At 69.4% G+C, this 54520-nt stretch carries 54 protein-coding genes (2 of these 54 only partly in view); 24 read left to right on the plus strand and 30 right to left on the minus strand.

What is annotated here, in order from left to right:
* The 3 genes from ACSFBC_RS10900 to ACSFBC_RS10910 all read left to right on the plus strand — a co-directional run.
* Window positions 1-230 carry the 3' portion of an H-NS histone family protein gene (locus ACSFBC_RS10900; RefSeq protein ID WP_435510337.1) on the plus strand. The gene continues 241 nt to the left of window position 1, outside the view, so the window shows 230 of its 471 coding nt (coding positions 242-471); its start codon lies beyond the left edge, outside the window; it ends in the stop codon at window positions 228-230.
* Window positions 231-304: 74 nt separating this feature from the next.
* Window positions 305-784, plus strand: a complete 480-nt coding sequence (locus tag ACSFBC_RS10905) for a guanylate cyclase (RefSeq protein ID WP_435510338.1) — start codon at window positions 305-307, stop codon at window positions 782-784.
* Between the two features lie 48 nt (window positions 785-832).
* Entirely contained in the window at window positions 833-1210 is a 378-nt protein-coding gene (locus ACSFBC_RS10910) for a response regulator (protein ID WP_435510339.1), read from the plus strand.
* Window positions 1211-1231: 21 nt separating this feature from the next.
* Here ACSFBC_RS10910 and ACSFBC_RS10915 read toward each other — a convergent pair whose 3' ends face one another.
* The 11 genes from ACSFBC_RS10915 to ACSFBC_RS10965 all read right to left on the minus strand — a co-directional run bounded on the left by ACSFBC_RS10915 (window position 1232) and on the right by ACSFBC_RS10965 (window position 9447).
* The gene (locus ACSFBC_RS10915; RefSeq protein ID WP_435510340.1) at window positions 1232-1816 is read right to left on the minus strand and encodes a flavin reductase family protein; all 585 of its coding nucleotides are present in this window, start codon (window positions 1814-1816) and stop codon (window positions 1232-1234) included.
* 84 nt (window positions 1817-1900) lie between these two features.
* A complete protein-coding gene (locus ACSFBC_RS10920; RefSeq protein ID WP_435510341.1) occupies window positions 1901-2302 on the minus strand; it encodes a hypothetical protein in 402 nt (133 codons plus the stop codon).
* Window positions 2303-2339: 37 nt separating this feature from the next.
* On the minus strand, window positions 2340-2915 hold the full coding sequence (locus ACSFBC_RS10925) for a nucleotidyltransferase domain-containing protein (protein WP_435510342.1): 576 nt from the start codon (window positions 2913-2915) through the stop codon (window positions 2340-2342).
* Window positions 2916-2988: 73 nt separating this feature from the next.
* Window positions 2989-4257: a c-type cytochrome gene (locus ACSFBC_RS10930; protein ID WP_435510343.1), complete on the minus strand. Its 1269-nt coding sequence runs from the start codon at window positions 4255-4257 to the stop codon at window positions 2989-2991.
* 10 nt (window positions 4258-4267) lie between these two features.
* Window positions 4268-5008: a c-type cytochrome gene (locus tag ACSFBC_RS10935; protein WP_435510344.1), complete on the minus strand. Its 741-nt coding sequence runs from the start codon at window positions 5006-5008 to the stop codon at window positions 4268-4270.
* Window positions 5009-5138: 130 nt separating this feature from the next.
* On the minus strand, window positions 5139-5297 hold the full coding sequence (locus ACSFBC_RS10940; protein ID WP_435510345.1) for a hypothetical protein: 159 nt from the start codon (window positions 5295-5297) through the stop codon (window positions 5139-5141).
* On the minus strand, window positions 5294-5902 hold the full coding sequence (locus tag ACSFBC_RS10945; protein ID WP_435510346.1) for a hypothetical protein: 609 nt from the start codon (window positions 5900-5902) through the stop codon (window positions 5294-5296). Before ACSFBC_RS10945 ends, ACSFBC_RS10940 begins: the two co-directional genes overlap by 4 nt.
* On the minus strand, window positions 5899-6519 hold the full coding sequence (locus ACSFBC_RS10950; RefSeq protein WP_435510347.1) for an SCO family protein: 621 nt from the start codon (window positions 6517-6519) through the stop codon (window positions 5899-5901). The genes ACSFBC_RS10945 and ACSFBC_RS10950 overlap by 4 nt, the downstream gene beginning before the upstream one ends.
* Window positions 6516-7127 (minus strand): c-type cytochrome, encoded by a 612-nt coding sequence (locus ACSFBC_RS10955; RefSeq protein WP_435510348.1) that lies wholly within the window; start codon window positions 7125-7127, stop codon window positions 6516-6518. The genes ACSFBC_RS10950 and ACSFBC_RS10955 overlap by 4 nt, the downstream gene beginning before the upstream one ends.
* Window positions 7102-7806 carry a cbb3-type cytochrome c oxidase subunit II gene (locus tag ACSFBC_RS10960; protein ID WP_435510349.1) on the minus strand — a complete coding sequence of 235 codons (705 nt, stop codon included), beginning with the start codon at window positions 7804-7806 and terminating at the stop codon, window positions 7102-7104. The genes ACSFBC_RS10955 and ACSFBC_RS10960 overlap by 26 nt, the downstream gene beginning before the upstream one ends.
* Before the next feature lie 9 nt (window positions 7807-7815).
* The gene (locus tag ACSFBC_RS10965) at window positions 7816-9447 is read right to left on the minus strand and encodes a cbb3-type cytochrome c oxidase subunit I (protein ID WP_435510350.1); all 1632 of its coding nucleotides are present in this window, start codon (window positions 9445-9447) and stop codon (window positions 7816-7818) included.
* 251 nt (window positions 9448-9698) lie between these two features.
* On the opposite strand from ACSFBC_RS10965, the gene ACSFBC_RS10970 reads away from it, so the two are divergent.
* Both ACSFBC_RS10970 and ACSFBC_RS10975 read left to right on the plus strand, forming a co-directional pair.
* Window positions 9699-11126 carry an aminotransferase-like domain-containing protein gene (locus ACSFBC_RS10970; RefSeq protein ID WP_435510351.1) on the plus strand — a complete coding sequence of 476 codons (1428 nt, stop codon included), beginning with the start codon at window positions 9699-9701 and terminating at the stop codon, window positions 11124-11126.
* 5 nt (window positions 11127-11131) lie between these two features.
* The gene (locus tag ACSFBC_RS10975; RefSeq protein WP_435510352.1) at window positions 11132-11788 is read left to right on the plus strand and encodes a DUF1345 domain-containing protein; all 657 of its coding nucleotides are present in this window, start codon (window positions 11132-11134) and stop codon (window positions 11786-11788) included.
* A 10-nt stretch (window positions 11789-11798) separates the two neighbouring features.
* Here the strand turns inward: ACSFBC_RS10975 and ACSFBC_RS10980 are convergent, their stop codons facing one another.
* From ACSFBC_RS10980 to ACSFBC_RS10990, 3 genes are read right to left on the minus strand one after another with little or no spacing between them, the layout of a single operon-like run.
* Window positions 11799-12734, minus strand: coding sequence for a DMT family transporter (locus tag ACSFBC_RS10980; protein ID WP_435510353.1), 936 nt, complete (start codon window positions 12732-12734; stop codon window positions 11799-11801).
* A gap of 39 nt (window positions 12735-12773) precedes the next feature.
* A complete protein-coding gene (locus tag ACSFBC_RS10985; RefSeq protein WP_435510354.1) occupies window positions 12774-13271 on the minus strand; it encodes a methylated-DNA--[protein]-cysteine S-methyltransferase in 498 nt (165 codons plus the stop codon).
* Window positions 13268-14965, minus strand: coding sequence for an AlkA N-terminal domain-containing protein (locus ACSFBC_RS10990; RefSeq protein ID WP_435510355.1), 1698 nt, complete (start codon window positions 14963-14965; stop codon window positions 13268-13270). Before ACSFBC_RS10990 ends, ACSFBC_RS10985 begins: the two co-directional genes overlap by 4 nt.
* 111 nt (window positions 14966-15076) lie before the next feature.
* On the opposite strand from ACSFBC_RS10990, the gene ACSFBC_RS10995 reads away from it, so the two are divergent.
* The gene (locus tag ACSFBC_RS10995; RefSeq protein ID WP_435510356.1) at window positions 15077-16459 is read left to right on the plus strand and encodes a phosphomannomutase/phosphoglucomutase; all 1383 of its coding nucleotides are present in this window, start codon (window positions 15077-15079) and stop codon (window positions 16457-16459) included.
* 13 nt (window positions 16460-16472) lie between these two features.
* A complete protein-coding gene (locus tag ACSFBC_RS11000) occupies window positions 16473-17873 on the plus strand; it encodes a 3-deoxy-D-manno-octulosonic acid transferase (protein ID WP_435510357.1) in 1401 nt (466 codons plus the stop codon).
* Window positions 17874-17891: 18 nt separating this feature from the next.
* Here the strand turns inward: ACSFBC_RS11000 and ACSFBC_RS11005 are convergent, their stop codons facing one another.
* The 4 genes from ACSFBC_RS11005 to ACSFBC_RS11020 form a co-directional block, all read right to left on the minus strand.
* A complete protein-coding gene (locus tag ACSFBC_RS11005; protein WP_435510358.1) occupies window positions 17892-19262 on the minus strand; it encodes a TolC family outer membrane protein in 1371 nt (456 codons plus the stop codon).
* A 25-nt stretch (window positions 19263-19287) separates the two neighbouring features.
* Window positions 19288-19626, minus strand: a complete 339-nt coding sequence (locus ACSFBC_RS11010) for a rhodanese-like domain-containing protein (RefSeq protein ID WP_435510359.1) — start codon at window positions 19624-19626, stop codon at window positions 19288-19290.
* A gap of 97 nt (window positions 19627-19723) precedes the next feature.
* Window positions 19724-20401, minus strand: coding sequence for a protein-L-isoaspartate O-methyltransferase family protein (locus tag ACSFBC_RS11015; protein ID WP_435510360.1), 678 nt, complete (start codon window positions 20399-20401; stop codon window positions 19724-19726).
* A 42-nt stretch (window positions 20402-20443) separates the two neighbouring features.
* Window positions 20444-21124 carry a TetR/AcrR family transcriptional regulator gene (locus ACSFBC_RS11020; RefSeq protein WP_435510361.1) on the minus strand — a complete coding sequence of 227 codons (681 nt, stop codon included), beginning with the start codon at window positions 21122-21124 and terminating at the stop codon, window positions 20444-20446.
* A 94-nt stretch (window positions 21125-21218) separates the two neighbouring features.
* On the opposite strand from ACSFBC_RS11020, the gene msrA reads away from it, so the two are divergent.
* The 4 genes from msrA to ACSFBC_RS11040 all read left to right on the plus strand — a co-directional run bounded on the left by msrA (window position 21219) and on the right by ACSFBC_RS11040 (window position 25415).
* Window positions 21219-21785 (plus strand): peptide-methionine (S)-S-oxide reductase MsrA, encoded by a 567-nt coding sequence (gene msrA / locus ACSFBC_RS11025; RefSeq protein WP_435510362.1) that lies wholly within the window; start codon window positions 21219-21221, stop codon window positions 21783-21785.
* Between the two features lie 13 nt (window positions 21786-21798).
* Complete coding sequence (locus tag ACSFBC_RS11030; protein ID WP_435510363.1) at window positions 21799-22188, plus strand: hypothetical protein; 390 nt, start codon at window positions 21799-21801, stop codon at window positions 22186-22188.
* Window positions 22189-22281: 93 nt separating this feature from the next.
* Window positions 22282-24396 carry a TonB-dependent receptor domain-containing protein gene (locus ACSFBC_RS11035; protein ID WP_435510364.1) on the plus strand — a complete coding sequence of 705 codons (2115 nt, stop codon included), beginning with the start codon at window positions 22282-22284 and terminating at the stop codon, window positions 24394-24396.
* Window positions 24397-24467: 71 nt separating this feature from the next.
* Window positions 24468-25415, plus strand: a complete 948-nt coding sequence (locus ACSFBC_RS11040; protein ID WP_435510365.1) for an AEC family transporter — start codon at window positions 24468-24470, stop codon at window positions 25413-25415.
* Window positions 25416-25433: 18 nt separating this feature from the next.
* Here the strand turns inward: ACSFBC_RS11040 and ACSFBC_RS11045 are convergent, their stop codons facing one another.
* Both ACSFBC_RS11045 and ACSFBC_RS11050 read right to left on the minus strand, forming a co-directional pair.
* Entirely contained in the window at window positions 25434-26411 is a 978-nt protein-coding gene (locus ACSFBC_RS11045) for a GMP reductase (RefSeq protein ID WP_435510366.1), read from the minus strand.
* A 218-nt stretch (window positions 26412-26629) separates the two neighbouring features.
* Window positions 26630-27295, minus strand: a complete 666-nt coding sequence (locus ACSFBC_RS11050) for an OmpW/AlkL family protein (RefSeq protein WP_435510367.1) — start codon at window positions 27293-27295, stop codon at window positions 26630-26632.
* A gap of 141 nt (window positions 27296-27436) precedes the next feature.
* On the opposite strand from ACSFBC_RS11050, the gene ACSFBC_RS11055 reads away from it, so the two are divergent.
* Window positions 27437-29842, plus strand: a complete 2406-nt coding sequence (locus tag ACSFBC_RS11055; RefSeq protein ID WP_435510368.1) for a UvrD-helicase domain-containing protein — start codon at window positions 27437-27439, stop codon at window positions 29840-29842.
* A gap of 156 nt (window positions 29843-29998) precedes the next feature.
* On the opposite strand, the gene ACSFBC_RS11060 is transcribed toward ACSFBC_RS11055, so the two are convergent.
* Genes ACSFBC_RS11060 through ACSFBC_RS11070 form a run of 3 tightly spaced genes read right to left on the minus strand, consistent with a single transcriptional unit; the run spans window position 29999 to window position 32226 of the window.
* Window positions 29999-30790, minus strand: coding sequence for a BPSS1780 family membrane protein (locus ACSFBC_RS11060; protein ID WP_435510369.1), 792 nt, complete (start codon window positions 30788-30790; stop codon window positions 29999-30001).
* Between the two features lie 15 nt (window positions 30791-30805).
* Complete coding sequence (locus ACSFBC_RS11065) at window positions 30806-31855, minus strand: homoserine kinase (protein ID WP_435510370.1); 1050 nt, start codon at window positions 31853-31855, stop codon at window positions 30806-30808.
* Between the two features lie 5 nt (window positions 31856-31860).
* Window positions 31861-32226 carry a hypothetical protein gene (locus ACSFBC_RS11070; RefSeq protein ID WP_435510371.1) on the minus strand — a complete coding sequence of 122 codons (366 nt, stop codon included), beginning with the start codon at window positions 32224-32226 and terminating at the stop codon, window positions 31861-31863.
* A gap of 107 nt (window positions 32227-32333) precedes the next feature.
* Here ACSFBC_RS11070 and polA point away from each other — a divergent pair, with 107 nt between their 5' ends.
* From polA to ACSFBC_RS11105, 7 genes are all read left to right on the plus strand, one after another.
* Window positions 32334-35150 carry a DNA polymerase I gene (polA, locus tag ACSFBC_RS11075; RefSeq protein ID WP_435510372.1) on the plus strand — a complete coding sequence of 939 codons (2817 nt, stop codon included), beginning with the start codon at window positions 32334-32336 and terminating at the stop codon, window positions 35148-35150.
* Window positions 35151-35170: 20 nt separating this feature from the next.
* Window positions 35171-36382, plus strand: coding sequence for an Lcl C-terminal domain-containing protein (locus tag ACSFBC_RS11080; RefSeq protein WP_435510373.1), 1212 nt, complete (start codon window positions 35171-35173; stop codon window positions 36380-36382).
* Between the two features lie 28 nt (window positions 36383-36410).
* Entirely contained in the window at window positions 36411-37691 is a 1281-nt protein-coding gene (locus tag ACSFBC_RS11085; protein WP_435510374.1) for a M20/M25/M40 family metallo-hydrolase, read from the plus strand.
* A 125-nt stretch (window positions 37692-37816) separates the two neighbouring features.
* A complete protein-coding gene (locus tag ACSFBC_RS11090) occupies window positions 37817-38722 on the plus strand; it encodes a LysR family transcriptional regulator (RefSeq protein ID WP_435510375.1) in 906 nt (301 codons plus the stop codon).
* 35 nt (window positions 38723-38757) lie between these two features.
* Window positions 38758-39117: a DUF2946 family protein gene (locus ACSFBC_RS11095; protein WP_435510376.1), complete on the plus strand. Its 360-nt coding sequence runs from the start codon at window positions 38758-38760 to the stop codon at window positions 39115-39117.
* A gap of 219 nt (window positions 39118-39336) precedes the next feature.
* A complete protein-coding gene (locus tag ACSFBC_RS11100; RefSeq protein WP_435510645.1) occupies window positions 39337-41451 on the plus strand; it encodes a TonB-dependent receptor in 2115 nt (704 codons plus the stop codon).
* Between the two features lie 10 nt (window positions 41452-41461).
* A complete protein-coding gene (locus ACSFBC_RS11105; RefSeq protein WP_435510377.1) occupies window positions 41462-42946 on the plus strand; it encodes a PepSY domain-containing protein in 1485 nt (494 codons plus the stop codon).
* Here ACSFBC_RS11105 and ACSFBC_RS11110 read toward each other — a convergent pair whose 3' ends face one another.
* Window positions 42947-44161 (minus strand): D-amino acid dehydrogenase, encoded by a 1215-nt coding sequence (locus tag ACSFBC_RS11110; protein WP_435510378.1) that lies wholly within the window; start codon window positions 44159-44161, stop codon window positions 42947-42949.
* Window positions 44162-44400: 239 nt separating this feature from the next.
* On the opposite strand from ACSFBC_RS11110, the gene ACSFBC_RS11115 reads away from it, so the two are divergent.
* The 5 genes from ACSFBC_RS11115 to ACSFBC_RS11135 all read left to right on the plus strand — a co-directional run bounded on the left by ACSFBC_RS11115 (window position 44401) and on the right by ACSFBC_RS11135 (window position 48520).
* Entirely contained in the window at window positions 44401-45279 is an 879-nt protein-coding gene (locus tag ACSFBC_RS11115) for a transporter substrate-binding domain-containing protein (protein WP_435510379.1), read from the plus strand.
* A 156-nt stretch (window positions 45280-45435) separates the two neighbouring features.
* Window positions 45436-46170: an aspartate/glutamate racemase family protein gene (locus ACSFBC_RS11120; protein ID WP_435510380.1), complete on the plus strand. Its 735-nt coding sequence runs from the start codon at window positions 45436-45438 to the stop codon at window positions 46168-46170.
* 106 nt (window positions 46171-46276) lie between these two features.
* Window positions 46277-47188, plus strand: a complete 912-nt coding sequence (locus tag ACSFBC_RS11125; RefSeq protein ID WP_435510381.1) for a dienelactone hydrolase family protein — start codon at window positions 46277-46279, stop codon at window positions 47186-47188.
* Between the two features lie 125 nt (window positions 47189-47313).
* Entirely contained in the window at window positions 47314-48210 is an 897-nt protein-coding gene (locus ACSFBC_RS11130; RefSeq protein ID WP_435510382.1) for a ZIP family metal transporter, read from the plus strand.
* A 76-nt stretch (window positions 48211-48286) separates the two neighbouring features.
* Window positions 48287-48520, plus strand: a complete 234-nt coding sequence (locus ACSFBC_RS11135) for a hypothetical protein (protein WP_435510383.1) — start codon at window positions 48287-48289, stop codon at window positions 48518-48520.
* 88 nt (window positions 48521-48608) lie between these two features.
* Here ACSFBC_RS11135 and ACSFBC_RS11140 read toward each other — a convergent pair whose 3' ends face one another.
* The 6 genes from ACSFBC_RS11140 to ACSFBC_RS11165 all read right to left on the minus strand — a co-directional run.
* Window positions 48609-50447 (minus strand): DUF3300 domain-containing protein, encoded by a 1839-nt coding sequence (locus ACSFBC_RS11140; protein WP_435510384.1) that lies wholly within the window; start codon window positions 50445-50447, stop codon window positions 48609-48611.
* A gap of 159 nt (window positions 50448-50606) precedes the next feature.
* The gene (locus tag ACSFBC_RS11145) at window positions 50607-51179 is read right to left on the minus strand and encodes a DUF3299 domain-containing protein (protein ID WP_435510385.1); all 573 of its coding nucleotides are present in this window, start codon (window positions 51177-51179) and stop codon (window positions 50607-50609) included.
* 37 nt (window positions 51180-51216) lie between these two features.
* Window positions 51217-52479 (minus strand): ABC transporter permease, encoded by a 1263-nt coding sequence (locus ACSFBC_RS11150; protein ID WP_435510386.1) that lies wholly within the window; start codon window positions 52477-52479, stop codon window positions 51217-51219.
* Window positions 52476-53174, minus strand: a complete 699-nt coding sequence (locus ACSFBC_RS11155) for an ABC transporter ATP-binding protein (RefSeq protein ID WP_435510387.1) — start codon at window positions 53172-53174, stop codon at window positions 52476-52478. Before ACSFBC_RS11155 ends, ACSFBC_RS11150 begins: the two co-directional genes overlap by 4 nt.
* Before the next feature lie 7 nt (window positions 53175-53181).
* Window positions 53182-53727, minus strand: a complete 546-nt coding sequence (locus tag ACSFBC_RS11160) for a DUF2796 domain-containing protein (RefSeq protein ID WP_435510388.1) — start codon at window positions 53725-53727, stop codon at window positions 53182-53184.
* Window positions 53724-54520, minus strand: the 3' portion of a protein-coding gene (locus tag ACSFBC_RS11165; protein WP_435510389.1) for a sulfurtransferase. It continues 124 nt past the right edge of the window; the window shows 797 of its 921 coding nt (coding positions 125-921); its start codon lies beyond the right edge, outside the window; it ends in the stop codon at window positions 53724-53726. Before ACSFBC_RS11165 ends, ACSFBC_RS11160 begins: the two co-directional genes overlap by 4 nt.

The following is a 54520-nucleotide window of genomic DNA, read 5'->3' on the forward strand; positions in this document are numbered from 1 at the left end:
ACGATTTCGATTTTTCGGGCGAGCCGAAGCGCGCAAGAGCCGTCAAGAAGACCGTCGGCACGCGCGGTCCCAAGGCCGGTGCGAAGACCCGGGTGAAGGCCAAGGCATCGCCTGCCGCTGTCAAGTTCAAGGACGACCAAGGCCACACCTGGGGCGGCCGCGGTCCGCGTCCGGCCTGGTTCAAGGCCGCGCTGGAAGCCGGCAAGACGCCGGAAGAGCTCAGCGCCTGAGCGTCGAGCGGGCGTCCGCTCCGGTCGGGCATTTGGCCTGCACGGGGTGAGTGCTCGCGCTGCTACATTGCCGCATGGTTCCCGCCGACCCCGATCCCGACGCCGCCCTCGATGCCCTGATGGACATCGCTTCGAGCAATGGCGTGCGTGCTTTGCTCGCCCGTCTCAACGAACGGGTGGTGCATCGCTATACCGCGATTTACCGTCTGAACGGCGAGATGCTGCAGTGCGTGCACCTGATCGACAAGACCGGCGCTGTCCAGCCCGGCTTTCTGGCCGAGGTGTCGTTGCAGGACAGCTTCTGCCAGTTCGTTTTTCGCGACGGGATCTTCCTGACGGAGAATTCGGCCTTCGACCATCGGCTCGATGGCCATCCCTACCAGGGTGTCGTGGTGTCGTACCACGCGATTCCGTTGGTGCTCGAGGGCGGCACGCTGTTCGGCACGCTGTGCCATCTCGACACGGTGCCCTGCAACCTGCCGGCGCAGGAACTCGAGTTCCTGCAGCGCGTGGCAGTCGGGCTGCCGGCTTTTCTGGAGCGTCCCGCCGCGTGAGCGGTACACGCCTGAAGGCCGCGCCGTGCGCGGCGTCCCAAGCCGGCCATGACACTCAAGATATTTCTTGTCGAGGACAACCAGACCATCCGGGACAACCTCGTTCCGACGCTGGAGGACCTGGCGCATGCCGAGGTGGTCGGCATCGCGGAAGGCGAGCGCGACGCCAACACCTGGCTTGAGCGCCACCCGAACGCCTGGGAACTGGCCGTGGTCGACCTGTTCCTCAAGGAGGGCTCCGGGCTCGGCGTGCTGCGCCAGTTGCAGGGCCGGTCACAGGGTCAGCATGCGGTGGTGCTGACGAATTACCCGACCCCGAGCATCCGCCATCGCAGCCTGGCGCTGGGTGCCGATGCGGTGTTCGACAAATCGACCGAACTCGACGCCTTCTTCGCCTTCTGCCTGCAGTCGCAGGCGGCGCGCTGAGCCGCTGGCTCCCCCCGTCGGCTAAGGCTGAACCGAGGGAACGGTCAGCGACTCCCCGATCGCAAGGAAATGCCCGCCGGCGATGTAATGCAGGCTGCGCAAGGCCGGGTCGGCGCTCTCGAAGTGCCAATGGCCCTCGCGGAACACCCGCGTGTCCGACCAGGCTGCGACGACTTCGCCGATGAACAGGTCGTAGGTCGCCTGGTTGTGGGGCTCTGCGATCACCTTGCAGGACAACCAGGCCGCGCAGCCCTCGACGAAGGGCAGGTCGCTGCCCTCCATGCGAAACAGCTGCACGCCCGAGCGCGCCAGTTTGTCGGCCTCGTCGCGCAGGCTGTGCGTGCCCAGCGTGTGGGTGAGCGTCAGTTGCGCCGCCGTCGGCACCTGGATCACGAAAGTGCCGCTGCGCTCGACCAGCTCACGGGTCTTGGTCGCCTTGTCCAGCACGACGGTGAGCTTGGGCGGCGCGAAGTCCAGCGCGCAGGCCCAGGCCGCGGCCATCACGTTGTCCACGCCGTCGTGGCGGGCAGACACCAGCACCGTCGGGCCGTGGTTGAGCAGGCGATAGGCTTTGTCGAGCGGGACGGGGGCGATGGGGTTGGGCATGGGCGGTTTCCGGCGGGTCGTTCACGTGAAAGTGAATGATGCCCTGCTTGTGCCATGGCCCGGAGGGGGCGGCGCAAGTCCCCGTCACATGGCGACGCCCGTGAGGGCTCTTGCCGCTGGCAGATACCGCTCCAGGATGCCGCACATCGTCGCGGCGTCTGCCTTGGACAAGGGCGGAAACGGCGAGCGGTAAGAGGTGGCGTTGCGTCGTTCATGCGCACGAATGACCGCATCCATTTCCGCGGGCAGCAGCTTCAAGTCGGCGCTGACGCGCTGGATCGCCAGGGCGCGACCCGCTTCCTTGGTGCGCACTTCGTGGAACTCGAGGACGGCCTGCACCAATTGGTGGTAGCCCTCGTAGGCATTCGTGAACACCTGCATCGGCTCGGTGCTCAACGGCGTGCCGGCGAGCAGTGCTTTGGACAAGGCCAGGAAACTCTCGGCGTTCTTCAGGAACCCCGCCACTGCACCGGGCGTGGGCTGCACCGCTTCGAGTGCGCGTGTTCGGATGAGGTTCTCGTACTCAGTCGGTCTGGGCATAGGGTATCACCTGCAATTTCGGGCCATGGACGATCTGGGAAACCACCGGGTCTTCCTTGACCAGGTGGCGCCATTCCTGCGGCTCATAGACGTTGAATTGCACCACGCGCCCGAGCTTCTGCTGCAGCTGGCTGGACACCTCGAACAGGTCGAGCGGAGCGACCGTGCCCACGACCATGACGTCGATGTCGCTCTTCGCGGTGTCCGTGCCTTTGACCACCGAGCCGAAGATGAAGGCCTCGTCGATGCGATCGGCATGGACTTGCAACGCCTCTCGCAGAGGGTCGATCAGGCCGAAGGTCTTCAGCGCGATGCTTCGCAATTCCGGGTACAGGAAGAACGCGGTGTTGGCGCGGATGCTCCGCTGCCGACCTCTGCGTGGCTCTTCCATGAGTACGCCGGCTTCGATCAGGCGGTCGATCTGTTTCTGGGCGCTCCCGCGGCCCGCATCGGCCTGCCGCAGCAACTCCTGGAGCGTGAAGGATCGCTCCGGCTGACCCAGTGTCGTGCCGAGCACGCGCTGGACAGTGGGGGTGAACAGAAAGTCGACGGAAGCCATTGAATCCCTGAATGAAGGCTATTTGTCCCTATTGTAGGGATAAATAACCTTGCACAGGGATCGTCATTCGCCCTCAGCGCCGCATCGTGTCCCGCTGCGACACCGCCGGCGCATCGTTGCCCCAGCTGCCGCGCACATAGGTCAGCACGGCCGCGATGTCGTTGTCGTCGAGCACGTGACCGAAGGGCGGCATGCCGTAGGGGCGTGGGTTGCCGGCCGTGGCGGGCAGGAAGCCGCCGTGGCGCACCACCTGGATCAGGTTGGCGGGGGTGTCCATGTTCACCGCGCGGCTGCCGGCCAGCGGCGGGTAGGCGCCGGTCGCGCCCTGGCCCGCGTCGCCGTGGCAGTAGGCGCAGCGCTGGTCGTAGATGCGCGCGCCGCGTTCCATCGTGCCGACGTCGCGCCGCTGCGGCGCGGGTGCCGGCGCGGTGGCGTCGGGCAGCTTCTGCAGGTAGACGGCCATGGCCGTGAGGTCGACCTCGCTCAGGTGCTGCGTGCTGCGGAAGACCACGTCGGCCATCGGGCCCATCACCGAGCCGCCGGGCGCGGTGCCGTTCTTGAGCAGTGCGACCACGTGGCGCGTTTCCCAGTCGGCGACCGAGGCTTCGCGCCTGGAGGCGAGCGAGGGCGCGTACCAGTTCTCGATCGGGATCAGGCCGCCCGACAGGCCGCGCTTTTCCTCGGTGGCGCCGAGCACGTTGCGCGTGCCGTGGCAGGCGATGCAGTGGCCCAGGCCCTCGACCAGGTAGGCGCCGCGGTTCCACTCGGCCGGCTGCGCCGGATCGGGCACGAAGGGCGCGGGCGTGAACGAGAGCGCGCGCCACACGGCCAGCGCGGCCTGCGTGTCGTAGGGAAAGCGCAGCCGGTGCGCCGCGTTCGGCGTGGCCGAGGCCGGCACGCTGCGCAGGTAGGCGTAGAGCGCGTCGGAGTCCTCGCGGGTGATGCGCGTGAAGCTCGGGTAGGGGAAGGCGGGGTAGAGCAGGCGACCGTCCTTCGAGCGGCCGTTGTGCATCGCGCGCCAGAAGTGCGCCGGGCTCCAGCTGCCGATGCCCTGCTGCGCATCGGGCGTGAGGTTGCTCGCATAGACGGTGCCGAAGGGCGTCTCGATGCCCAGGCCGCCCGCATAGGGCTGGCCGCCGCGCACTGTGTGGCAGCCTGCGCAGTTGCCGGCCAGCGCGAGGTAGCGGCCGCGGTCGACCTGGGCCGGCGTGGCTTCGAAGTCCGGGCCGGCCTCGGCGGGCAGCGTGTCTTCGCCGCGCAGGTTGAGTGCGATCAGCGCCGCGGTGCCGAGCACCAGCAGCACGACCAGGCCGGCGAGGAGGTAGAGGAAGCGTTTCAACATGGTCGCGTCCTCACTTCACCGAGGCCGGCATGGCACTGCAGGGCATGGGCAGCGGGCCGGGCAGCGCGGCCACGGCCTTGGCGCGGTCGGGTACCGGCTGCAATGCAAGCCATGCCGCGACGGCGTTGATGTCGGCGGTGTCGAGCTTGCGGCCGACCTGGGCCATGCAGTCGGGCGCGAGCGCGTGGCGGTCGTCGGTGAGCCAGGCGCCGAGCTGCGAGGACAGGTAAAGCCGCGGCAGGCCGACCAGCGCCGGGATGCCGGGCTGCACGCCGGTGAGCGCCGCGCCGTGGCATTGCGTGCACGCGGGGATGCCGCGCGCCGCGTCGCCCTGCAGCGCCAGCGTCTTGCCGCGCGCCAGCGTTTCGGCCGAGGCGTCGCTGGCGGTGGAGACCGCGGGGTAGGGCAGGTCGAGCCCGGCGAAGTAGGCGGCCATCTCGCGCAGGTAGTCGTCCGACAGGTGCTGCACCAGATGGACCATGTCCGAGTTGAAGCGTCGGCCGTCGCGGAAGCTCACCAGCTGGTTGAACAGGTAGCCCTCGGGCTTGCCGGCCAGTCGCGGGAAGAAGGCCGCGTTGTTGGTGGCGCCTTCGCGGCCGTGGCAGGCGATGCAGGCGGCCACGCGCTGCGCGATGGTGTCGGGTACGGCGCGCGATGCGGCGGGCGCGGGTTCGGCTGCGGCGGCCAGCGCGGGGAGGGCGCAGAGTGCGAGCAGGGCCAGCAGGCGGCGAGGGGAATGCAGCAGCTTCAAATCGGGGGCACTTGTCGTGATCGTGGGCCTGCGCGCACTCGGGCGCGCGCGGGGATGGGGCCGATTGTCGGCTTTGGGGTCGAGCCCGAACAGCATCAGTTGCGGCCGGTTCGACCCTAGCAGTTGGGCGCTACAGCCAGCCGATGCACGGCAAGCACACGACGGCCACCGGCATCGGCAGCGCGGTGGCGATGCCGTCGAGCGTACGGCGCAGCGGCAGGCCGAAGCCCGCGACCAGCATCTCGCCCAGCAGCTGGAGTCCGATCAGCGTGGCGATGGCCTGGATCATGGCGCGACCGCCGCAGTCGACGGTTCGTCTTCGGCCTGCGTGAAGACGCGCGACACCCAGGCCTGGTGCACCAGCCACGCGGCCAGGCCGGCCGCGGCCCAGAGCACCAGCGCGCGGCCGGCCGCGGGCTGCTGGTCGACCAGGTACACCGCGCACAGCTGCTGCGGCGCCTCCTGGTAGAGCAGGCCCGCGGCCAGCATCATCCAGAAGCCGTTGAGCACGAAGAAGGCCTGCAGCACCGTGCCAGCGCGCGGCCACGAAGCCGCGGCCCAGGCGCCTGCAGCCACCAGGCTCGCGACCTTGGCCAGCGCCATGCCCTCGTGCAGCACCGCGCGGTCGAGCGCGGCCGGCAGCATCCAGAAGCCGGTGGTGCACAGCGCCGCCAGCAGGCCCGGCAGGCCGTGCGCGTTCCAGGCGGCGAAGCGTGGCGAGCGCGCCGCGCCGCTGCACAGCGGCAGCGCACAGCCCAGCAGGAACAGGGCCGGCAACTCGAGGCCCATGTGCCGTGCCATCGTGTGTTCGAGCCAGGGATGCGCGGGCGCGAGCGCGGCGATCGCCAGCGCCGGGGCGCAGGCGATCAGCGTGCGGCGCGTGGTGGGACTCATGGGGCCTGGAGCTGCGCGGCCAGCGCGATGTCGGGCCGGTCGACGTCGTGGGCCTGCGCGAGCCGGCCCTGGCCGTCGATCACGAACAGCGCCGTGTTGTGCACGTAGCCGCCCAGGCCGTCGGGCAGCACCACGACGCCGAACAGCGACAGCATGCGCGCCAGCTGTGCTGGATCGGCGACCGTGGCGAAGCGCCACAGCGCGGGGTCGGCATCGAGCCGTCGCGCATGTGCCGCGAGCACCGCGGGCGTGTCGTTGGCGGGGTCGAAGCTCAGCGTGAGCAGGCGCATCTTCCCTTCGAGTCCGCGCGCGCGGATCTCCGATTGCAGCCAGGACTGGCCCGAGGCGCTGGTCAGGCACACGGTCTGGCAGCGCAGGTACTGCAGGGTCACGAAGGTGATCGGCGCGTTCGGCGCTGCGTAGTCGCTCAGCCGCAGCCTGCGGCCCGCACCGTCGACCAGGGCGAGGTCCGGCAGCGCACGCGGCGCCTGCGCGATGTCGGCGCGCCGCACGCCGTCGGAGGTCACGGCCGCGAAGCCGCGCGTCACGCCCGCAAAGGCCGCGAGCGCGAGCCCTGCGACGGCCAGCGTGGCGAGCGCCGTGCGCGCAGCGCTCATGGCGGGGTCTCGGCCTTGGCCAGGAAGTCCTGGAGTTCCTTCACGCCGTTCCACGGTTCGGTGCGGCTGGCCGAGGCCTTGCGCGCGGCCTGCACGGCGTCGGCCGTGACGGGCGGGCTGTCGTTGCCCCATTCGCCGCGCACGAAGCTCAGCACGGCCGCGAGTTCGGCGTCGTTCATCTGCTCGCCGAAGGCCGGCATGGCGCCGTTGTAGGTCGTGCCCGCGACCTCGATCGGGCCGTTCAATCCGTGCAGCAGGATCTGCACCGGCAGCGCCGGCGCGTCCTTCACCCAGGAGGTGCCCGCGAGTGGCGGGAACACGCCGGGCAGGCCCTGGCCGTTGGCCTGGTGGCAGGCCTGGCACTTGGCGACGAAGAGCTGGCGGCCATCGACCGCGCCGCCCGGTGCCGCCGCCGCGCCCTGCGCCAGCGTGGCCGGCTGGCGCTGGTCGCCCAGGCCGGCCAAGCCGTCGGGCCGTGCCATCACGATGTAGGCCAGCGCCCAGGCGATCAGCGCGCCGACCAGGGCCAGCACCACGTGCGGCACCGGGTTGTACTGCTCGTGCGGATCGTCGTGTTCGCTCTTACGGTTTTGTGGCGGCGGGAGCATCGGTCTTCTGTTCTTCGGTGGAGGGATCGGGCGCACCGGTGGCGCCAGTCTGGCGTCCGGGCGGCAGCAGGCGGATCACGGCCTCGGCCTGGGCCGGCGTGAGCACCGGGTATTCGCGCTTCATGCTCTGCAGGTAGGCCACGAGGTCCAGCGCCTCGGGCTTCGCCACCACGATCTCGCTGAGCGACACCGTTCCGGGCGGCAGCGTGACCACGCGTTCGCCCTTGGCCACGGTCTGCTCGTTCTTGATCTCGAACAGGAAGCGGTAGGCCGGCATGTTGCTGCCGGCCACATAGGCGCGCGGCTGGAACAGGTGGCCCAGGTGCCAGTCGGCGCTGGGCTGGCGCACGCCGATGTTGAACAGGTCGGGCCCGGTGCGCATCGTGCCCAGCAGCGGCGGCGTGTCGTAGTGGTAGTCGCCCGCGACCGAGGCGCGGCCCCAGCCGCGGCGCGCATCGGCAATGCCCGCGCCGGTGGTGCTGGGCTGCTGCGTGTGGCAGGCGATGCAGCCGTTGGACAAGTACACCGCGCGGCCGCGCAGTTCCTGGCTCGAGTAGGGCTTCAGGGCCGGTGGTGCCGGATCGTCCTTGAGCTGCAGGAAGGGCACCACGATCATGGCCGCGGTGGCGAGGGACAGCGTGACCATGGCCCCGCCGACGAGCTTGAGTTCGTTTTCCATGAGGGCCTCTCAGGCGGTGGTGACGGGGGAGGCGAGGCGCTCGGCCGGGGCGAACACGCCCGAGCGCGCGGAGATCAGCAGCACGTGCCAGGCGAACACCAGGTGGCCCAGCGTCATCAGCGCGCCGCCGATCGAGCGGCCCTGCAGCCAGGGCAGCGTGACCGCCACCGCATCCATGAAGGGCCGCGCGGGGTCGAGCAGGATCAGCCCCTGCAGCAAGCCGCCGATGCTCAGGGTGACCATGTAGACCGTGAAGCCCGCGACCACCAGCCAGAAGTGCAAGCTGATCAGCGCCGGCTGGGGCCAGCGCACGTCGAGGATGCGCGGCAGCGCGAAATAGACGCCGCCGAAGATCACCATCGAGACGAAGCCGTACATGCCCAGGTGGGCGTGGGCCACCGTGAAGTGGGTGAAGTGCGTGACCGCGTTGAAGGAGCGCAGCGCCTGGAACGAGCCCTGCAGCGAGGCGCAGGTGTACATCACGGCGCCGAAGACGATGAAGCGCAGCACGTGCGAATGCCGCAGTGCGCCGAAGTGGCCCTTGAGCGTCAGGTGCTGGTTGAGCGAGAACGCGACCACCGGGATCACCATCATCACGCTCTGCACGATCGACAGCGTGATCAGCCATTCGGGAATCGGCCCGCCGATCAGGTGGTGCGCGCCGACCTGGCCGTAGAAGAAGGCCAGCGTCCAGAAGCCCAGCAGCGACAGGTTGTACGAACGCACCGGCCGGCCGATGACCTTGGGCAGGAAGTAGTAGACGCAGGCCAGCGACAGCGGCGTGTAGAACAGGCCCAGCACGTTGTGGCCGAACCACCAGTTCATGGTCGCCTGCTCGACGCCGAAGTGCACGCCCGGCACCTTGGCCACGATGTAGAGCGTGGGAAACCAGAACAGCGCCGCGCCCATGTACCAGACCGACACGTAGAGGTGCTGCACCTGGCGGCGCTGCAGCATCAGCGCCATCGGCAGGCCGATCAGCATGCCGCCGAGCGCGAACAGCGCGCCGATCTGCCAGGGGATTTCCAGCCATTCCATGCCCGCGTTGATGCCCACCGCCAGAGCGCCCAGGCCCGCGACCAGGCCGGCGTTCCAGAGCAGCGTGCCGACGATGACCAGCCGTCCGCCCTGCAGCTGCGTCTTGAGCAGGCGCGGCAGCATCCAGATCGACAGACCGAGCAGGCCCATCGGCGCCCAGCCGTAGGCCACGGCATTCAGGTGCAGCGTGCGCAGCCGGCCGAAGCTCAGCCAGGCCTGGTCGGTCAGCAGGTCGGGCCAGTGCAGCTTCAACGAGCTCAGCAGGCCGGCCGCCGAGGCGACCACCAGCCAGACCGTGGCGCAGGCGATCAGCATGAACGCCGGGAAGGAACTCGAGCGGTCGGCGGCCTCGCGCGCGGCCAGCTCGGTGGGGGCCGGGCCGGCGACCTCGCCGGCGTGCGCCGCGACCACGCGCGTGAGCGCATGGTGCTGGTCGGCGCTGGCCGAGGGCTCCTCGGGCTGGCCGATCTCGCCCGGCGAGAAGATGGTGCGTGCGCCGCTGGCCTCAGCGTCGAACAGGCCCTTGCGCAGCGACCAGATGAAGCCGAACAGGCCGACGATGGAAAGAAGGAAGGTGGCCAGCAGCAGGGCGGTGGGATTCATGGACGGACGCTTCGTGGGGCAGCTTCGCCCCGTTCCCTGCGAAGGCGGCGGGCGGTGCGAAGACGGAAACCGATGCTAGGCCGATCGCATCAGTTGGAGAATCATCAGTTGCTTGTCGAAAAACCGGATCAGAATGAAAGAGTGCGGGAGGAATACACTGATGGGATCGAATCGGTGCAGTTGCCTCAACGTATCGAATCACTCAAGAAAATACGGATCAGGCGTGCCGCCTGCTTCTTTCGGAGCCCTGCATGAAGCGCTACGAGGCCCTGGCGGCCGATGTCGAGGAATCGATCCGCAGCGGCGTGCTGCAACCCGGCGACCGCGTGCCCTCGGTGCGCCACACCACCGCCAGCCGCGGTGTGAGCGCCTCGACGGTGTTCCAGGCCTACTACCTGCTCGAGGCGCGCGGCCTGATCCGGGCGCGAGAGCGCTCGGGCTACTACGTGGCGGCGGCCGTCGCCAAGGCCCGCCGGGTGCCGCCCGAGCCCGACCTGAGTTCGCAGCCGGCCGATGCCTCGATCGCGGTCGACGTGAGCGACCGCGTGTTCGAGATCCTCGAGGCCAGCAAGACGCGCGACGTGGTGCCCTTCGGCTCGGCCTTCCTGAGCCCGCTGCTGTTTCCGCTGGCCCGGTTGGGCCAGGCGCTGGCTTCGAGCGCCAAGACGCTCGATCCCTGGAGCACGGTCGACGACCTCACGCCCGGCAACGCCGCGCTGCGCCGGCAGATCGCGCTGCGCTACCTGGCCGACGGCCTGCATGTGCACCCCGACGAGATCGTGATCACCAACGGCGCGCTGGAAGCCCTCAACCTCTGCCTGGCGGCGGTCACGCGGCCCGGCGATTCGGTGATCGTGGAATCGCCCACCTTCTATGCAGCGCTGCAGGCGCTGGAACGCATGGGCCTGCAGGCCATCGAGGTGCCCACGCATCCGCGCGAGGGCATCGACCTGGCGGCGCTGGCGCACGCCATCGAGCGCCACAAACCGCGTGCCTGCTGGCTCATGACCACCTTCCAGAACCCGCTGGGCAGCCTGATGCCCGAGGCCAAGAAGAAGGCGCTGGTGGCGCTGCTCGCGCAGCACGAGATCCCGCTGATCGAGGACGACGTCTATGCCGAGCTCTACTTCGGCGACAAGCGCCCGCTGCCGGCCAAGGCCTTCGACACGCAGGGGCTGGTGATGCACTGTGGTTCGTTCTCCAAGTGCCTGGCGCCGGGCTACCGCATCGGCTGGGCCGCGCCCGGGCGCCATGCCAAGGCCGTGGGCCGGCTCAAGCTCACGACCACGCTGGGCGCCTCGGCGCCCGCGCAGGCGGCGCTCGCGACCTACCTCGAACACGGCGGCTTCGACAAGCACCTGCGGAAGCTTCGGCTGACCCTGGCCGGGCAGCAGGCGCCGCTGGCGGAGGCGGTGGCGCGGCATTTCCCGGCCGGCACGCGTGCCACGCGACCGGCCGGCGGCTACTTCCTCTGGGTCGAGTTGCCCGAGGGCGTCGATGCGATCGAGATCCATCGCCGCGCGCTGGCGCTGGGCATCAGCGTGGCGCCGGGCCCGATCTTTTCGGCCAGCCGGGCTTTCGCGAACTGCCTGCGGCTCAACTATGGGCATGCCTGGGATGCGCGGGCCGAAGAGGCTGTGGTCACGCTGGGCCGGCTGGTGGCGGCCTCGCTAAAGTGAGCGCCATGCACACGCATCTCTCGAAAGCGGCCGGGCTGCAGCGACTGGCCTACGGCGCGGCGGCCGGACTGGCCATCGGACTGGTGCCCTGGCCGATGGGCGGCATCGCGCGCGGCCTGCTCGGCTGGAGCTTCGGCACGGCCGTCTACCTGCTGCTGGCCTGGTGGCTGGCCGAGACCTTCGATGCCGAGCACACCCGGGCGCGCTCCCAGTCGCTCGACCCGCCCAACGTGCTGATCCTGGTCATCATGCTCACGGCCGTGGCCGCGTCGGTGTCGGCCATCACGATGCTGCTGCAGCAGGTCAAGCAATTCGACGGCATCGAGCGGGCCGCGCACATCGCACTGGGGCTGCTCGCGCTCGCGAGCTCGTGGCTGCTGATCCACACGATCTATGCCTTCCACTACGCGCACCGCTACTACCAGGCCGAGATGCAGAAGACGGACGCCGGGCCGGGCCTGGACTTTCCGGGCAAGCTGGACCCGGACTACTTCGACTTCCTCTACTTCTCCTTCGTGATCGGCATGACCTCGCAGGTGTCGGACGTACAGGTCATCTCGCGCGTCATGCGGCGCATCACGCTCGTGCACGGCGTGCTGGCCTTCGCGTTCAACATGCTGGTGCTGGCCTTGTCGATCAACGTCGTGGCCGGAAGCATCTGACTGGCCGCGCTCAGGCCTTACGGCCCAGCTTCACCAGACCCGTCGACAGCGCCACGCCGCAGACGATCACGGCCGCGCAGATCAGCATCCACTGCGTGATGTGCTCGCCGAGGAACACGGTGCCGTAGAACACCGCGAACACCGGCACGAGGAAGGTCACGGTGAGCGCGCGGGCCGGGCCGGCACGCTCGATCAGGCGGAAGAACAGGATGTAGGCCAGGCCGGTGCAGGCCACGCCCAGCACGACGAGTGCGAGCCAGGCACGCAGGCTGGGCATCTTCTCGGGCCAGAACCAGAGCGCGGGCAGCGCGAGGAAGAACGTGGCGCCGAGCTGGCTGCCGGTGGCGGTGGCCAGCGCCGGCACGCCGCTCAGGTGGCGTCGCGTGGCACTGGCCGCCACGCCGTAGCAGAGGCAGGCGGCCAGGCAGGCCAGCACGGCCCAGGTGGCGCTGTGGCCGCTGGCATCGGCATGCAGGCCGGCGCTGCGGCTCGCCAGCATCGCGACGCCGGTGAAGCCGATCAGCAGCCCGACGATGCGCGAACCGCTGGGCCGCTCGCTGAACCAGGCCCAGGCCACGAGCGCGCCGAACATCGGCACGGTGGCGTTGAGCACGGCCGCGAGTCCGCTGTTGATGGTGAGCAGCGCAAAGCAGAAGAAGGCGAAGGGCAGGCCGGAGTTGAGCACGCCGATCAGCAGGCTGGCCTTCCAGTGCTGCCTCAGCGCCGCACTCTGGCCGCGCAGGAACAGCAGCGGCAGCAGGAACAGCGCGGCCACGGTGACCCGCACCGCGGCGGCCGGCAGCGCGCCGAACTCGGCGGCGCCGATGCGCATGAACAGGAAGGACGCGCCCCACAGCGCACCCAGCAGCACCAGGTCGAGGAGCCAGGCGTTGGACGCCTTGGGCGAGGCGAGGGCGGTGACGGTGTTGTTGTTCGTTGTAGTCATAGAGAGGTCGAATGCGCGCGCGAAACGCCGGGCCTGATGCTACCGGGCGCCTTCGAGGGTCAGCAGCGCGGTCTTGCGCTCGAGCCCGCCCGCATAGCCGGTGAGCGAACCGTCGGCGCCGAGCACGCGGTGGCAAGGCACGATCACGCTGATCGGGTTGCGGCCGACCGCGGCACCGACCGCGCGCACCGCCGCGGGGTTGCCCACGCGCTGGCTCAGCGTGCCGTAGCTGGTGGTCTGGCCCGAGGGAATGGCCAGCAGCGCCTGCCACACGGCCTGCTGGAAGGCGGTGCCGTGCGACAGGTCGAGCGGCAGGTCGAAGTGGCTGCGCGTGCCGGCGAAATAGCCCTGCAGCTGGACCGCGGCGGCGCGCAGCACGGGGTGCGTGTCGTCGGGCTGCCAGCCGCGCATGTCGGGCAGGTGGCGCTGCTGGTCGAACCAGAGCCCGGCCAATCCGTCGTCGGTGGCGGCCAGCGTGACGCCGCCGAGCGCGCTGTCGATGTGCAGCGTGTGGAGGAGGGGGGTCTTGAACTTCATGAGGGGCTCCGATCTGTCGATGCCACCGCGGTGGCAGGCGGTGTGTGCCAGGCGCGCAGCACCGCGTAGCTGCGCCAGGGGCGCCAGGCCTGCGAGGCCTCGGCCGCGGCACGTGCCGTGCCCACCCCCAGTGCCTTCTGCAGCGCCACGTCGCCCGAGGGGAAGGCATCGGGCCAGCGCAGGGCGCGCATCGCGATGTACTGCGCGGTCCAGTCGCCGATGCCCGGCAGCGCCTGCAGTGCGGCCAAGGTGGCCGGCACGTCGGCGCCCGCATGCAGCGCGAGCCGGCCCGAGGCCACCTCCTGCGCCAATGCCTGCAATGCCGCCTGCCGTTGGCGCACGATGCCCAGCTGACCCAGTGCGTCGCCGCTGGCCGCCGCGATCGCGGCCGGCGTAGGGAACAGGTGCGTGAGCCCGACGATGGGCGTCTCGATGGCCTCGCCGAAAGCGGCCACCAGCCGCGAACCGATGGTGCGTGCCGCGGCCACCGTGATCTGCTGGCCGAGCACCGCGCGCACCGCCAGCTCGAAGCCGTCGACCGTGCCCGGCACGCGCAGGCCGTCGCCCAAGGGGAAGGCGGTGTGCAGCAGGGCATTGATGGCCATCGGCTCGGCATCGAGGTCGAGCAGGGCGCGCACGCGGCTGATCACCACCGGCAGCGCGCCGGCCAGCGTGTCGCTCACCGCCAGGTGCAACTGCTCGCGCGCGGGGTCGAAGCGCATCTCGATCCAGCCGGTGCAGGCGCGGCCCGCATGCTGGACGCGCAGCGTGCGCGCCAGGCGTGTGCCGCCGGCATCGAAGGCCTCCACGCCCTGCAGCGCACGCCGGGCGAAGAAGCCCAGCACCGCGTCCACGTCGTAGGGCGGGCGAAAGCCCAGCCGCACGGCAATGGTGTGGCCGCTGGGCTGCTCGCCCGCACGCCGCAGCGCGCTCGGGACGAGCCCGTAGTGCGCCACGAAAGCGGCATTGAAGCGCCGCACGCTCGCGAAGCCGCTGGCCAGCGCGACCTGCGCCATCGGCAGCGCGGTGTCGGCGATCAGCTGCTTGGCCGCGAGCAGGCGCCGGGTCTGAAGGTACTGCAGCGGCGACACGCCGAACTGCGCCTCGAAGATGCGGCGCAGGTGGCGATCGCTCACGCCCATGCGCTGTGCGATCTGCGCGACGGAGGGACCATTCGTTTCGCCGCCGGGCCGCCCCAAGGCGAAACGCGCCCCCTCGGGGGGCAGCGAGGACACGCCAGTGCCGAGCGTGGGGGCCAGGTCGCCGCCGGGCCGCCCCAAGGCGAAACGCGCCCCCTCGGGGGGCAGCGAGGACACGCCAGTGCCGAGCGTGGGGGTCATGTTTGTCCAGGCGTCGGGTTCGTCGATGAGGCGGGCGGCTTGCAAAGCCAGGATGCGCGAGGCGTCCTCGGTCGACCAGCTCGCCGCGCGCGGCGCCAGCTCCGGCCGGCAGCGCAGGCAGGGGCGGAAGCCCTCGGCCTCGGCCTGGGCCGCGTGCCGGAAGAAGCGGCAGTTCTCGCGTCGCGGCAGCTTCACCCGGCAGACCGGCCGGCAGTAGATGCCGGTGGACGTGACGGCGGTGAAGAAGCTGCCGTCGAAGCGCGCATCGTGCGTCGTCATGGCCAGATAGCAGGCATCGCTTTCCAGCGCGGCGGCGGGTGCGCCGGGATCGGGGGAGGAAGATGCCTGGGCCATGCGATCGATCATACGGTTGCACCCGCTCGTAAGTAGCCATTTCCGGACATCTGGCCGCGGGTGGGCATGCCTACAATGGCTTCCGTTTTTGAGAACTTTCAGGGCAACGCCATGCAACTCAGCGCATCGATCTTCAAGGCCTACGACATCCGGGGCGTGGTCCCCAGCACGCTCGACCCCGAGATCGCGGAAGCGCTCGGCAAGGCCTTCGGAAGCGCTGCGCGCGCGGCCGGCGAAAAAGCAGTGGCGGTCGGCCGCGACGGCCGCCTGTCCGGGCCTTCGCTGGTCGAGGCGCTGATCCGCGGCCTGGTGGCCACGGGCGTCGAGGTGATCGACGTGGGCGCGGTCACCACGCCCATGCTGTACTTCGCGGCCAACACGCTCGCGACCAGCGGCATCCAGGTCACGGGCAGCCACAACCCGCGTGACTACAACGGCTTCAAGATGGTGCTGGCCGGTCGCGCGATCTACGGCGACGACATCCAGGGCCTGCGCCAGGTGATGGAAGCCGACAGCGCGACGCTCGCCCCCGGCGGCAGCGTGCGCAAGGTCGACGTGACTGAGGCCTACACGCAGCGCATCGTCGGCGACATCAAGCTGGCCCGACCGCTGAAGATCGTGGTCGACTCGGGCAACGGCATCGCCGGCGCCACGGCACCCGCGATCCTGCGCGCCATCGGCTGCGAGGTGACCGAGCTGTTCAGCGAGGTCGACGGCAACTTCCCCAACCACCATCCCGATCCGAGCAAGCCCGAGAACCTCAAGGACCTGATCGCCGCGCTCAAGGCCGGCGACGCCGAACTGGGCCTGGCCTTCGACGGCGACGGCGACCGCCTGGGCATCGTGACCCGCGAAGGCAACAACATCTACCCCGACCGCCAGATGATGCTGTTCGCGCAGGACGTGCTTTCGCGCGTGCCGGGCGGCACCATCGTCTACGACGTCAAGTGCTCGCAGCGCCTGGGCCCGGCCATCGAGGCCGCGGGCGGCGTGCCGATGATCTACAAGACCGGCCACTCGCTGATCAAGGCCAAGATGAAGGAGATCGATTCCCCGCTGGGCGGCGAGATGAGCGGCCACATCTTCTTCAAGGAGCGCTGGTTCGGTTTCGACGACGGCACCTATGCGGGCTGCCGCCTGCTCGAAATCCTGAGCAAGAGCCCCAATGCGAGCACCGTGCTCGACGGCCTGCCCAGCAGCTTCTCGACCCCCGAGCTCAACGTGAAGTGCGCCGAGGGCGAGCCGCACGCGCTGGTCGACCAGCTGATCAAGACCGTGAAGTTCCCGGCCCCCGCGAGCATCTCGACCATCGACGGCGTGCGCGTCGACTGGCCCGACGGCTTCGGCCTGATCCGCGCCTCGAACACCACGCCGGTGCTCGTGATGCGCTTCGAGGGCCAGACCGAGGCCGCGCTGCACCGCATCGAAGGCGAAATGCTGGCGCTGCTCAAGACCGTCAAGCCCGACTACTCGCTGGCTGAAGCCGCGCACTGAGGTCCCGGTCAGCGTGCGTTCTTTCTCGCTTCGCCTCTACGGGCTCTTCACTTCCCTGGCCCAGCCGCTGGTGCGGCGCAAGCTGCGCCGGCGCGCCGTCGCCGAACCGGGCTACGCCCATGCCGTCGAGGAGCGCTTCGGCCACTACGACGACGCCGCGGTCGGCGCCGGCTGGTGCTGGGTGCACGCGGTCTCGCTGGGCGAGTCGCGCGCGGCCGGCATCCTGATCGCCGAACTGCGGCGCCAGCACCCGGGCATCCCGATCCTGCTCACGCACGGCACCGCCACCGGCCGCGAGGAAGGCGCCAAACTGCTCGAGCCGGGCGACCTGCAGGTCTGGCAGCCCTGGGACACGCCGGGCGCCGTGGCGCGCTTCCTCGACCGCTTCGCGCCGCGCATCGGCGTGCTGATGGAAACCGAGGTCTGGCCCGAGATGGTCGCGGCCTGCCGCGAGCGCGGCATCCCGCTGGTGCTGGCGAACGCACGGCTCAACGAGAAATCGCTGGCCTCGGCCGAGCGCCTGGGCTGGCTGGCCCGGCCCGCGTACTCGGCCTTGACGGCCGTGTGGGCCCAGACCGAGGCCGATTCGCACCGGCTGGTGTCGCTGGGCGCCAAGGTGGCCGGCGTCTACGGCAACCTCAAGTTCGATGCCTCGCCCGACGCGCGCCAGCTCGCGACGGCCGTCAAGTTCAAGTCGCAGCTGCCGCGTCCGCTGGTCGTGCTGGCCAGTTCGCGCGACGGCGAGGAGCAGCAGCTGCTCGACGTGCTCAAGCGCTTCGGCGCCAATGCGCCGCTGCCCGAGGCCACGCCCGGCATCGACTCGATCGCGCGCCAGGTCGCCGCGGTGCAGTGGATGATCGTGCCGCGCCACCCGCAGCGCTTCGACGAGGTCGCGGCGCTGATCGAATCCAACGGCTTCGCGGTCGCGCGACGCAGCACCGCGGGTGCGCCGACGCAGTCGGAGATCTGGCTGGGCGATTCGCTGGGCGAGATGGCGCTGTACTACGGCCTGGCCGACGCTGCGCTGCTGGGCGGCAGCTTCGAGGACCTGGGCGGCCAGAACCTGATCGAGGCCGCCGCTTGCGGCTGCCCGGTGATCCTGGGCCCCTCGACCTTCAACTTTGCCGAAGCCGCCGACCTCTCGGTGGCCGCCGGCGCGGCGCTGCGCGTGCAGGGCATGGAGCAGGCGGTGCGCGCCGCGCTGCAACTCGTGAGCGACCCGGTGCGGCGCGAGGCGATGGTGCAGTCGGCCCACGCCTTCTCGTCGTCGAACCGCGGCGCCGCGGAGCGCACGGCCGCGGCGGTGCTGGCGATCGCGATCCAGGCCGCGCCGGCGGAGCCGCCGGCTGTGGCACCCCCGGCTGCTCCGGCGTCGGCTGGCGAGCCGGAGCGGGCCGAGCCGACGCTCGACTGATCCGGCGGCTCAGCGCGGTCAGCGTGGGGTGGGCGTGCCGCCCTGCGCCAGCGCGGCATTGATCGGCTGCAGGTCGGTCGGTGCCAGCGTGCCGTTGGCCTGGCGCAGCTTGAGGTTGCCCATCAGCACGTTGTAGCGCGCCACGGCCAGGTCGCGCTTGGTCTGGAACAGCTGGCTCTGCGCATTGAGCACGTCGATGTTGATGCGCACCCCGACCTGGTAGCCGAGCCGGTTGGCGTCGAGCGCGCTCTGGCTCGAGGCCTCGGCCGCTTCCAGCGCCTTGACCTGGCCCGCGCCCGAGATCAGGCCCAGGTAGGCGGTGCGCGTGGCCTGTGTCACGTTGCGGCGCGTGCCTTCGAGCACCGTGCGCGACTGCTCCTCGAGCGACAGCGTCTCGCGGATCCGGTTCTCGGTCGCGAAGCCCGCGAACAGCGGCATGTTGAGCACCACGCCGATGCTGGGCCCGCTGGCACGCGTGCCCACGGTGGTCGTGAGGCTGCCCTGCGGGCTGCGTGTCACGCTGTAGCCCACCTGCGCGTCGATGGTCGGCTTGTGGCCGGCCTCGGCCTTCTGCACTTCCAGGCCGGCCACGTCCAGGCCCAGCTGCGCCTGGCGGATCGCGGGATGCACGGCCTCGGCCTGCGCCACCCAGGCGTTCATGTCCGCCGGCATCGGGCCGGGCAGCGCCACCGGCGTGGCCAGCGGCAGCGGCGCGCTGCCGGTGCGTCCGACCAACTGGTCGAGCGCGAGGCGCCGGACCTGCAGGTCGTTCTCGGCCGCGATCTCCTGGGCGATCACCAGGTCGTAGCGGGCCTGCGCCTCGCGTGAATCGGTGATGGTCGAGGTGCCGACCTCGAAGTTGCGCTGGGCGAAGGCCAGTTGTTCGGCCACCGCGGTCTTCTGTGCGCGCACCAGTGCCAGCGTGTCCTGTGCCGCCAGCACGTCGAAATAGCCCTGGCTCACGCGCACGATCAGGTCCTGCTCGGCCGTGGCCAGCACGGTCTGGGCGATCTCGGCCTGGCGCTTGCCCTGCTCGTAGGCGGCCCAGGCGGCGGGACGGTAGAGCGGCTGCGTGGCGCTGATGGCCGCGTTCTGCGTGTTGAAGTTGCGCTCGCTCGAGCCCGGCGGCGCGCCCGAGATCACGTCGAGGTCGAACTGGTTGCGCTGCACCCCGGCCTGTACGCCCACCTGCGGCAGGATGCCGGCCTTCGCTTGCGCGGCGCGCGCCAGGTTGGCGTCGAACTGTGCCCGTGCGCTCTGGTAGGTGGCGTCGTAGTCGCGCGCCGCTTCGTAGAGGGTGAGCAGGCTCTGGCCGTGGGCCGGCAGGGCGAGCGCCGCGGCCAGCGCGGCTGCAAGAGGGAGAAGCCGGGTCACGCGGGTCGCGGGCATGGAGTGCGTCCTTGGAGGGAAAGAGTCAGTAGCGCGGAACGCCGGCGTCGCGCAGCGCCGACCAGGCATCGATGCCGCCGGCCACGTTGGCCACGTCGGCAAAGCCGTTCTGCGAGAGAAAGGCCGCGACGCGCTGGCTGCGTGCGCCGTGATGGCACAGGCAGGCGATGCGGTGGCTGGCGTCGAGCTCGCCCAGGCGTGACGGAATCTCGTTCATGGGAATGGCCACCAGCGTGAAGCCCTGCGGCACGACGCTCGCGGTCTGCAACTCCCAGGGTTCGCGCACATCGAGCAGCACGGGCACCGCCGCAGGGTCCTGGGCGAACCAGGCATCGAGGTCGGAGGGGCGGACTTGGTCGATCATGAAGATGGGTTCCGGGTGACTCAGGGACGCAGCGGGCGGGGCCATGCGTCGCTCTCCCGCAGGAAGAGCGACGACGCCGCGCGCTGCGCCGGTGCGGCTAGAAGTTGAAAGGCGAGGGTTCGGGGAAATTCAGCAGCCGGGGTGCGACGGTGTCCCAGGGCTGCGTGGTTTCCCACTGGCCTTCGCTCACGCGGGTGACGAAGTGGGACCGCATCATCGGCTCGTTGCCGACGATGGCGCTGAGCCGGCCGCCGATGTTGAGCGAGCCCAGCAGGCCCTGCGGAATGCGTGCGACCGAGCCGCTGAGCACGATCACGTCGAAGGTCGGGCCGCTGGGCAGCGGCCTGGAACCGTCGGCGTGGCGCACTTCGACATTGGTCACGCCGTTGCGTTGCAGCGTCTGGGCGGCGCGTTCGGCCAGCGTGGCGTCGATTTCCAGCGACAGCACCTTGGCGGCGCGGCCGGCCAGCAGCGCGGCCATGAAGCCGGAGCCGGTGCCGATCTCGAGCACCGATTCGTGCGGCTGCACCTTGAGGTCGTTGAGCGTGCGGGCTTCGATCTTGGGCGCGAGCATGGTCTGGCCGGGCTCGGCACCATTGCCCAGCGGCAGTTCCATGTCGAAGAAGGCCAGCGCGCGATGAACCGCGGGCACGTAGTCCTCGCGGCGGATCGTGTTGAGCAGTTCGAGGACCAGCGGGTCATGCACGTCCCAGGGTCGAATCTGCTGCTCGATCATGTTGAAGCGCAGACGCTCGTGGGTGGCGGGGGTGTTCATGTGTTTCTCTTTTCGGAGTGGGACTCAGGCAAACCCACGATTTTAGGCGGCCGGGGAAATCGAGGCCGGGTGGCGGGAGAGGCCGCGAATGGCGATCTCGGTCTGGGTCGCGATGTACTTCAGCGGGTCGAGCTCGATGTCGCTCTCGACCCAGGTGCTGTTGTGCTTCACGAGGAACAGGAAAATCATCGGTGCGACCACCGTGTAGATGGCGTGCTCGACGTCCACCGGCAGGAACTCGCCGCGGTCGATGCCGCGCCGCAGGATGCGCCGCATCAGCGCATGGCCCGGAGCCACCACCTCGCGCTGGTAGAAGGCCGCGAGCTCGGGGAAATTGTTGCCCTCGCTGAGCATCAGCTTGGTCAGGCCCGACACGGGCGTGGCGCCGACGCGCTCCCACCAGACTTGGGTGCAGTAGCGCAGCATGTCGGCGGTGCTGCCCTCGAAGGCCTCGAATTCCTCGTTCCATTCGGTGAAGCGGCCCGCGAGGCTTTCGGTGATCACCGCCTTCAGCAGGTCTTCCTTGCTCTGGAAATAGAGGAAGAGGGTGCCCTTGGACACGCCGGCGCGCGCCGCCACTTCTTCCGATCGCGTCGCGGCGAAGCCCTTCTCGACGAACAACTCGAGCGCGGCCTGGATCAGTTCGCCCGGGCGCGCCTCCTTGCGGCGCTCGCGCTTGGCGCGGACCGGGCAGAGGAGCTTGTTGCTGAGGAAGCGGGGCATGAAGTTAATGACTGACGGGTTAGTAATGTAGTGAGGCCCATCCGGCACGTCAAGCCGCGACAATAGCGGGCTCCGCTTTTTCGAAGCCGCCGCCATGTCCGCCACCGCTCCCCCGTCCACGTCCCCCGCCACCGAGGCCATCGTGCTCGGCGGCGGCTGCTTCTGGTGCACCGAAGCGGTGTTCGATCGCGTGCGCGGCGTGGTCTACGTCGAGTCCGGCTACAGCAACGGCCAGACGGTCAACCCCAGCTACGAGCAGGTCTGCACCGGCCGCACCGGACACAACGAGGTGGTCAAGCTGGTCTTCGACCCGCGCGAGATCGCGCTGCGCGAAGTGCTGGAGATCTTCTTCGTGGTGCACGACCCGACCACGCTCAACCGCCAGGGCAACGATGTCGGCACGCAGTACCGCAGCGGCATCTACTACACGAGCGATGCACAAAAGCAGGTGGCCGAAGCAGTCATCCGCGAGATCGAAGCCAGCAAGACCTACGGTTCGCCGGTGGTGACCGAGGTGGCGCCGCTCGCCAACTACTCGACCGCCGAGGCCTACCACCAGGACTACTTCCTGAACCACCCGAACCAGGGCTACTGCGCCTTCGTGGTCGGGCCCAAGGTCGAGAAGTTCCAGAAGACCTTCGCGGCGCGCGTCAAGGACTGACGCGCTCCTCCGCATGCACGCCCTGCGCCATTCCCGCGGCAACGCAAGCCTCCTCATCGCCCTGGCGGTGGCGCTCTGGCTCGCGTCCACGCTGGGGCTGATGCACCGGGTGCTGCACCCCGGCGCGAGCAATGCCCCGGCGTCCGTGGCTGTGGCGCAGGCCCACGGCATGGGCCATGTGCACAAGGTCGAGCAGGGCGGGCTGCTCGCGCTGTTCGGCGAACACGTCGACGCCGACTGCCGGCTGTACGACCAACTGGCCGGCGGCGCTGCCGCACTGTCGGTTCCCCTCGTGGTATTGCCCATCGCCTTGCCGATGGCGCGCTTCCACTATTTCCTGGGCGAAGCCCTCGTCCGCTGGGTCACGTTTTTCGACGCGCGTGGCCCTCCTGTGAATCGTTGAACCTTCCCCCGTCCTGACGGCGGCCCCTTCCGTGGCGAAAGCATTCGCCGTGCGGGAGCGGCCGGCTTTTCCCTGGTTTCAACGAGTTTTCACATGACACGCAATTTCCGTATCAGCGCCGTTGGCGCTGCCGTTCTCACGCTCGCGCACCACGCCGCCTGGGCCCAGTCGCCTGCCGCGCCCGCCACCCTGCCGGTCTCTCCCGTTCCCACGCTCGGCACCGTGACCGTCTCCGCCAGCGGCCTGTCGCTCGGCGGCGCCGACATGACCACGCCGGTGTCCATTCTCGAAGGCGATGCGCTGGTACTGCGCCGCGGCGCCACGCTGGGCGAAACGCTCGAGTCGGAAAACGGCGTGCGCAGCACGCACTTCGGCGCCGGCGCGAGCCGCCCGATCATTCGCGGCATGGACGGCCCGCGCGTCAAGGTGCTGTCCGACGGCGCCGAGGTCCAGGACGCCTCGACCATCAGCCCCGACCACGCCGTGGTCTCGGAGCCGCTGCTGACGCAGCAGATCGAGGTGCTGCGCGGCCCCTCGGCGCTGGCCTACGGCGGTGGCGCGGTGGGTGGCGTGGTCAACGTGCTCGACAACCGGGTGCCGACACGCATGCCGACCCGCGGGCTCGAAGGCAGCGTCGAGCTGCAGGGCCGAACCAACGGCCGCGAGGGCGCTGGCGCCTTCGACCTCACGACCGCCGTCGGCAGCAACCTCGCGCTGCACCTCGAGGGCGCGCGCCGCAATGCCCGGGACTATGGCGTCGGCAGCGGCTGGAGTGGCGGCGGCCGCGTCGACGGCAGCTACAGCGAATCGGACACCTTCGGGCTGGGCCTGTCGTGGATCGGTGAGCGCGGCTACCTCGGCCTCGCGTACAGCCGTCGCAACAGCCTCTACGGCCTGCCCGGCCACCAGCACGCGTTCGAAGGCTGCCACCCGCACGGCAGCCACCTGCACTGCCCGAGCGGCGATCACGACCATGGCCACGAGGGCGAGGAAGAGGGTGCGCACGAAGAAGAAGGGCACGATCATGCCCACGAGGCCGGCGCCGTGCCCTATGTCGACCTCAAGAGCCAGCGCTGGGACGTGCGCGGCGAGTACCGCGACCCACTGCCCGGCTTTTCGCGCGCACGGCTGCGCGCCGCCTTCACCGACTACCGCCACCACGAGATCGAAGACGGAGAGATCGCGACCACTTTCAAGAACAAGGGGTACGACGGCCGGCTCGAGCTCGAGCACTACCCGATCGCGGGCTGGCGCGGCCTGGTCGGCGTGCAGACCACGCAACGCAAGTTCAGCGCACTGGGCGAGGAGGCCTACGTCGCGCCGACCCGGACCGACAGGAACGCCGTCTTCCTGCTGGAGGAGCGTCACTTCGGCGACGTGCGCGTCGAGGCCGCCGCGCGCTACGAGCGCCAGCGCATCGACGTCGATTCGTTGCAGCCCGACACGCACCATGCCGGCACCTCGCTGTCGACCGGCGCCGTGTGGCGCTTCACGCCGGGCTACTCGCTCGGCGCCAGCCTTTCGCGCACCCAGCGCCTGCCTTCGGCCGAGGAGCTGTACGCCGACGGCCTGCACCTGGCGACCAGCACCTACGAGGTGGGCAATGCCGAACTGCGCAAGGAAAGCGCGACCAACCTCGACCTGACCTTCGCCAAGACGGCGGGCGACACCACCTTCTCGGTGACCGGCTTCCACAACCAGGTGAAGAACTACATCTACGCCAACACGCTGGACACCTTCCAGGAGCTGCAGCTCATCGAATACGCGCAGCGCGACGCGACCTTCACCGGGCTGGAGGCGCAAGTCCGCCAGAAGCTCAACCCGGTCTTCGGCGTCACGCTGTTCGGCGACTACGTGCGCGCCAAGCTCGACGCGGATGGCGAGGGCAGCCGCAACCTGCCGCGCATCCCGGCGCGCCGGCTCGGCGTGCGGCTCGATGCGTCGTGGCAAGGCTGGGGCGGCTTGGTCGAGGTCTATCGCATGGGCAGCCAGAAACGCGTGGCCGACTACGAAAGCACGACGCCGGGCTACACGATGCTCAATGCCAGCGTCAGCTACAAGACGCGCATCGACCGCTTCGACACGCTCTTCTACGTGCGCGCCGACAACCTGACGAATGAACTGGCCTACAGCCACACCTCGTTCATCAAGGACGCGGCACCGCTGCGCGGGCGCAGCCTGACGGTCGGCGCGCGGTTGAGCTTCTGAGCGACTGAAGGGGCGCAGGGCGGAAGACGGGCGAGCGGCTGCGTGGCAGCGCTTGCGCTATTCTCGAAGCGGTGAATTCACCTGTCGCGTCCGCCCTGCTGCCCGTCGTTCTTCTCATCGCCGCGGGTTATCTCGCCGGCCACCGACGCTGGGTCGGGGCCCATGCGGTCAAGGACCTCTCCAACCTGATCTTCCTGCTGCTCGCGCCGGCGCTGCTGTTCCGCTCGATGAGCGCGGTGCACTTCGAGCAGCTGAGCCTCAAGCCCGTGGCCGCGTATTTCATCGGTGCGGGCATCATCTTCGTCGGCACGCTGATGTGGCGCGGACTCAACCGCACGGCGGCCGTGCTGGCCATCGCGAGCACCTTCAGCAACACCGTGATCATCGGCGTCGCGCTGGTCGACCTGGCCTACGGACCCGAGGGCCTGGTGGTGCTGCTCACGCTGGTCTCGCTGCATTCGCTGGTGCTGATCACCAGCGCCACGGTGCTGATCGAGCTGATGGTGGCGCGCGAGCATGCGGCCTCGAACGGCCGCCAGCGGCACCATCTGCTGCGCACCGTCGGTCGCGCCTTGCGCAATTCGATCTTCCATCCGGTGCCGCTGCCGATCATCGCGGGCCTGCTGTATGCGCAGACCGGCTGGGGTATTCCGACCGTCATCGACAAGCCTTTGATGCTGCTGGGCCAGGCCTTCAGCCCGGTGGCGCTGGTGCTGGTGGGCGTCACGCTGGCGCTCACGCCGGTCGGCACGCACCTGCGCGACGCGTTCACCCTGGCGCTGGTCAAGAACGTGGTGCACCCGCTGCTGGTGCTGGGCACGGGCTGGCTGCTGGGCGTGCGCGGCCTGCCGCTGACCGTGATGGTGGTGGCCGCGGCCATGCCCATTGGCGCCAACGCCTTCCTGTTCTCGCAGCGCTACAAGGTGGCGGAGGAGCTGGTGACGGCCAGCGTGGTGGTGTCCACCGTGCTGGCGCTGCTCACCTTGAGCGCCGCGATGGCGCTCATGGCCCGGTTCTAGAACCGGGCCCCGGGGTGCTTACATCAGCAGGTGTTCGCCGGCGTTGTCGCCGCCCAGCGTGACGTAGTTGACCTTGCGGATGTCCATCAGCGCCTTGCCGCCGGCGTAGCTGATGGAGCTCTGCACGTCCTGCTCCATCTCGATCAGCGTGTCGGCCAGCTTGCCCTTGATCGGCTCGAGGATGCGCTTGCCTTCGACGTGCTTGTACTCGCCCTTGTTGAAGTCGCTGGCCGAGCCGTAATACTCCTTGAACAGCACACCGTCGACCTCGACCGTCTTGCCCGGCGATTCCTCGTGGCCCGCGAACAGCGAGCCGATCATCACCATCGAGGCGCCGAAACGGATGCTCTTGGCGATGTCGCCGTGGTCGCGGATGCCGCCGTCGGCAATGATGGGCTTGGTCGCCACGCGAGCGCACCACTTGAGCGCGCTGAGCTGCCAGCCGCCCGTGCCGAAGCCGGTCTTGAGCTTGGTGATGCAGACCTTGCCCGGACCGATGCCGACCTTGGTCGCGTCGGCGCCCCAGTTTTCCAGGTCGATGATGGCTTCGGGCGTGCCCACGTTGCCGGCGATCACGAAGGACTGCGGCAGCTTGGCCTTGAGGTAGCCGATCATGTTCTTCACCGTGTCGGCATGGCCGTGCGCGATGTCGATGGTGATGTACTCGGGCACGAGGCCGGCCGCGGCCAGCTGGTCGACGGTGTCGTAGTCGGCCTTCTTCACGCCCAGAGAGATCGAGGCGAACACGCCCTTGGCCTGCATGTCCTTCACGAACTGCACGTTGTCCAGGTCGAAGCGGTGCATCACGTAGAAGTAGCCGTTCTGCGCGAGCCAGAGGCTGATGGTCTCGTCCACCACCGTCTTCATGTTGGCCGGCACCACCGGCAGACGGAACTTGCGTCCGCCCAGCGTCACGCCGGCGTCGCATTCCGAGCGGCTTTCCACGCGGCATTTGCGTGGCAGCAGAAGGATGTTGTCGTAGTCGAAAATTTGCATGATGAGACCAAGCTCCTGTGGAAGGTTCGCCGGCAGGCATGTCCTGTCGGCGTGGGCGCTTGGTCTTGGCCGGTTTCGTCGCCGCGAAAGCGGGCGAAAAAAAACCGGGCGACAAGAATCTTGGGCCCGGTGATTGATTCTAGGGGAGCGGTCAGGCCGCCCTCAGTCGGCTTTTCATATAGACCTTATTTTTCGTGCGATTCCGTGGCGCGACCCGCTCAGAAGCGGTAGCCGACACCCACGCCGATCAGCAGCGGATCGACCTTCACCGTCGACAGCCGGCTGCCGTTCAGGCTCACGTCGGTGCGGATCTGCACCTTCTTCAGGTCGAAGTTCAGGAACACGTTCTTCGCGATCGCGATGTCCACGCCGGCGCCGATGGCCAGGCCGAAGCTGTTGTGTTCCAGGTCCAGCCGGCCGACCGTGGGCACGGCGAGGTTCACCGAGCCGATGCGCGTGTAGTTCAGGCCGATGCCCGCGTAGGGACGGATGGTGCCGTTGGGAATGAAGTGGTACTGCAGCATCAGCGAGGGCGGCAGGTGCTTGAAGGTGCCGATGTCGACCGGCCCGCCGAGCGCGCTCTGCGTGATCGTGACGCGCTGCTTCTGCGGCACCGTCAGCACCAGCTCGGCGGCGATGTTCGGCGTGAAGAAGTAAGTGATGTCGAGCTCGGGGATCGTCTTGTCGTTCACGTGGATCGCATCGGCCGGCACCGCCAGCGCGCCGATCGCGTCGGAGTGGTTGGCGGTGTCGAGGCGCACGGCGCGCGCGCGCACCAGCCAGTTGCCTTGCGCTTCCTGCGCGGCGGCGGGCAGGGCGCAGGTGGCGCCCAAGGCACCGAGGAGGGCGCCGATCCAGGCGCGCGTGAGCAGGTTCTTCTTCATGGTCGGGGACTCCGTTCGGGCCGCGCAAGGGGCGCGCGGCAACTGGCATCCAGTGTCCGAAAGCGGCGGTTGCGTGTCCTTGATCCAGGGCAAGCATCCTTCTTCGGCCCCGTCCGCGCCCGGCGTTCCTACAATGCCGGGATGTCTCTTTTCGGCTCGCACGACGCTTTCGACGGCGCCCCCCCTTCCCCAGCGGCCGCCTCGCCCCTGCTCCACAACCTCAATGCCGAACAACTCGCCGCGGTCACGCTGCCCGAGGGCAACGCGCTGATCCTGGCCGGCGCCGGCTCGGGCAAGACCCGGGTGTTGACCACCCGCATCGCCTGGCTGCTCCAGACGGGCCAGGTCTCGCCCGGCGGCATCCTGGCCGTGACCTTCACCAACAAGGCGGCCAAGGAGATGGTCACGCGGCTGACCGCGATGCTGCCCATCAACGCGCGCGGCATGTGGATCGGCACCTTCCACGGCCTGTGCAACCGCTTCCTGCGCGCGCACTGGAAGCTGGCCAACCTGCCGTCGACCTTCCAGATCCTCGATACGCAAGACCAGCTCTCGGCCATCAAGCGGCTGATGAAGCAGTTCAACGTCGACGACGAGCGCTTCCCGGCCAAGCAGACCCAGTGGTTCATCTCCGGCGCCAAGGAAGAGGGCAAGCGCCCGGGCGACGTCGAGGTGCGCAGCGAGGAAGACCGCAAGAAGGTCGAGATCTACCAGCTCTACGAAGAACAGTGCCAGCGCGAAGGCGTGGTCGATTTCAGCGAGCTGATGCTGCGCAGCTACGAACTGCTGCGCGACAACGACCCCATCCGCGAGCACTACCAGCGGCGCTTCCGCCACATCCTGATCGACGAATTCCAGGACACCAACCGGCTCCAGTACGCCTGGATCAAGATGCTCTCGGGCGCCACGGTCGGCGGCCGCTTCGTGCCCGGCAGCAACAGCGTGATCGCGGTGGGCGACGACGACCAGAGCATCTACGCCTTCCGCGGTGCGCGCGTGGGCAACATGGCCGACTTCGTGCGCGAGTTCGACGTCTCGCGCCAGATCAAGCTGGAGCAGAACTACCGCAGCTACAGCAACATTCTCGACTCGGCCAATGCGCTGATCGGCCACAACACCAAGCGCCTGGGCAAGAACCTGCGCACCGAACAGGGCCCGGGCGAACCGGTGCGCGTCTACGAGTCGACCAGCGACTTCGCCGAGGCGCAGTGGATGGTCGAGGAGATGCGCCAGCTGGTGCGCGACGGCATCGCGCGCAAGGAGATGGCCGTGCTCTACCGCAGCAATGCGCAGAGCCGGGTGATCGAAACCGCGCTGTTCAATGCCTCGGTGCCTTACCGCGTGTACGGCGGCCTGCGCTTCTTCGAGCGCGCCGAAATCAAGCATGCGCTGGGCTACCTGCGGCTGCTGGAGAACAAGGACGACGACACCAGCTTCCTGCGCATCGTCAACTTCCCGCCGCGCGGCATCGGCGCGCGCAGCATCGAGCTGCTGCAGGATGCGGCGCGCGCGGCCGGCCACTCGCTGCACGACGCGGTGAGCGCGGTCGGCGGCAAGGCCGGTGCCAACCTGTCGGCCTTCGTCGCCAAGATCGACGTGCTGCGCGAACAGACCGTGGGCATCTCGCTGCGCGAGATCATCGAGCTGGTGCTCGACCACAGCGGCCTGATCGAACACTACAAGGCCGACCGCGAGGGCGCCGACCGGGTGGAGAACCTGGAGGAACTGGTGAACGCGGCCGAGAGCTTCGTCACGCAGGAAGGCTTCGGCCGCGATGCCGTGGCGCTGCCGGTCGACGAGCTGCGCCAGTCGCCCGCGAGCCAGGGACTGGACCCGAACCTGCCGGTCGTCGACGAACCGCTGGCCCCCGACGCCGAGACCGGCGAGACCCTTAGCCCGCTCGCGGCCTTCCTCACGCATGCGGCGCTCGAATCGGGCGACAACCAGGCGCAGGCCGGCCAGGACGCGGTGCAGCTCATGACCGTGCATGCGGCCAAGGGCCTGGAGTTCGACTGCGTGTTCATCACCGGCATGGAAGAGGGCCTGTTCCCGCACGAGAACTCGATGAGCGACCACGACGGCCTCGAGGAGGAGCGCCGCCTGATGTACGTGGCCATCACCCGCGCGCGCCAGCGCCTGTACCTGAGCCATTCGCAGACCCGCATGCTGCACGGCCAGACCCGCTACAACCTCAAGAGCCGCTTCTACGACGAACTGCCCGAAGCCTCGCTCAAGTGGCTCACGCCCAAGAACCAGGGCTTCAAGCCCTCGGCCTTCGGCTATGGCGGCGGCTACGGCAGCACGCGCATCGGCGCAGGCGGTGGCGGCTTCAACACCGACGCCTTCGCCAGCCCGCCCGTCCCGCCACAGAAGGCGCCACCCTCGCACGGCCTGCGCTCGGGCATGCAGGTGTTCCACAACAAGTTCGGCGAAGGCACGGTGCTGGCACTGGAAGGCAGCGGCGACGACGCCCGCGCCCAGATCAACTTCCCGCGGCACGGCGTGAAGTGGCTGGCGCTGTCGGTGGCGAAGCTCACGCCGGTCTGATCCGCCAGCAGCGCCCACCATCGGCGATGGTTGAGCGCTTGCAGCGCACTCTGTTCCAGGGACACCGCAGGACCGGCTCCGCCGGCCTGCCGGTGTCGCCCCCCTGCAAGGGGGGAGGGGCGCCAGCCACACGAAGTGGGCCAGCCCTTCGGGGGGTCAGTCTAGAAAACTGTCGCGGAACGTAAACCACGTGCTCGTGAAGAACATCGACGCCATCACCAGCGCCCCGCCCACCATCAGCGCACCGCCGGCGGCTGCCGCACCTTCGCCGACGAGTGCGGCGAACAGCGTGGCGACCAGGCTCAGCACGATGCCGGAGAGGATGAAGACACCGACCCAGGTCATGCCGAAGACGAACAGCGCGCCGAAGTTCTTGAAGCAGGCGATGAAGCTGAAGAACAGGCTCTTGGCAGGCGGCACGCCGTGCCAGTGCACCAGCGCCGGCGCGTGCCAGAAGGCCAGCGACAGCGGCAGGTACAGCGCCATGGCGATCCAGAGCGCGGCCTGGAACGAACCCGATTCGGCCATCTCGCGGCTGACGGTCTCGCCCATCAGGTAGACCCGGGCGAACTGGCCGCCATCGGCCAGCGCCGACACGCCCATCACCAGCAGGAACAGCACCGCGTAGAGCGCACCCAGCACCAGCATCGGGCGGATGCCGCTGCGGGCGGCGCTCAGCGCGGCCAGCAGCACGGCCGCCGCGGGCGGTTTCTCCCCCTTCTCGGTCTTGGCGGCTTCGGCGCTGGCGGCCATCAGGCCCAGCGTCATGGTCGGCAGCAGCATCAGCGCGATGGCGGTGCCGACCAGCGGCACCATCGAAGCGATCGACACCATCGCCATGAAGAAGAAGAACAGCGAGGCGAAAGCCAGCGGTCGCTTGGTGAAGGTCTGCAGCCCGCTGCGGACCCAGGTCGCACCCGTGCGGGCGGGGACTATGTTGAGTTTCATCGAATCCGTTCGTCTTCAGACCGCCATCGCGGCCGGCTGCGCGGACGCGTGCAGCGCCAGCGGTTCGCGGGCGCGCTCGCGCAGCACCCGCTCGAAATGCGTGGGATCGTGCGCCTGGAGCATGCTGGCTTCGCGCGGCAGGTGGAAATCCCAGAGGCGCGAGATCCAGAAGCGCAGCGCGGCCGCGCGCAGCATTGCGGGCAGCAGCGTGCGCTCGGCACCGGTCAGCGGACGCACCGCGAGGTAGGCCGAGAGCAGCGCCTCGGCGCGCAGCGGATCGGGCGTGCCGGTCGGCAGGTCGATCGCCCAGTCGTTGAGGCACACCGCCAGGTCGAACAGCCAGGTGTCGGTGCCGGCGAAGTAGAAATCGAACACGCCGCTGAGCCTGGGCGCGGCACCCTCGGTGCCGGCGTCGAACATCGCGTTGTCGCGGAACAGGTCGGCATGCACCGGTCCGCACGGCAGCGCGGCGTAGGCCGAAGAGGCGGCCACGTGGTTCTGGTAGGCCAACTCGGCCCGCAGCAGGGCGGCCTGCGGTGGGTCGAGGTAGGGCAGCACCACCGGCGCGGTGTCGTTCCACCAGCCCAGGCCGCGCAGATTGGGTTGCACGCGGTCGAAGTCGCGGCCCGCCAGGTGCATGCGCGCCAGCCAGTGGCCGAGTTCGGCGCAGTGCGCGGCGTCGGGCGCGAGCTGGCTGTGGCCGCTCAGGCGCTGGACCACGGCCGCGGGCTTGCCCGCCACCTTGTGCAGCAGCTCGCAGGGCGCGTCGGCGGCGGACGCGAGCAGGCCTGCCCTGGCCGGTGTGACGGCCGGGTCGGCCATGGGCTCGGGCACGGGAATGCCCCGGGCGGCCAGGTGCTTCATCAGGCACAGGTAATAGGGCAGCTGTTCGGGGCCAAGGCGCTCGAACAGGGTCAGCACGTACTCGCCCTGTTCGGTGGTGGCGAAGTAGTTGGTGTTCTCGATGCCGCCCTGGATGCCCTTGAGCGACTGCAGGGCCCCCAGGCCCAGGCGCTGCACGAGCGCGTCCGCTTCGTCGAACCCGACGTCGGTGTAGACCGCCACGCCGCTCAGAACTTCATCAGGTTCCAGACGCGGGGGCCGTTGCCGCCGCTGCTGGTCTCGGCCTGGCCCTGGCGCGAGCGGCCGCCGTCGTTGGGCAGCACCTCGTACGAGGGCACGTTGGCCTTGGGTTGCACCGTGATGCTCTGGGTCTGGCCGCCGTAGCGGACTTCGTCGACGCTGGCGCCGCCGTCCTCGACGTGGATGTTCTCGATTTTCTGGTTCCGTCGCCCCTCGGCCTTTTCCTCTTGCTGCTGCTGTGCGGCAGTCGGTGCCGGCTGCGGCGCGGGCTGGGCCTGGACGGCCGCAACGGGCAGGGCGCAGACGAAAGCCAGCAACGCGTGGCGGAGGAGGGAGGAGGTGGTGGGGGCCATTGCCCGATTGTAGGTGCGCTGCCGTATCCCGTCTGTCGGTGCGGGGCGCTTTTCGGTGTGCTGCGGCGGCGCGGCGCACGGGCGCCCGGGGCGGGCAAAATGGCCCGATGACCGACAAGAAAACGCTGCTGCTCGTGGATGGTTCGAGCTACCTCTATCGCGCCTTCCACGCCATGCCCGACCTGCGGGCCGTGCCCGGCGACCCCAAGAGCCCGGCCACCGGGGCCATTCGCGGAATGATCAACATGATGAGCGCGCTGCGCCGCGAGGTGCGTGCCGACTACGCGGCCTGCATCTTCGACGCGCCCGGCAAGACCTTCCGCGACGACTGGTACCCCGAGTACAAGGCCAACCGCTCGCCCATGCCCGACGACCTGCGCAGCCAGATCGACCCGATCCACGAGATCGTCCGGCTGCTGGGCTGGCCGGTGCTGACCGTCCCCGATGTCGAGGCCGACGACGTGATCGGCACGCTGGCCAAGATCGCCGCCGCGCAGGGCGTCGAGGTGATCGTCTCCAGCGGCGACAAGGACCTGAGCCAGCTGGTGGACGAACACATCACCATCATCGACACCATGAACGGCAAGCGGCGCGACGTGGCCGGCGTGACCGCCGAGTTCGGCGTGCCGCCCGACCTGATGATCGACTACCAGACGCTGGTGGGCGACACCGTCGACAACGTGCCCGGCGTGCCCAAGGTCGGGCCCAAGACCGCGGCCAAGTGGCTGCTCGAGTATGGCTCGCTCGACGCGCTGATCGAACGTGCCGCCGAGGTGAAGGGCGCGGCCGGCGAGAACCTGCGCCAGGCGCTCGACAAGCTGCCGCTGAGCAAGCGGCTGGTGACCATCCGCACCGACTGCGACCTGGCCGCGCACGTGAGCGGCCTGCCGTCGCTCGACGGCTTGCCGGTCGGCGCACCGCAGGCGGAATTGCTCAAGCCCCTCTACGAAACCTACGGTTTCAAGGGCCTGGTCAAGGCGCTCGAGGCGCAGGTGGTACCGCCCGAGCTGATCGAGGAAGAGAACGCCAAGAAGAAGAACGTCAAGGCCCGCACCGACCAGGGGGGCCTGTTCGACGAGCCTTCGGACCTCGATGCGCTCGAGGCCGCGGCGCCCGCGAGCAACCTCAAGTACGACACGATCACGACCTGGGAACAGTTCGATGCCTGGCTCCTGAAGCTCGAAGCCGCCGAGCTCGCGGCCATCGACACCGAGACCACCTCGCTCGACGAGATGGTCGCGCAGATCGTGGGCCTGAGCTTCAGCGTCGAGCCCGGCGAGGCGGCCTACGTCCCGCTCACGCACAACTACCCGGACGCGCCCGCGCAGTTGCCCATCGACGAGGTCCTGGCGAAGCTCAAGCCCTGGCTCGAGAACGGCGCGAAGAAGAAGCTGGGCCAGCACATCAAGTACGACCGCCATGTGTTCGCCAACCACGGCATCGAGGTGCAGGGCTATGCGCACGACACCATGCTGCAGAGCTACGTGCTCGAGGTGCACAAGCCGCACGGCCTGTCCAGCCTGGCCGATCGCCACCTGGGCCGCAGCGGCATTTCCTACGAGGACCTGTGCGGCAAGGGCGTGCACCAGATCTCGTTCAGCCAGGTCGACATCGCCAAGGCGGCCGAGTACTCCTGCGAGGACAGCGACCAGACGCTCGACGTGCACCGCGTGCTGTGGCCCCAGCTGCAGGCCGACGAAAAGCTGCGCTTCGTCTACCAGCTCGAGATGGATTCGAGCGAGACGCTCTACCGCATCGAGCGCAACGGCGTGCTGATCGATGCGCCCACGCTGTCGGCGCAGAGCCATGAGCTCGGCACGCGGATCATGGAACTCGAGCAGCAGGCCTACGAGATCGCGGGCCAGCCCTTCAACCTCGGTTCGCCCAAGCAGATCGGCGAGATCTTCTTCACCAAGCTGGGGCTGCCGGTGATCAAGAAGACGCCGAGCGGCGCGCCCAGCACCGACGAAGAGGTGCTGGAGAAGCTGGCCGAGGACTATCCGCTGCCGGCCAAGATCCTCGAGCACCGCGGTCTGTCGAAGCTCAAGGGCACCTACACCGACAAGCTGGGCCAGCTGGCCAACCCGCGCACCGGCCGCGTCCACACGCACTACGCGCAGGCGGTGGCCGTCACGGGCCGGCTGTCGAGCAACGACCCCAACCTGCAGAACATCCCGATCCGCACGCCCGAAGGCCGCCGCGTGCGCGAGGCCTTCGTGGCGCCCGCGGGCAGCGTGATCGCCAGCGCCGATTACTCGCAGATCGAGCTGCGCATCATGGCCCACATCAGCGGCGACGCATCGCTGCTGCGCGCCTTCACCGAGGGCATCGACGTGCACCGCGCGACCGCCGCCGAAGTGTTCGGTTCCACCCCCGACCAGGTGTCGAGCGAGCAGCGCCGCTATGCCAAGGTGATCAACTTCGGCCTGATCTACGGCATGAGCAGCTTCGGCCTGGCCAAGAACCTGGGCATCGAGACCAAGGCGGCGGCCTCGTACATCGAGCGCTACTTCGCGCGCTACCCGGGCGTGAAGGCCTACATGGACGAAACCAAGGCGCTGGCCAAGGAGCAGGGTTATGTCGAGACCGTGTTCGGCCGGCGTCTGTACCTGCCCGAGATCAACTCGCCCAACGGCCCACGCCGCGCCGGCGCCGAACGCGCGGCCATCAACGCCCCGATGCAGGGCACGGCGGCCGACCTGATCAAGCTCAGCATGGTCAAGGTGCAGGACGTGCTCGAGGCCGAGGGGCGCGGCACGAAGATGATCATGCAGGTGCACGATGAACTGGTGTTCGAAGTGCCCGAGGCGGAAGTCGAATGGGTTCGCACCGAGATCCCGCGGCTCATGGCTGGCGTGGCCGATCTCAAGGTGCCGCTGCTGGCCGAGATCGGCGTCGGCCCGAACTGGGACAAGGCGCATTGAGCCCGAGGCATGCCTTCGCCATGGCGGCCGCCCTTCTGGGGCTGGCCGCGGCGCCTGCCAGTGCGCAGCCGGCCGTGAAGGTGCCGCCCACCGGCGTTCGCCAATGCCTGGGCTTCCAGCCGGACGGCTGGCCCGCGCCGCAGGCTTGCACCGATGCCGGACCGTTGACGCTGGTGCCCAAGCAGGATGGCCTCCAGGGCGCGGGGCCGATGGCCTACGAGGCCGTGCCGGGGCAGCCGCTGACCGCCTGCGTGCGCGACCGCGTGTCCGGCCTCGTCTGGGAAGGCAAGCCCGACAGCGGCAAGCAACCCTGGCCCGTGCTGCGCGACGGCCCGGAGGGCTCGCCCCGCTTCGACACCGAGGGCTACGGTCCGCAGAACAAGCCGGTGCCCGGCAGCCGCGGCCACAGTGACGCCTATTCCTTCCACGGCGATGGCCGGCCGGGCGGAGCCCTGGCCTATGTGGCCGAGGTGAATGCGAGCCGGCTGTGCGGGTACGCGGACTGGCGCCTGCCCACCGTGGCCGAACTGCACGGCCTGGTCGACCTGGGCAAGGCGCGGACGGCCGATGTGCGCCCCGCGCGGCCGCTGGCCGAGCAGGCGCTCATCAATGCGCGCTGGTTCCCCAACACCGTGCCGGCGGTCTACCTGACGTCGGAGTGGCGAGACGATGCCAGCGTCTGGTGCGTGAACTTCGAGAACGCCCATGTCTACGACTGCGACCCCGACATGGCGCGCAAGCCGCCACCGCTCTTCGTTCGCCTGGTGCGGGGGCCGGCCGTGCCGACAACCGACCGCTGGCGCGAGTTGCCCGACGAGCGCGGCGTGGCCGGCGGTGCGGTCGAGGACCGCCACACCGGCCTGGTGTGGCGTCGCTGCGCGGAGCCGCAGGGCTGGAACGGCCGGCGCTGCACCGGGGGCGCCAGGCGCTACGACTATGTGCAGGCCTTGCAGCGCGCGAGCGCGCAAGCGGGCTGGCGCCTGCCCACGATCAAGGAAGTCAACAGCCTGGCGCAGCGCGAAGCCGAGCGCTTCGCGTTCCCCGCCACCGGCTTCCCGGCACCGGGCGATGACGCCCGGCGCGTGGGCCACTGGTCGTCCACCGTCTGCGACGCCCGCGCCGAAACGGAGTCCGCGCGGGCTTCGGTCAGCGCCTGGGTCTTGAGCGACAGCGGCACCCTCCACTGCGAGGCGCGCATCATGCACCTCGGGGTCCGGCTCGTGCGCGAGTGATCCCATCATCCCGATCAGAAACCAATACATGCCTTTTCATCCCGCCCGCACCTTCTTCGCCCGTGCATTGCTGCCGATGCTGCTGGCCGGCGCCGCCGCGGCAGCGCCCGACCCGCGCATCGCCGATCTGGCGGCCGCGCAGAAGCAGCCGCTGCTCGATTCGCTGGCGCAGCTGGTGGCCATCGAGTCCGGCAGCCGCGACCTCGAAGGCCTGGAGAAGATCTCCGACCTCATCGCCGCGAAATTCAAGGCCCTGGGTGGCGAGGTCGAGCTGATCGACCCGAGCGCCGAGGCCTACCGCATGGAAGACACGCCCGAGAAGCTGGGCCGCGTGGTGCGCGCCACCTTCAAGGGCACGGGCCAGAAGAAGATCCTGCTCATCGCACACATGGACACGGTCTACACCCGGGGCATGCTGGCCCGGCAGCCGTTCCGCATCGACGGCGACAAGGCCTACGGCCTGGGCATCGCCGACGACAAGCAGGGCATCGCGGTGATCCTGCACATCGTGTCGATGCTGCAGTCGATGCCGTTCAAGGACTACGGCACGCTCACCGTGCTCATCAACGGCGACGAGGAGATCAGCTCGCCCGGCGCGCGCGGGCTCATCACGCGCATGGGCGCAGAACACGATGCCGTCATGTCCTTCGAGGGGGCCTACGTCAAGGACGACAAGCTTTCGCTGGCCACGGCGGGCATCGCGTCCGTCACGCTGAACGTCACGGGCAAGGCTTCGCATGCGGGCTCCGCGCCCGAGATGGGCGTGAACGCGCTGTACGAGCTGTCGCATCAGATCCTGCAGATGCGCGACCTGTCCGACCCGGCTACGGGCCTCAAGATGAACTGGACCATCTCCAAGTCGGGCAGCAACCGCAATGTGATTCCGGCCAGCGCCACGGCCGGCGCCGACGTGCGCGTGCTCAAGGTCAGCGACTACGACCGCATCGAGCAGCAGGTGAACGAGCGCGTGAAGAAGCAGCTCATCCCCGAGGCCAGGGTTGAACTGAAATTCGAGCGCCGCCGCCCGCCGCTGGAAGCCACCGACGCCTCGCGCGCCCTGGCTGCCCATGCGCAGCGGATCTACAAGGACGAGCTCGGCCTGCCGCTGGGCGCCGACGACAAGGCGGCCGGTGGCGGCACCGACGCGGCCTTCGCGGCGCTCAAGACCAAGGCGCCCGTCATCGAGCGCTTCGGCCTGCAGGGCTTCGGCGCGCATTCGGCCGATGCGGAATACGTGCTGATCGATTCGATCGTGCCGCGCCTGTACCTGGGCATGCGGCTGATCATGGACATCGCCCGCGTGAAATGAGCTCGCCCCCAGTCTTCGCGCACTTCGTGTCGCTTCGCCAACCCCTTGCCGGGGGCAACACCTGTGGCCCGGCGAAGCCGGTTCCACGGTGTTCCACGAAGAAGTCATCCAGCCGCTGAGTCCTCATGCGCCTGCGCCACATCGAGGTCTTCAACGCGATCATGCTCACCGGCAGCGTGAGCGCGGCGGCGCGGCTGATCAACATCACGCAGCCGGCGGTCAGCCGCACATTGCAGCATGCGGAGCTGCAGCTGGGTTTTCCGCTGTTCCAGCGCGCCAAGGGTCGGCTCACGGCAACCACCGAGGCGCTCGCGCTGTACCCGCACATCGAACGCCTGTTCGCGCAGCTCGACGAGGTGCAGCGGCTGGCCTCGAATCTGCGCACCGCGGGTGACACCGGCGAGCTGCGCATCCTCAGCGTGCTGGCCTTGAGCTACGAGGTGCTGCCGCGCGCGCTCAAGATCTTTCGCGAAAAGCATGCGGGCGTGGCGGTGACGGTCGAGTCGCTGCACTCGCCGCAGATCCTGTCGGCATTGCTGTCGCAGCAGGCCGACGTGGGTTTCGCGTTCAGTCCGGCGGTGCACCCCTCGCTGTTGCAGGAGACGCTGGCCGACAGCCGCATGGTGTGCATCGCGCCCAAGGGCATGCTGCCGCGCGCGCTGGTGCGCAACGGCTCGGTGGCGCTGCACGACCTGGCCGAGCGGCCGGTGGTCGGCCTCGACAGCCGCGACCCCGTGGGCACCAGCCTGAGCCAGGCCTGCCGCCAGGCCGGCGTGGGCTTTCACCAGGCGGTGGTCACGGTGCAGACCTACCACGCGGCACTGGCCATGGCGCATCACGGCCTGGGCGTGGCGCTGGTCGACGGCTGCACGGCCGCCTCGGCCGACCGCGCCAAGGTCGATGTGCTGGCGCTGGAGCCGCACATCCCGGTGCCGATCCGCGCACTGCGCCTGTCGGGCCGGCCCGATTCGGTGGTGGTGCGCGCGATCACGCTGGCGATGCGGCAGGCGATCGAGCAGATGGGGGCGTGAGCCCGTCGTTCACATTCACGCCATAATCCCGCCCCATGTCCACCCTGCGCCGCATCACCTTCCTGCACCGTTGCGTGCTGGCCTGGTTCCTGCTGTCGCTGGGCGTGGCGGTCGCCGCGCCGATCGTGCATCCGCAGGCGATGGAGCTGGTGTGCTCGACGGCCGGCATGATCAAGGTGATCGTGCAGACCGACGATGGCGCGCAGGAGCTGGGCAGCGTCGGCACCGACTGCCCCTTGTGCCTGCTGGCCGGTGCACCGCCGCCCACCCTCGAACCGATGCAGATCGCGATGCCGCTGCCCCTGGGCCGTGCGCTGCAGTCGATCCCCGCGGCGCGCATCGCCGCGGCCACCGCCGCGCCGCTGCCGGCGCGCGGGCCGCCCCACCTTTCCTGAAGTCCCATCGCTGCATCCCTCGCGGGCCTTGATGGCGCGCGTGCGGCTGCACCCTCGAGGCTCCGCGACCGCCCGATATTTGAATCGGCGGCTTCGCGGCAAGCGACTGCGCATCGCGTGGTCGCGTTCTTCAGTGAGTGAGTGTTTTCCATGTCCCGTTCTTCTTCCGTCGACCGCGCCCTGCGCGCGCGTCGCTCTCTTCTGGCCGCCGCATCGCTGATGGCGTGCGTCGGCGCGATGGCCCAAAGCGCCACGGCCTCGCTGCCGCAGGTCGAGGTCACCGACGACGCGCCGCGCGGCAACGGCCGGCTCAACCTCGACACGCAAGCCGAGACCGGCAGCCGGCTGGGCCTGAGCGTGCGCGAGACGCCGGCCTCGGTCACGGTGGTCAACCGCGCCACCATCGACGCGCGCGGCGCGCAGGACACGCAGGAGATCCTGCGCGCGGTGCCCGGCATCACGGCCCACAACGCGCCGGGCTCGATCGGCGTGAGCTACCGCGGCTTCGGCAGCGGCTCGCTGTCGCAGATGTTCAACGGCATCAACGTGCAGTATTCGATCGCGGCGCGACCGGTCGACAGCTGGATCTACGACCGGGTCGAGGTGATCGGCGGGCCGTCGAGCTTCCTGTTCGGCGCCGGCGGCGTGGGCGGCTCGATCAACTACATCACCAAGACGGCCGAGCGCAGCGATTTCTCCGAAGTGCAATTGCGCGCCGGCAGCGACGACCTGAAGGAAGCCTCGGTCGGCCTCAACCGCCGCATCGCGGGCGATGGCGGCGCGGGCAGCCACTACCTGCGCATCGACCTCAACCACCGCGACGCCGGCAGCTGGACCGACGGCACCGATGCGCGCTCGACCCAGCTGGCCGCCTCGCTGCTGTCGGACCTCGGCGGCGGCCTGACCCACACGCTGGCCTATGAATACCAGAAGGAGCAGGTCGGCCGGCCTTACTGGGGCACGCCGGTGCTCAATCCGGCCGTCGGCACGCTGCGCGTCGACGCGGCCACGCGCTTCAAGAACTACAACAGCGCCGACGGCATCTACGCGCAGGAAGTGCAGTGGCTGCGCTCGATCACCGAGCTGCGTGCCAGCGACACGCTGCAGTTCAAGAACACCTTCTACGTCTACGACGCGCTGCGCGACTACCGCAACGTCGAGAGCTACCGCTTCAACGCGAGCAACACTGCGGTGATCCGTTCAGCTGCGTTTCTGCAGCGCCACGACCAGCAGGTGGTGGGCGACCGCATCGACGGGCTCTACAACGGCCGCATCGGCGGGCTGCGCAGCGATTGGTCCTTCGGGCTCGACCTGAGCCGCAACCGGCAGACACGCTTCCCGAACAGCCTGCCGGCCACCGTGAGCACGGTGAACCCCTACCAGTTCGCGACCGAGAATTTCTTCAACGTGCCGCGCATGCAGCCGGGCTTCAACCCCGACCGCAACAATGAGATCAAGACCACCGCGCTCTACCTGGAAAACCGCACCGCGCTGCGGCCCGCGCTCAATCTCGTGACCGCGCTGCGCCACGAGCGCATCGACCTCGCGCTCACGAACCAGCGCGCGGTCACGGCCGCCAGCCCCGCGAGCTTCAGCCGCAGCTACAGCCCGACCACCGGCCGCATCGGCCTGGTCTGGGATTTCGCGCCGGGCGCCAACCTCTACGCGCAGTACGCGACCGCGGCCGACCCGCCCTCGGGTGTGCTGTCGACGGCCTCGTTCTCCGACGTGATGAACAACAGCGAACTCACGACCGGACGCCAGTTCGAGCTCGGCAGCAAGCTGGACTTCTGGCAGGGCAAGGGCACGGCCACGGTCGCGGCCTACGACATCACGCGCAAGAACATCGCCACGCAGGACCCGAACAACAGCGCCCTGACGGTGGGGGTGGGCCAACAGTCGGCACGGGGCGTCGAGGTGGCGGTGGGCCTGCAGCCCACGGCGCAATGGTCGCTGCAGGGCAACTTCACCTATGTCGACGCGCAGTACGACCAGTTCCGCCAGGGCGGTGTGTCGTTGGCCGGCAAGACGCCGATCAACACGCCGTCGACCGTGGCGAACCTTTGGGTGTCGTACGCCTTCACGCCGGCCGTGCAGGCCAGCGTGGGCGTGCGCCGCGTCGGCAAGGTCTACGCAGACGCGGCCAACACCATGACCTGGCCGGCCTACACGCTGCTCGACCTGGGCCTGAGCTGGAGGATCAACAAGTCGGTCACGCTGATCGGTCGCGTGCGCAACGCCACCGACAAGCTCTACGCGGCCAACGTGAGCAGCACCCAGGCCTACCTCGGCGCGCCGCGCACGGCGGACCTCACGCTGCGCGCGGCGTTCTGAGGGCCATCCGATGAAACGCTGGCTGTTCCTGATCCACCGCTGGCTGGGCATCGTCGCGTGCGCTTTCTTCGCGATGTGGTTCGTCTCGGGCGTGGTGATGATGTACGTGGGCTATCCCAAGCTCACGGCCGAGGAGCGGCTGCAGCACCTGCCGACACTCGATGCTTCGGCGCCGCTCATGGGACCGCGGCAGGCGCTCGATGCGGCGGGCCTGCAGGGGCCGCTGCAGTCGCTGCGGCTCGCCGCGGCCAGCGGGGGGCGCGCGGTGTACCTCGCGGTGCCTGCACAGAAGCGTGCCGCGGTGGTGATCGATGCGCAGACCGGCACCGTGCTGCGTCAGGTCGACGAGGCACACGTGCTGGCCAGCGCGCGCGCCTACGCCGGCCCCGGTGTGGCGCTGCACGCGGACGGCACCCTCGACGAAGACGCCTTCAGCCATTCGCGCGGCCTCGATGCGCACCGGCCGCTGCACCGCGTGCAGCTCGACGATGCGGCGTCGACGCTGCTCTACATCTCCGGCACCACCGGCGAGGTGGTGCGCGACGCGCCGCACGCCGAGCGGCTCTGGAACTACGTCGGCGCCTGGATCCACTGGCTCTATCCCTTGCGCGGCAACGTCTTCGATCCCTATTGGGCCGACATCGTGAACTGGCTGTCGATCCTGGGCATCGCGGTGACCCTCGCGGGCACCGTGGTCGGCGTCATGCGCTGGCGCTTCGCAGGCCGCTACAAGAGCGGCTCGCGTTCGCCTTACCGCGGTTTCATGATGCGTTGGCATCACATCACCGGGCTGCTGTTCGCCCTCATCACGCTGACCTGGATCTTCAGCGGCCTGATGTCGATGAACCCCTGGCGCATCTTCGACAGCGGCGCGCCTGCGCTGCATGTGGCCGCGATGAACGGCGGGCCGCTGGTGCTCGGCGAACGCGACGCGGCGCCTGCCGTCCTGCTGGCCTCGGCCGGCGGCGATGTGCGCGAGCTGCAATGGGAGAAGGTCGACGGGCGCACGCTGGTGCTGGTGCGGGGTGCGGCGGGCCGGCCGCAGCTGCTGGCCTCCGACGGTGTGCGGACGGCGATCGACGAGGCCGCATTGAAGGCCGCCGTGGCGCGCCTGCTGCCCGATGCGGTCGTGCGCATCGAAGTGCTCCGGGCCTACGACATGCACTACTACGCGCGCGACGCCCACACCATGATGGGCGGCACCGAGAAGCCGCTGCCCATCTGGCGCGTGGTGTTCGACGACGCGCCGCAGACCTGGGTGCACGTCGACCCGTCCACGGGCGCGGTGTTGGGCCGCACCGATCGGCTGCGGCGCGCGAGCCGCTGGCTGTTCGCGATGCTGCACAGCTGGGACTGGTTGCCGCTGCTCGAGCGCCGGCCGCTGTGGGACATCCTGCTGGTGCTGCTGAGCGGGGGCGGTGCGGTGTTGAGCCTGACCGGCGTGGTGATCGGCTGGCGCCGATTGGGCAGGAAGCTCGGGGCCGCGAGAGCCTGATCAACCGCGCAGCGTCTCGGCGATGCGTTGCGCCGAGCCGAAGGCCAGCGTGAAGCCCAGCGCGCCGTGGCCGGTGTTGAACAGCATGTTGGCCGGTGCGGCCGCGCGCCGGCCGATGATCGGCAGGCCGGTGGGGGTGGCCGGGCGCATGCCGGTCCAGGGGCTCAGGTCGTCGAAGCGCTCGATCTGCGGGAACACGGCGCGCGTGGCGGCGGCCAGCGTCGCGATGCGGTCGGCGGGAATGCGCGTGTCTTCGCCCACCAGCTCGGCCATGCCGGCCACGCGCAGCCGCGAGCCGATGCGTGCGAACACCACCTTGCGTGCGCTGTCGGTCACGCTCACGCGCGGCGCGGCGCCCACGGCATCGTCCACGTCGAGCGTGATGCTGTAGCCCTTGAGCGGATACACCGGCAGCGAGCTGCCCAGCTTGCGTCCCAGCCGGTGCGAGGCCGTGCCCAGCGCCATCACGAAGGCATCGGCCTCGACCGCGCCCGCATCGCTGGTGCGCACGGCGGTCACGCGGTTCTGGCGGGTGTCGAAACCCTGCACCTCGGTGCCGAGCAGGAAGCGCACGCCGTGTGCGCGCAGCGCCCGTTCGAGCGCCAGGCAGACCTTGAGGCAATCGGCCGCGCACTCGCTGGGCGTGTGGACCGCGCCCGCGATGCGCGCCTGGTAGCCGGCCAGCGCGGGTTCGATCGCCACACAGTCCGCGGGCGTGACCAACGTCTGTTCGCTGCCCATGCGGCGCTGCAGCTCGACCTGTCGGCGCGCGCCCTCGAGGCCCTGGGCATCCTGGTAGAGCACCAGCTTGCCGGTGGCGGAGAAATCGCAATCGGCCGCGATCTCGGCGCGCATGGCTTCGAAGCCCAGGCGGCTGGCCGCGGCCAGCGTGAGCAGTGCAGCCGTGCTCTCGCGCGAGGTCTGCGCGTTGCAGGCAGCCATGAACTCGATGCCCCAGCGCCACTGCAGCGGGTCGAGCCGCGGCCGCAGCTTGAGCGGCGAATCGGCGGCCAGCAGCAGCTTGGGCAGCTGTTTCCAGATCGACGGGTCGGCCAGCGGTTGCACATAGGAGTAGCTCAGCTGCGCGCCGTTGCCACCGCTCGCACCCGCGCCGGGGGCGGCGCGGTCGATCACGGTCACCTCATGGCCGTCCTTTAGCAGCTGCCAGGCCGTGGCGAGGCCCACGATGCCGGCACCCATCACGCACACACGCATGGCGGATCCTTTTCTTGTTGTCGATTGCTGCAATGCCGCAACTCTAGGCGCGCGGCTGCGAATCCGGAAATGCCAAAAGCACCCACACCCATAGCCGGAACGCATGGGTGGGGCCGCGCATAACTTTGGGGCATGGGGGAGGGCGTAAAAGGAATGATGGCTTTCTTGTGACAACTTCCTACACTGGGCTTCCGCGTCGGTTTTCGACGTCTTCCCACCCGAACACTGAAAGGGCTCGCATGAAACTCTCCGTACTGATGGCCGCCGTTCTGCTGACCGCCACCGGCGCCCAGGCGGCCGACACGCTGGCCAAGGTCGCCGCGGCGAACAAGATCACGATGGCTTATCGCGAATCGTCCGTGCCCTTCAGCTACCTGGACGGCCCGAGCAAGCCGATCGGTTTCTCGGTCGACCTGTCGAACGCGATCGCGGCGGAGGTCAAGAAGAAGCTCAACAAGCCGAACCTCGAGGTGTCGTGGATGGCCGTGACCTCGCAGAACCGCATCCCGCTGCTGCAGAACGGCACGGTCGATGTCGAGTGCGGCTCGACCACCAACAACAGCGCGCGCGGCAAGGACGTGTCCTTCGCGATCAACCACTTCTACACCGGCACCCGCCTGCTGGTGAAGAAGACCTCGGGCATCAAGAACTACGCCGACCTCAAGGGCAAGCAGGTGGCGATCACCACCGGCACGACCAACATGCTGGTGGTGCGCAAGTACAACGAGGAGAAGAAGCTCGACATCGACATCGTGTCGGCCAAGGACCATGCCGATGCGCTGCTGCTGGTCGAGAGCGACCGCGCCTCGGCCTTCGCGATGGACGACATCCTGCTGTACGGGCTGCGCTCCAACTCCAAGAACCCGGCCAGCCTCGAAGTGGTGGGCGACGCGCTGCAGGTCGAGCCCTACGCCTGCATGCTGCCCAAGGACGATCCGCAGTTCAAGGCGCTGGTCGACGGCGTGATCGTCGGCCTGATGAAGTCGGGCGAGTTCGAGAAGCTCTACAACAAGTGGTTCCTCGGCCCGATCCCGCCCAAGGGCCTGCCCGTCGGCCTGCCGCTGAGCGACGAGCTGCGCGAGAACATCAAGACGCCAAGCGACAAACCCGCGACCTGATGCCCACCCCCAGTCTTCGCGCACTGCGTGTCGCTTCGCCAACCCCCTTCGAGGGGGCAACACCAGCGGCCCGGCCAAGCCGGTTCCGCGGTGTTTCTGGCACAGACCCATCGGCCGGGTGCGCGTTGTCCGAGTTTCATTTTTAGAGCGAGTTCGATGACACAGGTCGTGGGCATTCTGGGAGGCATGGGCCCGGCGGCGGGCGCCGATTTCGTGCGGCTCTTCGTCGACGCCTGTGCCCAGCACATGCGCGCGGCGGGCGAGCCGGTGCGCGACCAGTCCTTCCCCGAGCACTGGCTCGCGCAGGTGCCGGTGCCCGACCGCAGTGGCGCGCTCGAACGCACGGGCGAGGGCGCGCACCAGCCGCTCGAGCCGATGCTGCAGGCGCTGGGCCGGCTCGCCGCGCTGGGCAGCCGCGCGGTCGCGATCGCCTGCAACACCGCGCATGCCTGGCATGCCACGCTGCAGCAGCGCTTCCCGCAGATCGAAGTGCTGCACGTGGCGCGCGAGGTCGCGGCCCATCTCTCGGCCCGCGGCGAGACGCAGGTCGCGCTGATGGCGACCGAGGGCACCTACCGGGTGCGCCTCTACGAACAGGCGCTGGCCGACACCGGTCTGCAATGCCATCTGCCCACGGCCGAGGAGCGCAGCCTGCTGATGCGCGGCATCTACGACGGCGTAAAGGCCGGCGACATGCCGCTGGCCGAAGCCTGCTTTGCCGAGGTGGCCTTGCGACTGTCGGAGCGCCACGGCGACGTGGCCATCGTCATGGGCTGCACCGAGGTGCCGCTGGGCCTGCAGGGCGCGGCGGCGGTGCAAGGGCTCAAGCTGGTCGATCCGGCCCGCGTGCTGGCGTCCGCATTGGCGGACCGCGCCTACGCCAGGTCTTAGGGAACTGCCCTACATTGCAGCTGCGCCCATCGCGGCGCGCGCTTGCCGGTGCGCTTTCGCACCGCGCACCCCCCTTGCAATGTCCCGTCCCTTCACAGGAGTGAGCATGTCTTCTCTAGCCGATTCGCGTTCCGACCAGCAAGCCGATTTCGATTCGCTGCGCCCCGGCGACAGCACCGCACAGGGCGCGACGCGCCGCACCGCACTCAAGGCCGCGCTGGGCGTTGGCTATGCGGCGGCCACGCTGCCGATCGCGGCGCAGACGGCCATCACGACCTCCGACGACGGCCTGCAGGCCGGCCCGATCACCTACACCGTCAACGGCTTCCAGGTGCCGGCCTATGCGGCCGCGCCCTCGGGCAAGACCGGGTTGCCGGTGATCCTCGTGATCCAGGAAATCTTCGGCGTGCACGCGTACATCGCCGACACCTGCCGCCGCTTCGCCAAGCTGGGCTACCTGGCCATCGCGCCCGAACTCTACGCGCGCCAGGGCGACCCCAAGAACTACACCGACATCCCCAAGCTCCAGAGCGAGCTGGTGTCGAAGGTGCCCGATGCGCAGGTGATGGCCGACCTCGACGGCGCGCTGCAGTACGCGGCGCTCCACGGCGGCGATGTGTCCAAGGCCGGCATCACGGGCTTCTGCTGGGGCGGGCGCATCGTGTGGCTCTACGCGGCCACGGGCAAGGTCAAGGCCGGCGTGGCCTGGTACGGCCGGCTGGTCGGGCAGGCCAGCGAGAACACGCCGCGACATCCGGTCGACGTCGCCGCGGCGCTCAAGGCGCCGGTGCTCGGCCTCTACGGCGGCAAGGACCAGGGCATCCCCCTTGACACTATTGATAAGATGAAATCAATCTTGGCGACCGGATCGGACGCTGCCAAGGCTTCGCAATTCGTCGTGTACCCCGAAGCGGGCCATGCCTTCCATGCCGACTACCGGCCGAGCTACGTCAAGGAGCCGGCCGAAGACGGCTGGAAACGCGCACTGGCCTGGTTCAAAGCCAACGGCGTCGCCTGATCCCTTGGGGAGCGGGCGATCGCTCCCGCCGGCATGACGAAAAGCCGCCCCTCGGGGCGGTTTTTGTTTGGGATCGAACCCGCGGGCGCCGTGCCCGCGAACTGATTGAACGCAAGAAGAACGTCATGAATTTGCTGATCATCCTGGCCGCCACCCTGGTCGCGGGCATCGGAAGCGTCTGGATCGCCGCGCTGCTGATGCGCGTCGGCGTGCGCAGCGCCGGCGGCGTCAACCCGCAGCACCTGCTGAGCCTGGCCGCGGGCGCGCTGCTGGCCACGGCCTTCATGCACCTGCTGCCCGAAGCCTTCGAAAGCGGCATCGCGCCGACGATGCTGTTCGCCGCGCTGCTGTTCGGCGTGGTGTTCTTCTTTCTGCTCGACAAGGCCGAGCTGTGGCACCACGGGCACGAGCACAACGCGGCCGAGACGCAGGGCCACGAACACTCGCACCACGGTCACGACCACGTCCATGGGCATGCCCATGCGCCGCGCGCCGGGGGCTGGGCCGTGCTCACCGGCGACAGCGTGCATTGCTTCGGCGACGGCATCCTGATCGCCTCGGCCTTCATCGCCGACGTGCGCCTGGGCCTGGTGGCGGCGCTGGCGGTGCTGGCGCACGAGGTGCCGCACCACATCGGTGATCTGGTGGTGCTGCGCCAGACTTCGGCAAATCCGCGCGCCGCCTTCCTCAAGGTCTCGCTGGCCGGCACCATGACCGCGCTGGGCGGGCTCGTCGGCTGGTGGCTGGTCGACCAGCTGCATGGCTGGTTGCCGTATTTCCTGGTGCTGGCGAGCAGCAGCTTCATCTATGTGGCGCTGGCCGACCTGATCCCGCAACTCCAGAAGCAACTGCCGGCGCGCCAGACCATGGCGCAGATCGCGTGGCTGGTGGTCGGCATCGTGCTGGTGACGCTGGTGAGCCGGCTCGCCCATGGCGGGCATGACCATGGCCATGCGCACGACCATGGTGCCGCAGGACATTCGCACAGCGAAACCGGGCACGGTTCCGACCCCAGGCACTGAGCGGGATCGGTTGCATGCGCGCGTGAAGAGGCGCAGCATGGACGGCCTCATTCCGTCCTTGCTGGAGACCCGAGCCATGACCGCAGCCGACCCGCGCCCGCGCACCGCACCGCCCTTGCCGGTGGACGATGCCAACGACCTCGACGACGCCGAAGAGAGCCTGGGCGACAGCCTCGATGTGTCCGAGCCCTCGGCCACCGATGAACTGGCGGAGGAGACCGGCATCGACCTCAGCGATGCCAGCGAACTCGACGCCGACAACGTGCCGGCGGACGAGGAGCACGACCGGATCATGCAGGCCCCCGATTAGGGCTTGTTCGACGGCTCGCCCCGGCGGGCCGATTCAGCGCGCAGCGCCACGCGCGCGCCGCTGACCTCGGCGGCGGCGCACCGCGCGATCAAGGCCGCTGCTCGTCGCCCGGTCGACGGCCGGGTGAATGCTGGCCCGCAGCGCCTTGAGGCGGCTGTGAGCGCTGCTGACGCGCCTGCTCCTGGGCCTGACGGCGCTGCTGTCGGGCCTGTTCCTGCTGTTGTCGCTGCGCCTGCTCCTGCTGGTGGCGTTGCTGAACTTGCTGCTGTTGTTGGGCCTGCTGCGCCTGTACCGCCTGCTGCCGCTGCTGCTCCTGTGATTGGCGCTGCCGCTCCTGGGCCTGTTGCTGCTGCTGTTGTTGCTGTCGACGCGCCTGCTCTTGTTGCTGCTGCCGTTGCTGTCGGACCTGGTCTTGCTGCCGCGCCTGCGCATCGATCTGCTGGCGCTGCGCGCGCTCCTGTTGTTGTCGGGCCTGTTGCTGCTGGTCCTGCTGGATCCGGCCTTGTTGTTGCTGGCGCACCTGCTCCTGCTGTTGCCGCTGGCGCTGTTGCTCCTGCTCGCCACGGGCCCGCTGGCTCTGGCGCTGCTGATCGGCGGCCTGTTGTTGCCGGCGTGCTTCTTCCTGCTGGGCCCGCTGCTGCCCTTGCTGCGCCTGCTGGGCTTGCGCCTGCTGGGCTTGCGCCTGCATTTGTTGCCGACGCTGCTGTTCCTGCTGCTGCCGGACCTGGTCACGCTGCGCCTGCATCTGCTGGTCGCGCTGGCGGGCCTGCTGGTCCTGCGCTCGTTGCTGTTGCTGCTGGAACTGCTGCTGCTGTTCCGCCTGCACGCGCTGCGCCGGCGGCTGGGGCTGCGGTGGTTGCTGCCGCGGCGCGGGCGCGTTGTTGTTGTAGTAGACGTTGCGGACGTTGTTGTTCGTGATCGTCTCGGAACGCGAGACGTAGGTCGACTGGTTGTAGATCACGGCCGGTCGGTCCTGTGCACGCCGCTCCGGTGGGCCACCGTCGTGTCGCCGCGGTTCGCGGCCCCGGTCGCCCCAGTGCATGCCCCACGAATTCCAGCCCCAGTCGTGGCGCTGGATGGCACTGCCGACGACCACGCCGAGCCCGAAGGTCAAGGCGCCGGTCGTGGCGATCTGCGCATTGCTGTAGCCCGGCTGCGCATGGACAGGCTGCGGCGGGGCATAGGCGTAGCCAGGGTAGACGCGCACCGGCTCGCCGTAGATCTGCTGCGGGTCGTAGCGGGGCACATAGACCACGTCGGGCTGCGCCGGCGCGATGGTGATGAGTTGCTGCGGCGCCTCGATGATCGGCGGCCCGGCATAGATCGGCTGCGCATTGGGGTCGTCTCTGTAAACCGGCGCCGCCGCGGCTGCGGCCACCTTGAGCTGCGGCGTGCTGTTGAGCCGGCCCGCGCGCTGGGCGCGTGCACGCATCACCTGCACCGCATTGAGCACGTCGGTCGGGTCGTTGTAGTAGGCCTCACCGAGCGCGGTGGTCCAGGGCAGGTTCTTGGCCATCTGGTCGAGCACCGTGCGGAAGGCGGTCAGCGACTTGATGCTCGGGTCCCAGGGCTGGCGCTCCGCGGCGTCGGCCAGCGGACCGGCCTTGAGCTGCGCGTTCTGCGCGAGCCACAGGTCGGCCGCCGTGACCTGTTCGGGATAGGTGGCGCCGGCCAGCACCTGTGCCACCAGCTTGTCGGGGTAGAGCGCGATCGGCGCGACCATCTGGGTCAACTGCTCGGCCGAGGGCGGCACGTAGGCGGGTGGTGGCGGCGGCGCCGGGACCGCGGCCACCATGGGGGCCGGGGCGGGTGCTGCAGCCGGCGTTCCGGCCGGCTTGTCGTTGCAGCCCGCGAGCGCCAGCACGGCGGCACTCATGGTTGCGAGCATGAAGCCGGCGCGCGGCGCCGAGCGTGGGAGTGGGGCCATGGTCTCGAGTCCTGGTGGTGTCGATTGGGATCCGCGACCGCGCGCATCGTCTGCGTGTCGCCATCCTCTCAACGTTCACCCTGGCCCCAGGGCCGACCCCAGATGTGTCAGTGCGTTTCCGCCCTGCGTGTCAGCCCCGAGGCAGCTGCACGCGCCCGCTCAGTTCTTCGCCCCGCCGCCGTAGGCCGTCACGCTCTGCGCATCCAGGCGGTAGCCGGCCACGCCCATGCCCGAATCGCTGCGCGCGGCCTTGAGCGTGCCGGTCACCCAGACCGCGTCCATGGCGCGGAATTTCGCAGCCTTGGACGGGTGCACGTGCAGGATCTGGTTGGCCGGCGGCGGCGGCGTGTGGATGCAGGCGCCGAAGTAGGGCACCAGCAGGAACTCGGTGATCTCGCCGGCCTTCTTCTGCTCCAGCGGCACGATGTAGCCGGGGATCCTGACCTGCGCGCCGTCGAGCGCGGCATTGACCGGCGCGTTGTCGAAGGCTTGCTGCATCTTCTTCATGAGCGCGGTGGCGCGCGGGTCGCCGTCCTGCAGCCGGCCGATGTCGGTGGCGCTGAAGTCCTTCATCGGGTCCCAGTCCTTGGGCACCAGTTCGTCCCAGACGATCTCGCGCACCGCGCCAGGCCTGGCCTTGGCCGGTGCCGCGGGTTCGGCCGCCGGCGAGGGCAGCATGGCGAAGGTGCCCGCGGTGAGGACGAGAGCGCGCAGCAAGTGGATGAGCTTCATGAGAGGGGTCCTGGGTGCAACGGCGACGGTATTCGTTTCAAAGACGCGGCGACAGGCCGTCCGCCAGCGAGAGCCGGTAGGCGCGCAGCGCGGGCAGCAGGCTGGCGAACCAGCCTGCGCCGAGCAGCGCGGCCAGCAGCAGCGCCTCGTTCGCGGTCGGGGCCGACAGCGCCAGTGTGAGCCCGAAGTGTGACTGCAGCCAGGGCGACAGCGCAGCGATGCCCAGCACGGCCGCCGCCGCGCCGAGCAGCACGCCGGCCAGCGTGACCAGCGCACCTTCGATGGCCAGCAGCACCAGCACATGCCGCAACCCCGCGCCGGCCGCGCGCAGCACCGCGAGCTCGCGCCGGCGCTGGTCGAGCCCGGCCAGCACCACCGACACCAGGCCCGCGAGGCTGACCAGCGCGACCAGTGCCGACATCAGCAGCAGCGCGTTCTCGCCGACGCCGACCATGTCCCACAGCGCGTCCAGCGCCACGCCGGGCAGCACCGCCATCAGCGGCTCGCCGCCGTAGGTCGAGACCCAGCGCTGCACGCTGAACACCGCCGACCGGTTCTTCAGGCCGACCAGCGCGGCCGTCACGTTCTTCGGCGTGAGGTCGAGCTGGCGCACCTGTTCGGCCGACAGCCGCAGGCCGGGCAGCGGCGCGCCGCCGCGCCAGTCGGCGTGGAGGGCTTCCATCGCCTCGAGCCCGATGTGCACCGTGCGATCGACCGGCGTGCCGGTGCGCGCGAGGATGCCGACCACGGTGAAGGGCTTGTCGGCATGCTCGGCCACGAGCAGCTCGCCCGTGCCGTGCGCCAGCGTGATGCGCTGGCCGATCCGGTAGCCCAGGCGCTCGGCCACCTCGGCGCCCACCACGGCATCGAACAGCCCGTCGAAGGGCCGGCCCTCGCGCAGCACCAGCGGCTGGCGGTCGCCGTAGTGGAAGTGCGTGAAGTAGCCGGACGTGGTCGCGAGCACCGCGAAGCCGCGGTGCGAATCGCCCAGCGACAGCGGCACGACCCAGTCGACGCCCGGGTGCGCCGACAGCGCCTGCACGCTGGTCCAGGCGATGTTGTGGGTGGCCGCGCCGATGCGGAACACCGAGTACAGCAGCAGCTCGGTCGAACCGGTGCGCGCACCCACGATCAGGTCGGTGCCTGATACCGCCGACGAGAAGCTGTCGCGCAACTGCGTGCGGATGCGTTCCACGCCCAGCAGCAGCAAGGTCGACAGCGCGATCGACAGCACCGTCAGCACGAGCGTGAAGCGGCGGTTCCAGGCGCTGCGCCAGGCGATGGAGAACAGCGCGCTCATCGGGCGGCGGCGCGGTTGAGGTCCGGCAGCCGGAGCACACGGCCGAAGCGCGCGGCGATGCGCTGGTCGTGGCTCACGAACACCAGCGCGCTGCGGTGTGCCTCGCAGGCCGCCAGCAGCACGTCGAGAAAAGCCTCGCGGTGGTCCTCGTCGAGCGCCGAGGTGGGCTCGTCGGCGATCACCAGTTCGGGCTGGCCGATCAGTGCGCGCGCCGCCGCCACGCGCTGCTGCTGGCCGACCGACAGTTGCAGCGCCGGGCGCCGCCACAGCGTGGTGTCCAGGCCCATGCCCGCGAGCAGGGCCTCGGCCTGGGCGCGTGGCGTGCCGTGCTGCTGTGCAGCGCGGCTGCGACGGCGGTCGGAAAAGCGGCAAGGCAGCAGCACGTTGTCGAGCACGCTCAGGTACGGCAGCAGGTTGAACTGCTGGAAGATGTAGCCCACGTGCGCCACGCGGCAGCGGTCGCGCGCCGCGCCCGAGAGCGCGGCCCAGTCGTGGCCCAGCAGCGTGGCGCGCCCGCCATCGGCCACCAGCACGCCGGCCATCAGCGACAGCAGCGTGCTCTTGCCGCAGCCGCTGGGGCCGTGCAGGAACAGCGTGTCGCCGGCCATGACCTCGAGCTGCTCGATGTCGATGCACGGCGCCGCCGCGCCCGGCCAGCCGAAGCGCAGCGCTTCGATGGCGAGCACCTGGCTCATGCCTGCGTCACTTGCCCCACGCGAGCCGCGCGTTGGGCCGCTTGAGCGTGCGCTTGAACTGGCCCTGCGGCGAGACGATCTGGACCTCGATCTGGCGCGGGCCCTTGAAGGCGGTGAACAGCGCCACGTCGATGAACTTCACGGCCGGGGCAGTGGCGCAGTTGAAGGCGAAGGTGGCGTCGATGTCGGCATGGCTGCCGGTCGCCGCCGCCGCGGCGTCGGCCTTGCCCAGGCCCAGCACCGGTGCGCGCAGCTCGACCGGGCCCCGCTTGCAGTTGCCGGCCGGATCGATGGCGAACAGGGTGTCGGCGGCGCGCAGCTTGGCCACGGCCTCGTCGACCGTCTTCTTCTCGGCGTCGTTGCGCGGCGCGCGCTCGAAGCCCAGGAAGTTGTCCAGCGGTGCTTGCATCGTGATCACGACGGTCGGGCCTTCGACTGCGACGTCGAGCTTGATTTGGCCATGCACATGGGCCGCCTGCTGCGCCTGAACGGCGAAGGGCAGCGCGAGCAGTGCGGCGGAGAGAAGGAGAAGACGGGACAGTCCTCGGGTCATGGTTCGGCGCCTTGCCGGGTCGGCAGCCCCGGCGTGTTGCTCCATTCGCTCCAGCTGCCGGCATAGAGCGCGGTCGGCCCCAGGCCCGCGATCCGCATGGCGAGCAGGTTGGGCAGGGCGCTCACGCCGCTGCCGCACTGATGGACGACCGTCGAGGGATCGCGTCCGGCCAGAAGCGTTTCGAATTCGGCGCGCAACTGCGCGGCGGGCTTGAACTTGCCGTCCGGACCGATGTTCTCGGCGAAGGGGCGGTTGAGCGCCCCGGGGATGTGACCGGCAATCGGGTCCAGAGGTTCCACCTCGCCGCGATATCGTGCGCCGGCGCGTGCATCGATCAGCGTCTGGCGCGCATCGCCGAGCCCGGCCGCAACCTGCTGCGTGCCGACCAGCGCGACGCGCGGTGCCGACGGCACGAAGTTCGACTGGAAGTGCGCGGGCTCCTCGCCCTGCGCCACCGCGCCGCCCGCGGCCTGCCAGGCCTGCAGGCCGCCGTCGAGCACCGCGACGGCTTCGTGGCCCATCCACTGCAGCATCCACCAGAGCCGGCCGCAGTAGTTGGCGCCGTTGCGGTCGTAGACCACGGCCTGCATGCCGTTGGCGAAGCCGACGCCCGAGAGCCAGGTCGCGAACTTCTCGCGGCTGGGCAGCGGGTGGCGGCCGCCCGAGGCGGGCAGGCCGTCGTCGTGCGCCACCACCACCGCGCCGTCCTTGCCCGGCAGGCCGTGGGGCGCGCTCAGTGCTTCGTCGAGGCTGGCATACACCGCGCCGGCGATGTGCAGGTCGAGGAACTGGG

Source organism: Variovorax frigidus, assembly GCF_051216515.1.
Classification (GTDB): Bacteria; Pseudomonadota; Gammaproteobacteria; order Burkholderiales; family Burkholderiaceae_C; genus Variovorax.

What these genes read in the sequence shown, in the direction of transcription:
- ACSFBC_RS10905 (WP_435510338.1), top strand. Translation starts at nt 305, where the DNA reads ATGGTTCCCGCCGACCCCGATCCCGACGCCGCCCTCGATGCCCTGATG.
- ACSFBC_RS10910 (WP_435510339.1), top strand. Translation starts at nt 833, where the DNA reads ATGACACTCAAGATATTTCTTGTCGAGGACAACCAGACCATCCGGGAC.
- ACSFBC_RS10915 (WP_435510340.1), bottom strand. Translation starts at nt 1,816, where the DNA reads ATGCCCAACCCCATCGCCCCCGTCCCGCTCGACAAAGCCTATCGCCTG.
- ACSFBC_RS10925 (WP_435510342.1), bottom strand. Translation starts at nt 2,915, where the DNA reads ATGGCTTCCGTCGACTTTCTGTTCACCCCCACTGTCCAGCGCGTGCTC.
- ACSFBC_RS10930 (WP_435510343.1), bottom strand. Translation starts at nt 4,257, where the DNA reads ATGTTGAAACGCTTCCTCTACCTCCTCGCCGGCCTGGTCGTGCTGCTG.
- ACSFBC_RS10940 (WP_435510345.1), bottom strand. Translation starts at nt 5,297, where the DNA reads ATGATCCAGGCCATCGCCACGCTGATCGGACTCCAGCTGCTGGGCGAG.
- ACSFBC_RS10945 (WP_435510346.1), bottom strand. Translation starts at nt 5,902, where the DNA reads ATGAGTCCCACCACGCGCCGCACGCTGATCGCCTGCGCCCCGGCGCTG.
- ACSFBC_RS10950 (WP_435510347.1), bottom strand. Translation starts at nt 6,519, where the DNA reads ATGAGCGCTGCGCGCACGGCGCTCGCCACGCTGGCCGTCGCAGGGCTC.
- ACSFBC_RS10955 (WP_435510348.1), bottom strand. Translation starts at nt 7,127, where the DNA reads ATGCTCCCGCCGCCACAAAACCGTAAGAGCGAACACGACGATCCGCAC.
- ACSFBC_RS10960 (WP_435510349.1), bottom strand. Translation starts at nt 7,806, where the DNA reads ATGGAAAACGAACTCAAGCTCGTCGGCGGGGCCATGGTCACGCTGTCC.
- ACSFBC_RS10965 (WP_435510350.1), bottom strand. Translation starts at nt 9,447, where the DNA reads ATGAATCCCACCGCCCTGCTGCTGGCCACCTTCCTTCTTTCCATCGTC.
- ACSFBC_RS10970 (WP_435510351.1), top strand. Translation starts at nt 9,699, where the DNA reads ATGAAGCGCTACGAGGCCCTGGCGGCCGATGTCGAGGAATCGATCCGC.
- ACSFBC_RS10975 (WP_435510352.1), top strand. Translation starts at nt 11,132, where the DNA reads ATGCACACGCATCTCTCGAAAGCGGCCGGGCTGCAGCGACTGGCCTAC.
- ACSFBC_RS10980 (WP_435510353.1), bottom strand. Translation starts at nt 12,734, where the DNA reads ATGACTACAACGAACAACAACACCGTCACCGCCCTCGCCTCGCCCAAG.
- ACSFBC_RS10985 (WP_435510354.1), bottom strand. Translation starts at nt 13,271, where the DNA reads ATGAAGTTCAAGACCCCCCTCCTCCACACGCTGCACATCGACAGCGCG.
- ACSFBC_RS10990 (WP_435510355.1), bottom strand. Translation starts at nt 14,965, where the DNA reads ATGGCCCAGGCATCTTCCTCCCCCGATCCCGGCGCACCCGCCGCCGCG.
- ACSFBC_RS10995 (WP_435510356.1), top strand. Translation starts at nt 15,077, where the DNA reads ATGCAACTCAGCGCATCGATCTTCAAGGCCTACGACATCCGGGGCGTG.
- ACSFBC_RS11005 (WP_435510358.1), bottom strand. Translation starts at nt 19,262, where the DNA reads ATGCCCGCGACCCGCGTGACCCGGCTTCTCCCTCTTGCAGCCGCGCTG.
- ACSFBC_RS11010 (WP_435510359.1), bottom strand. Translation starts at nt 19,626, where the DNA reads ATGATCGACCAAGTCCGCCCCTCCGACCTCGATGCCTGGTTCGCCCAG.
- ACSFBC_RS11015 (WP_435510360.1), bottom strand. Translation starts at nt 20,401, where the DNA reads ATGAACACCCCCGCCACCCACGAGCGTCTGCGCTTCAACATGATCGAG.
- ACSFBC_RS11020 (WP_435510361.1), bottom strand. Translation starts at nt 21,124, where the DNA reads ATGCCCCGCTTCCTCAGCAACAAGCTCCTCTGCCCGGTCCGCGCCAAG.
- msrA (WP_435510362.1), top strand. Translation starts at nt 21,219, where the DNA reads ATGTCCGCCACCGCTCCCCCGTCCACGTCCCCCGCCACCGAGGCCATC.
- ACSFBC_RS11030 (WP_435510363.1), top strand. Translation starts at nt 21,799, where the DNA reads ATGCACGCCCTGCGCCATTCCCGCGGCAACGCAAGCCTCCTCATCGCC.
- ACSFBC_RS11035 (WP_435510364.1), top strand. Translation starts at nt 22,282, where the DNA reads ATGACACGCAATTTCCGTATCAGCGCCGTTGGCGCTGCCGTTCTCACG.
- ACSFBC_RS11045 (WP_435510366.1), bottom strand. Translation starts at nt 26,411, where the DNA reads ATGCAAATTTTCGACTACGACAACATCCTTCTGCTGCCACGCAAATGC.
- ACSFBC_RS11050 (WP_435510367.1), bottom strand. Translation starts at nt 27,295, where the DNA reads ATGAAGAAGAACCTGCTCACGCGCGCCTGGATCGGCGCCCTCCTCGGT.
- ACSFBC_RS11055 (WP_435510368.1), top strand. Translation starts at nt 27,437, where the DNA reads ATGTCTCTTTTCGGCTCGCACGACGCTTTCGACGGCGCCCCCCCTTCC.
- ACSFBC_RS11060 (WP_435510369.1), bottom strand. Translation starts at nt 30,790, where the DNA reads ATGAAACTCAACATAGTCCCCGCCCGCACGGGTGCGACCTGGGTCCGC.
- ACSFBC_RS11070 (WP_435510371.1), bottom strand. Translation starts at nt 32,226, where the DNA reads ATGGCCCCCACCACCTCCTCCCTCCTCCGCCACGCGTTGCTGGCTTTC.
- polA (WP_435510372.1), top strand. Translation starts at nt 32,334, where the DNA reads ATGACCGACAAGAAAACGCTGCTGCTCGTGGATGGTTCGAGCTACCTC.
- ACSFBC_RS11080 (WP_435510373.1), top strand. Translation starts at nt 35,171, where the DNA reads ATGGCGGCCGCCCTTCTGGGGCTGGCCGCGGCGCCTGCCAGTGCGCAG.
- ACSFBC_RS11085 (WP_435510374.1), top strand. Translation starts at nt 36,411, where the DNA reads ATGCCTTTTCATCCCGCCCGCACCTTCTTCGCCCGTGCATTGCTGCCG.
- ACSFBC_RS11090 (WP_435510375.1), top strand. Translation starts at nt 37,817, where the DNA reads ATGCGCCTGCGCCACATCGAGGTCTTCAACGCGATCATGCTCACCGGC.
- ACSFBC_RS11095 (WP_435510376.1), top strand. Translation starts at nt 38,758, where the DNA reads ATGTCCACCCTGCGCCGCATCACCTTCCTGCACCGTTGCGTGCTGGCC.
- ACSFBC_RS11100 (WP_435510645.1), top strand. Translation starts at nt 39,337, where the DNA reads ATGGCGTGCGTCGGCGCGATGGCCCAAAGCGCCACGGCCTCGCTGCCG.
- ACSFBC_RS11105 (WP_435510377.1), top strand. Translation starts at nt 41,462, where the DNA reads ATGAAACGCTGGCTGTTCCTGATCCACCGCTGGCTGGGCATCGTCGCG.
- ACSFBC_RS11110 (WP_435510378.1), bottom strand. Translation starts at nt 44,161, where the DNA reads ATGCGTGTGTGCGTGATGGGTGCCGGCATCGTGGGCCTCGCCACGGCC.
- ACSFBC_RS11115 (WP_435510379.1), top strand. Translation starts at nt 44,401, where the DNA reads ATGAAACTCTCCGTACTGATGGCCGCCGTTCTGCTGACCGCCACCGGC.
- ACSFBC_RS11120 (WP_435510380.1), top strand. Translation starts at nt 45,436, where the DNA reads ATGACACAGGTCGTGGGCATTCTGGGAGGCATGGGCCCGGCGGCGGGC.
- ACSFBC_RS11125 (WP_435510381.1), top strand. Translation starts at nt 46,277, where the DNA reads ATGTCTTCTCTAGCCGATTCGCGTTCCGACCAGCAAGCCGATTTCGAT.
- ACSFBC_RS11130 (WP_435510382.1), top strand. Translation starts at nt 47,314, where the DNA reads ATGAATTTGCTGATCATCCTGGCCGCCACCCTGGTCGCGGGCATCGGA.
- ACSFBC_RS11135 (WP_435510383.1), top strand. Translation starts at nt 48,287, where the DNA reads ATGACCGCAGCCGACCCGCGCCCGCGCACCGCACCGCCCTTGCCGGTG.
- ACSFBC_RS11140 (WP_435510384.1), bottom strand. Translation starts at nt 50,447, where the DNA reads ATGGCCCCACTCCCACGCTCGGCGCCGCGCGCCGGCTTCATGCTCGCA.
- ACSFBC_RS11145 (WP_435510385.1), bottom strand. Translation starts at nt 51,179, where the DNA reads ATGAAGCTCATCCACTTGCTGCGCGCTCTCGTCCTCACCGCGGGCACC.
- ACSFBC_RS11150 (WP_435510386.1), bottom strand. Translation starts at nt 52,479, where the DNA reads ATGAGCGCGCTGTTCTCCATCGCCTGGCGCAGCGCCTGGAACCGCCGC.
- ACSFBC_RS11155 (WP_435510387.1), bottom strand. Translation starts at nt 53,174, where the DNA reads ATGAGCCAGGTGCTCGCCATCGAAGCGCTGCGCTTCGGCTGGCCGGGC.
- ACSFBC_RS11160 (WP_435510388.1), bottom strand. Translation starts at nt 53,727, where the DNA reads ATGACCCGAGGACTGTCCCGTCTTCTCCTTCTCTCCGCCGCACTGCTC.